Source organism: Corynebacterium sp. AOP12-C2-36 (assembly GCF_052379185.1).
Lineage (GTDB): Bacteria > Actinomycetota > Actinomycetes > Mycobacteriales > Mycobacteriaceae > Corynebacterium.
This window is the reverse complement of the sequence record NZ_JBQSYJ010000001.1, coordinates 1-57671: the sequence shown is the minus strand read 5'-3', so window position 1 is coordinate 57671 and position 57671 is coordinate 1. Positions and strand designations below refer to the sequence as shown.

The 57671-nt window shown below is 68.9% G+C and carries 49 protein-coding genes and 1 pseudogene (1 of these 50 running past the window's edge); 19 read left to right on the top strand and 31 right to left on the bottom strand.

Annotation, left to right across the window (positions count from 1 at the left end; translation table 11 throughout):
* Positions 1-532, bottom strand: the 5' portion of a protein-coding gene (locus ACT3UN_RS00250; protein ID WP_301443863.1) for a 3-isopropylmalate dehydrogenase. The gene continues 524 nt to the left of window position 1, outside the view; 532 of the gene's 1056 nt are visible here — the first part of the coding sequence; its start codon is at positions 530-532; its stop codon lies beyond the left edge, outside the window.
* A 174-nt stretch (positions 533-706) separates the two neighbouring features.
* Between ACT3UN_RS00250 and ACT3UN_RS00245 the strand changes: the two genes are divergently transcribed.
* Positions 707-2095, top strand: a complete 1389-nt coding sequence (locus ACT3UN_RS00245) for a glycosyltransferase 87 family protein (RefSeq protein WP_301443864.1) — start codon at positions 707-709, stop codon at positions 2093-2095.
* Positions 2096-2159: 64 nt separating this feature from the next.
* Here the strand turns inward: ACT3UN_RS00245 and ACT3UN_RS00240 are convergent, their stop codons facing one another.
* From ACT3UN_RS00240 to serA, 3 genes are all read right to left on the bottom strand, one after another.
* Positions 2160-3380, bottom strand: coding sequence for an MFS transporter (locus ACT3UN_RS00240; RefSeq protein WP_301443865.1), 1221 nt, complete (start codon positions 3378-3380; stop codon positions 2160-2162).
* A complete protein-coding gene (locus ACT3UN_RS00235) occupies positions 3377-3922 on the bottom strand; it encodes a MarR family winged helix-turn-helix transcriptional regulator (protein WP_301443866.1) in 546 nt (181 codons plus the stop codon). Before ACT3UN_RS00235 ends, ACT3UN_RS00240 begins: the two co-directional genes overlap by 4 nt.
* 171 nt (positions 3923-4093) lie before the next feature.
* Entirely contained in the window at positions 4094-5689 is a 1596-nt protein-coding gene (gene serA / locus ACT3UN_RS00230; protein ID WP_441578839.1) for a phosphoglycerate dehydrogenase, read from the bottom strand.
* Positions 5690-5969: 280 nt separating this feature from the next.
* Between serA and ACT3UN_RS00225 the strand changes: the two genes are divergently transcribed.
* A complete protein-coding gene (locus ACT3UN_RS00225) occupies positions 5970-7334 on the top strand; it encodes a CitMHS family transporter (RefSeq protein WP_444655844.1) in 1365 nt (454 codons plus the stop codon).
* On the opposite strand, the gene ACT3UN_RS00220 is transcribed toward ACT3UN_RS00225, so the two are convergent.
* On the bottom strand, positions 7331-8305 hold the full coding sequence (locus tag ACT3UN_RS00220) for a cation diffusion facilitator family transporter (RefSeq protein ID WP_301444034.1): 975 nt from the start codon (positions 8303-8305) through the stop codon (positions 7331-7333). The genes ACT3UN_RS00225 and ACT3UN_RS00220 overlap by 4 nt on opposite strands.
* A 204-nt stretch (positions 8306-8509) precedes the next feature.
* Here ACT3UN_RS00220 and ACT3UN_RS00215 point away from each other — a divergent pair, with 204 nt between their 5' ends.
* Complete coding sequence (locus ACT3UN_RS00215; protein ID WP_444626411.1) at positions 8510-9202, top strand: NADPH-dependent F420 reductase; 693 nt, start codon at positions 8510-8512, stop codon at positions 9200-9202.
* A 64-nt stretch (positions 9203-9266) separates the two neighbouring features.
* On the opposite strand, the gene ilvC is transcribed toward ACT3UN_RS00215, so the two are convergent.
* The 3 genes from ilvC to ACT3UN_RS00200 form a co-directional block, all read right to left on the bottom strand.
* Complete coding sequence (gene ilvC, locus ACT3UN_RS00210) at positions 9267-10280, bottom strand: ketol-acid reductoisomerase (protein ID WP_444655706.1); 1014 nt, start codon at positions 10278-10280, stop codon at positions 9267-9269.
* Between the two features lie 153 nt (positions 10281-10433).
* Positions 10434-10940, bottom strand: coding sequence for an acetolactate synthase small subunit (gene ilvN / locus ACT3UN_RS00205; RefSeq protein WP_301443547.1), 507 nt, complete (start codon positions 10938-10940; stop codon positions 10434-10436).
* Complete coding sequence (locus ACT3UN_RS00200; protein WP_301443546.1) at positions 10940-12808, bottom strand: acetolactate synthase large subunit; 1869 nt, start codon at positions 12806-12808, stop codon at positions 10940-10942. The genes ilvN and ACT3UN_RS00200 overlap by 1 nt, the downstream gene beginning before the upstream one ends.
* Positions 12809-13177: 369 nt before the next feature.
* On the opposite strand from ACT3UN_RS00200, the gene ACT3UN_RS00195 reads away from it, so the two are divergent.
* From ACT3UN_RS00195 to ilvD, 3 genes are all read left to right on the top strand, one after another.
* Positions 13178-14971 carry a mechanosensitive ion channel domain-containing protein gene (locus ACT3UN_RS00195; RefSeq protein ID WP_444655704.1) on the top strand — a complete coding sequence of 598 codons (1794 nt, stop codon included), beginning with the start codon at positions 13178-13180 and terminating at the stop codon, positions 14969-14971.
* A 96-nt stretch (positions 14972-15067) separates the two neighbouring features.
* On the top strand, positions 15068-15664 hold the full coding sequence (locus tag ACT3UN_RS00190) for a PH domain-containing protein (protein ID WP_441578898.1): 597 nt from the start codon (positions 15068-15070) through the stop codon (positions 15662-15664).
* A gap of 219 nt (positions 15665-15883) precedes the next feature.
* Positions 15884-17731, top strand: a complete 1848-nt coding sequence (ilvD, locus tag ACT3UN_RS00185) for a dihydroxy-acid dehydratase (RefSeq protein ID WP_441582063.1) — start codon at positions 15884-15886, stop codon at positions 17729-17731.
* A gap of 30 nt (positions 17732-17761) precedes the next feature.
* Here ilvD and ACT3UN_RS00180 read toward each other — a convergent pair whose 3' ends face one another.
* The gene (locus ACT3UN_RS00180; protein WP_301443824.1) at positions 17762-18502 is read right to left on the bottom strand and encodes an SDR family oxidoreductase; all 741 of its coding nucleotides are present in this window, start codon (positions 18500-18502) and stop codon (positions 17762-17764) included.
* A 45-nt stretch (positions 18503-18547) separates the two neighbouring features.
* On the opposite strand from ACT3UN_RS00180, the gene ACT3UN_RS00175 reads away from it, so the two are divergent.
* Positions 18548-20953, top strand: a complete 2406-nt coding sequence (locus tag ACT3UN_RS00175) for an ATP-binding cassette domain-containing protein (protein ID WP_444655702.1) — start codon at positions 18548-18550, stop codon at positions 20951-20953.
* Positions 20954-21063: 110 nt separating this feature from the next.
* Here the strand turns inward: ACT3UN_RS00175 and ACT3UN_RS00170 are convergent, their stop codons facing one another.
* Positions 21064-21858 carry a TetR/AcrR family transcriptional regulator gene (locus tag ACT3UN_RS00170; RefSeq protein WP_301444111.1) on the bottom strand — a complete coding sequence of 265 codons (795 nt, stop codon included), beginning with the start codon at positions 21856-21858 and terminating at the stop codon, positions 21064-21066.
* 70 nt (positions 21859-21928) lie between these two features.
* On the opposite strand from ACT3UN_RS00170, the gene ACT3UN_RS00165 reads away from it, so the two are divergent.
* Positions 21929-22906 (top strand): ATP-binding cassette domain-containing protein, encoded by a 978-nt coding sequence (locus ACT3UN_RS00165; RefSeq protein ID WP_444655700.1) that lies wholly within the window; start codon positions 21929-21931, stop codon positions 22904-22906.
* On the top strand, positions 22903-23685 hold the full coding sequence (locus ACT3UN_RS00160) for an ABC transporter permease (RefSeq protein WP_301444113.1): 783 nt from the start codon (positions 22903-22905) through the stop codon (positions 23683-23685). The genes ACT3UN_RS00165 and ACT3UN_RS00160 overlap by 4 nt, the downstream gene beginning before the upstream one ends.
* 112 nt (positions 23686-23797) lie before the next feature.
* On the opposite strand, the gene ACT3UN_RS00155 is transcribed toward ACT3UN_RS00160, so the two are convergent.
* Entirely contained in the window at positions 23798-24679 is an 882-nt protein-coding gene (locus ACT3UN_RS00155; RefSeq protein WP_444626402.1) for an ArgP/LysG family DNA-binding transcriptional regulator, read from the bottom strand.
* A gap of 70 nt (positions 24680-24749) precedes the next feature.
* Here ACT3UN_RS00155 and ACT3UN_RS00150 point away from each other — a divergent pair, with 70 nt between their 5' ends.
* On the top strand, positions 24750-25517 hold the full coding sequence (locus ACT3UN_RS00150) for a LysE/ArgO family amino acid transporter (RefSeq protein WP_444655698.1): 768 nt from the start codon (positions 24750-24752) through the stop codon (positions 25515-25517).
* Between the two features lie 28 nt (positions 25518-25545).
* Here ACT3UN_RS00150 and ACT3UN_RS00145 read toward each other — a convergent pair whose 3' ends face one another.
* Entirely contained in the window at positions 25546-26886 is a 1341-nt protein-coding gene (locus ACT3UN_RS00145; RefSeq protein ID WP_441588159.1) for a DoxX family membrane protein, read from the bottom strand.
* 193 nt (positions 26887-27079) lie between these two features.
* Here ACT3UN_RS00145 and ACT3UN_RS00140 point away from each other — a divergent pair, with 193 nt between their 5' ends.
* The gene (locus ACT3UN_RS00140) at positions 27080-28141 is read left to right on the top strand and encodes a glutathione S-transferase family protein (RefSeq protein WP_441582061.1); all 1062 of its coding nucleotides are present in this window, start codon (positions 27080-27082) and stop codon (positions 28139-28141) included.
* Positions 28142-28173: 32 nt separating this feature from the next.
* Here the strand turns inward: ACT3UN_RS00140 and pntB are convergent, their stop codons facing one another.
* The 7 genes from pntB to ACT3UN_RS00105 all read right to left on the bottom strand — a co-directional run bounded on the left by pntB (position 28174) and on the right by ACT3UN_RS00105 (position 37543).
* Positions 28174-29655, bottom strand: a complete 1482-nt coding sequence (pntB, locus tag ACT3UN_RS00135) for a Re/Si-specific NAD(P)(+) transhydrogenase subunit beta (RefSeq protein ID WP_301443941.1) — start codon at positions 29653-29655, stop codon at positions 28174-28176.
* A 1-nt stretch (position 29656) separates the two neighbouring features.
* On the bottom strand, positions 29657-31207 hold the full coding sequence (locus tag ACT3UN_RS00130) for a Re/Si-specific NAD(P)(+) transhydrogenase subunit alpha (RefSeq protein WP_444655696.1): 1551 nt from the start codon (positions 31205-31207) through the stop codon (positions 29657-29659).
* A 368-nt stretch (positions 31208-31575) separates the two neighbouring features.
* Positions 31576-33093 carry an Asp-tRNA(Asn)/Glu-tRNA(Gln) amidotransferase subunit GatB gene (gatB, locus tag ACT3UN_RS00125; RefSeq protein WP_441582060.1) on the bottom strand — a complete coding sequence of 506 codons (1518 nt, stop codon included), beginning with the start codon at positions 33091-33093 and terminating at the stop codon, positions 31576-31578.
* A gap of 11 nt (positions 33094-33104) precedes the next feature.
* On the bottom strand, positions 33105-34145 hold the full coding sequence (locus ACT3UN_RS00120; protein WP_444655842.1) for a bile acid:sodium symporter family protein: 1041 nt from the start codon (positions 34143-34145) through the stop codon (positions 33105-33107).
* Between the two features lie 217 nt (positions 34146-34362).
* On the bottom strand, positions 34363-35391 hold the full coding sequence (locus tag ACT3UN_RS00115; RefSeq protein WP_301442078.1) for an ATP-dependent 6-phosphofructokinase: 1029 nt from the start codon (positions 35389-35391) through the stop codon (positions 34363-34365).
* A gap of 10 nt (positions 35392-35401) precedes the next feature.
* Complete coding sequence (locus tag ACT3UN_RS00110) at positions 35402-36808, bottom strand: DHA2 family efflux MFS transporter permease subunit (protein ID WP_301442079.1); 1407 nt, start codon at positions 36806-36808, stop codon at positions 35402-35404.
* A gap of 63 nt (positions 36809-36871) precedes the next feature.
* Positions 36872-37543 carry an NUDIX domain-containing protein gene (locus ACT3UN_RS00105; RefSeq protein ID WP_301442077.1) on the bottom strand — a complete coding sequence of 224 codons (672 nt, stop codon included), beginning with the start codon at positions 37541-37543 and terminating at the stop codon, positions 36872-36874.
* Between the two features lie 105 nt (positions 37544-37648).
* Between ACT3UN_RS00105 and ACT3UN_RS00100 the strand changes: the two are divergent.
* The 3 genes and pseudogenes from ACT3UN_RS00100 (at position 37649) to ACT3UN_RS00090 (ending at position 41890) form a co-directional block, all read left to right on the top strand.
* A pseudogene (locus ACT3UN_RS00100) lies at positions 37649-39468 on the top strand (ABC transporter ATP-binding protein).
* On the top strand, positions 39465-41219 hold the full coding sequence (locus tag ACT3UN_RS00095; RefSeq protein ID WP_444655694.1) for an ABC transporter ATP-binding protein: 1755 nt from the start codon (positions 39465-39467) through the stop codon (positions 41217-41219). Before ACT3UN_RS00100 ends, ACT3UN_RS00095 begins: the two are co-directional and overlap by 4 nt.
* A 29-nt stretch (positions 41220-41248) precedes the next feature.
* A complete protein-coding gene (locus ACT3UN_RS00090) occupies positions 41249-41890 on the top strand; it encodes a TetR/AcrR family transcriptional regulator (RefSeq protein WP_301442074.1) in 642 nt (213 codons plus the stop codon).
* A gap of 10 nt (positions 41891-41900) precedes the next feature.
* Here the strand turns inward: ACT3UN_RS00090 and ACT3UN_RS00085 are convergent, their stop codons facing one another.
* From ACT3UN_RS00085 to gatC, 3 genes are read right to left on the bottom strand one after another with little or no spacing between them, the layout of a single operon-like run.
* Positions 41901-42236, bottom strand: coding sequence for an MmcQ/YjbR family DNA-binding protein (locus ACT3UN_RS00085; RefSeq protein WP_301442073.1), 336 nt, complete (start codon positions 42234-42236; stop codon positions 41901-41903).
* A 38-nt stretch (positions 42237-42274) separates the two neighbouring features.
* Positions 42275-43774 carry an Asp-tRNA(Asn)/Glu-tRNA(Gln) amidotransferase subunit GatA gene (gene gatA / locus ACT3UN_RS00080; RefSeq protein ID WP_441578889.1) on the bottom strand — a complete coding sequence of 500 codons (1500 nt, stop codon included), beginning with the start codon at positions 43772-43774 and terminating at the stop codon, positions 42275-42277.
* Between the two features lie 28 nt (positions 43775-43802).
* The gene (gene gatC, locus ACT3UN_RS00075) at positions 43803-44108 is read right to left on the bottom strand and encodes an Asp-tRNA(Asn)/Glu-tRNA(Gln) amidotransferase subunit GatC (protein ID WP_301442071.1); all 306 of its coding nucleotides are present in this window, start codon (positions 44106-44108) and stop codon (positions 43803-43805) included.
* 173 nt (positions 44109-44281) lie between these two features.
* Between gatC and ACT3UN_RS00070 the strand changes: the two genes are divergently transcribed.
* Positions 44282-44941, top strand: a complete 660-nt coding sequence (locus tag ACT3UN_RS00070) for an amino acid-binding ACT domain protein (protein ID WP_301442070.1) — start codon at positions 44282-44284, stop codon at positions 44939-44941.
* A gap of 31 nt (positions 44942-44972) precedes the next feature.
* Here the strand turns inward: ACT3UN_RS00070 and ilvA are convergent, their stop codons facing one another.
* The 3 genes from ilvA to ACT3UN_RS00055 all read right to left on the bottom strand — a co-directional run bounded on the left by ilvA (position 44973) and on the right by ACT3UN_RS00055 (position 47476).
* On the bottom strand, positions 44973-46508 hold the full coding sequence (ilvA, locus tag ACT3UN_RS00065; RefSeq protein WP_301442069.1) for a threonine ammonia-lyase, biosynthetic: 1536 nt from the start codon (positions 46506-46508) through the stop codon (positions 44973-44975).
* 22 nt (positions 46509-46530) lie between these two features.
* Positions 46531-47217: a 3'-5' exonuclease gene (locus ACT3UN_RS00060; RefSeq protein ID WP_301442068.1), complete on the bottom strand. Its 687-nt coding sequence runs from the start codon at positions 47215-47217 to the stop codon at positions 46531-46533.
* A gap of 136 nt (positions 47218-47353) precedes the next feature.
* The gene (locus tag ACT3UN_RS00055) at positions 47354-47476 is read right to left on the bottom strand and encodes a hypothetical protein (RefSeq protein WP_301442067.1); all 123 of its coding nucleotides are present in this window, start codon (positions 47474-47476) and stop codon (positions 47354-47356) included.
* 350 nt (positions 47477-47826) lie between these two features.
* On the opposite strand from ACT3UN_RS00055, the gene ligA reads away from it, so the two are divergent.
* The 4 genes from ligA (at position 47827) to ACT3UN_RS00035 (ending at position 50788) form a co-directional block, all read left to right on the top strand.
* Positions 47827-49911 (top strand): NAD-dependent DNA ligase LigA, encoded by a 2085-nt coding sequence (gene ligA / locus ACT3UN_RS00050; protein WP_444655840.1) that lies wholly within the window; start codon positions 47827-47829, stop codon positions 49909-49911.
* 99 nt (positions 49912-50010) lie between these two features.
* A complete protein-coding gene (locus ACT3UN_RS00045; protein ID WP_301442065.1) occupies positions 50011-50151 on the top strand; it encodes a hypothetical protein in 141 nt (46 codons plus the stop codon).
* Between the two features lie 104 nt (positions 50152-50255).
* The gene (locus ACT3UN_RS00040) at positions 50256-50429 is read left to right on the top strand and encodes a hypothetical protein (protein WP_444655692.1); all 174 of its coding nucleotides are present in this window, start codon (positions 50256-50258) and stop codon (positions 50427-50429) included.
* Positions 50430-50473: 44 nt separating this feature from the next.
* Positions 50474-50788, top strand: coding sequence for an antibiotic biosynthesis monooxygenase family protein (locus tag ACT3UN_RS00035; RefSeq protein WP_301442063.1), 315 nt, complete (start codon positions 50474-50476; stop codon positions 50786-50788).
* 27 nt (positions 50789-50815) lie between these two features.
* On the opposite strand, the gene ACT3UN_RS00030 is transcribed toward ACT3UN_RS00035, so the two are convergent.
* From ACT3UN_RS00030 to ACT3UN_RS00005, 6 genes are all read right to left on the bottom strand, one after another.
* Positions 50816-51772 (bottom strand): hypothetical protein, encoded by a 957-nt coding sequence (locus tag ACT3UN_RS00030; protein ID WP_301442062.1) that lies wholly within the window; start codon positions 51770-51772, stop codon positions 50816-50818.
* Positions 51769-52893, bottom strand: a complete 1125-nt coding sequence (mnmA, locus tag ACT3UN_RS00025) for a tRNA 2-thiouridine(34) synthase MnmA (protein ID WP_301442061.1) — start codon at positions 52891-52893, stop codon at positions 51769-51771. The genes ACT3UN_RS00030 and mnmA overlap by 4 nt, the downstream gene beginning before the upstream one ends.
* Positions 52894-52993: 100 nt before the next feature.
* Positions 52994-54184, bottom strand: coding sequence for a cysteine desulfurase family protein (locus tag ACT3UN_RS00020; RefSeq protein ID WP_301442060.1), 1191 nt, complete (start codon positions 54182-54184; stop codon positions 52994-52996).
* Between the two features lie 2 nt (positions 54185-54186).
* A complete protein-coding gene (locus tag ACT3UN_RS00015; protein WP_444655690.1) occupies positions 54187-55836 on the bottom strand; it encodes a cation:proton antiporter in 1650 nt (549 codons plus the stop codon).
* Between the two features lie 186 nt (positions 55837-56022).
* Positions 56023-56976: an electron transfer flavoprotein subunit alpha/FixB family protein gene (locus ACT3UN_RS00010; RefSeq protein ID WP_441578888.1), complete on the bottom strand. Its 954-nt coding sequence runs from the start codon at positions 56974-56976 to the stop codon at positions 56023-56025.
* Between the two features lie 51 nt (positions 56977-57027).
* Positions 57028-57671: electron transfer flavoprotein subunit beta/FixA family protein (locus tag ACT3UN_RS00005; RefSeq protein ID WP_444614758.1), on the bottom strand; the 644-nt coding region annotated here is incomplete at its 5' end.

Sequence of the window (57671 nt, the reverse complement as noted above, 5' to 3'; positions counted from 1 at the left end):
GGGTGAGCCTGCCGGAGCGGGCCTGGGCGCGGGTGAAGGCGTCGTGCACCACGCGCTGCACGCCGTACCAGGTGTTCTGGCTGACCTCGCTGGCGACCTCGTTGTCGGTGCCTTCACGCAGTGTGCCGCCGTTGCCGCAGTACAGGCCCTCGGTGCCTTCCCGCACGACCACGAAGTCGATCTCGCCGGGGGCGGCCAGCGGGGAGGACGACCCGGGGTACAGCTTCGCGGGACGCAGGTTCACCGCGTGGTCGAGGCGGAAGCGCAGCGGCAGCAGCAGACCTCGTTCCAGCACGCCGGCGGGCACCGAGCGGGGGTCGCCGATGGCGCCGAGCAGGATGGCGTCGTGGGCACGCAGGGAGTCCAGGTCGGCGTCGGTGAGCAGTTCACCGTTGCGCAGGTAGCGGCGCGCCCCCAGGTCATAGTCGGTGGTGTCGATGGTCTCGTCGCCGGTGACCGCGTCGAGGACCTTCAGGGCCTCCGCGGTGACCTCGGTACCGATTCCGTCTCCGGCAATGACCGCGAGTTTCATTCTGTGGACCCTTTCTGGCGTTTCTGTCTCACATCGTTGGAAAAATCCTTCCACAGGCTACCACGCCGCGCCGTGGGCCTAACTCGCCGCGGGACACGACTGGAGCTACACTTTACTTTCCCCGACGGACGTTCCTTCGTCGCGTCCACCACCTGTCCCCGGAAGGCAGCTGCCTTGACCTCGCACCACCCCACCGACACCACCCCGACCGGGTCACCGGTCACGGCAGCCCCGCCGTCCCCGCCGGCGGCGGGCCGTCCTCTCGCAGGACGCACCGTCCTGACCGTAGGTCTGGCCCTGGTCCTGGCCGTGGTCGCCTACCGCGAGACCCGTCCGGTGGTCTTCGAACGCACCCTGGACCTCTACAAGGTGCCCACCGACTTCATGGTGTACTTCCGTGCCGGTGAGGCGTTGGCCTGTGGCGAGGGCATCTACGACGGCCCGCTCTACGGTCACCTGCCCTTCACCTATCCGCCGTTCGCCGGCAGCATCTTCCGCTACGTGGCCTCCGCACCGGCGGAGATGTCGGCGACGTTCTGGCAGCTCGCCTGCGTCGGCGCACTGGTCGCGGTGGTCCTCGGCACGCTGGTGCAGCGCGGATACCGGCTCGACACCGGGACGATCGCCCTGGGCGTGGCCGCCGCCATGGCTGCACTGGCTCTGTCTCCGGTGCGCGACAGCTTCTTCTACGGCCAGATCAACATGCTGCTGATGCTCCTGGTCGCCCTGGACTTCCTGCGCACGCGTGACCGGCTGACCGGCATCGGCGTGGGTATCGCCGCGGGTCTGAAGCTCACACCGGCCTTCTTCATCCTCGTCTTCCTCATGCAGCGGCGGTGGCGCGAGGCGGCGACGGCCACGGCGACCTTCGCCGTCACGGTGGGCATCGGGTTCCTGACGGTGCCGGACGCGATGCGCTTCTGGACGTCCGCCATCTTCGACTCCTCCCGGATCGGCAGCGACACGGTGTCCGCCTCGCAGTCGCTTAAAGGCTTCACCGAGCGCACCTTCGACAGCGACACGACGGGCACCGCCGTGTGGCTGGTGTCGTGCGTGGTCGTGGTGGCGTTGCTGTACGTGGCGGTGCGCTGGGCCACGCGTCGGGGCAACCAGGCGCTGGTGATGGCCCTCGGCGGGATCACCGCGTGCCTGATCTCCCCGTTCTCCTGGCACCACCACTGGGTGTGGCTGGTGCCGCTGGTGGTGTGCCTGGTGGACCTCGGGGTGCGCGCGGCGCCGGCGTGGCCGGGACACCGGGTGCGGTCCTGGTTCTCCTCGCAGGTCGGCGCGCTGCTGGCTCTGCTGGTGGTGTGGGTGGCGATGATCCCGTTCGTCAGCCACCAGGTGTCGGTGCACTGGTCGTTCATCGGCCAGCAGTACATGTCCGTGCCGTGGAACAGCATGTGGGTGCTGTGGGGCGTGCTGATCCTCGTGGCCTTCGCCGCGGTCGGTCTGGTCGACGCGGTGCGCTCGCGTCGCACCGAGACGGGCACCGAGACGGGTACCGAGACCGGCACCGTCCCCGCGGAGGAGCCGACAGACAGCAACCCCGCAGGACGCTGAGAGCGTCCTGCGGGGTTGTGGACCCGCGGGCGGCGCCGGCACGGCGCCGGGGAGGGTTCGCGGGCTACACGGCCTCGGGGCCGTGGACCTCGACGTGGTCGCGGGACGCCATCATCACGAGGATGGCGACGACGGCCACGACGGCGGCGACGTAGTAGGGCACGGCGACGCCGACACCCTCACCGATCTTCGTGGCGGCGAAGGGGGCGATCACGCCACCCATCCAGCGCACGAAGTTGTACCCGGCGGACGCCACCGGCTGCGGGGCGTCCGACACGCTCATGGCCATCTCGGTGTACATCGTGTTGTTGATGCCCAGCAGGGCGCCGGAGAGCACGACCAGCACGACCACGACCGGGGTGGTGTCGTGGAAGACGCCGAGCAGGGCGTAGATCACCAGCAGGCCGACCAGGGTGGCGATGGTGGTGTTCGCCGCACCGATACGGTTCTGGATCAGCGGGGCGATGAACACGGAGAACACCGCGAGGCAGCAGCCCCAGCCGAAGAACACCGCACCGATGCCGATCTCACCGAAGCCGAGGACGAACGGGGTGTAGGCCAGCACGGTGAAGAAGCCGAAGTTGTAGAACAGGGCGGAGAAGGAGACGCCGAACAGGCCGCGGTGCTTCAGGGCCTTCAGCGGGGCGGTCACGCTGGTCTTCTCGGCCGGCGGCGGGGTGGCCGGCAGCTTGAACAGCAGGACGACCAGGGCGATGAGCATCAGCAGGGCGGTGCCGAAGAAGGGTCCGCGCCAGTTCAGGGAACCCAGGGCCGCGCCGAGCAGCGGGCCGGCGGCCATGCCGAGGCCGAGTGCGGCCTCGTAGAGGATGATGGCCACGGCACGTCCGCCGCTGGCCACCGACACGATCACGGCGAGGGCCGTGGCGACGAACAGGGCGTTGCCCAGTCCCCAGCCCGCCCGGTAGCCGACGAGCTCACCGACGCTGTTGGACGTCCCGGCGAGGCCGGCGAAGACCACGATCAGCGCCAGGCCGGTCAGCAGCGTCTTCTTGCCGCCGATGCGGCTGGAGACGGCGCCGGTGACCAGCATCATCACGGCGGTCACCGCGAAGTAGCTGGTGAACAGCAGGGAGACCTCGGACGCGCCGGCGTCCAGGTTCTCCGCGATCGCGGGGAGGATGGGGTCGACGAGACCGATCCCCATGAACGCGAAGACGCAGGCCAGGGCCGTGGCCCACACTGCGACAGGCTGCCGCATCATCGACGTCTTCTCTGATTCGAGTGTCGCGCCGTTGAGCGTGGCCTCCTGGGTGTCCTGTCTCATTCGCGGTCGTGCCTTTCCAAGTTTCTCGATGTGTCTTCGCTGACCCGACGGATGTACGCGCTGGCGAAGGCCGTCAGCGGTTCCAGTGCGTCGGCAATGCGCCGTCGTGCGTCGTCGTCGAGCAGGTCGAAGTGCTCGGCCAGCGCCCGGTTACGCAGGTTGTTGTCCCGCGTACGTGTGGCGCGTCCCTCGTCGGTGATCTCGACGAGGGTGACCCGGGCGTCCTTGGGACTCCGGACCCGGCGAACCACGCCTGCCCGTTCCAGCTTGTCGATCTGTTGCGTCATGCCCGGCTGGGTCATGCCGTTGATCCTGGCGAGCAGCCCGATCGAGTGGGGCTCCTCGGTCAGCGTGTTGAGGATGCCCAACTGGGTGAGCGTGTGGCTCCCCCGGTGGTCGAGAAGGCGCACCATGTGCAGACCTTCCCGGAGGGCGTCGCGGAACTCGTCGGCGAGCTGGTTGTCCTCGTCCGTGGGGTTGTTCGCGGGTTTGTCCGCGGGGACGGGGGCAGGCGTGTGGTTGGCAGCATTGTTGTCAGTCACGGCAACGACCCTAACCCATAAGACAGTTATTTACATAACTCCCCGAAGTGTTATCACCCCCACCACCTACCCCCACCACTTTGCGGCGGTCGACGCTCCCCCGTCGTTGACCACCGGCAGGACGGCCCCCTCGCCGTCCCGTCCCCGTGGCAGTCCCGTCCCCCGTGGGGTCTAGCTCAGGTCGAGCAGGACGGTGCGCGACGCCGACAGGGAGTCGGCGATCTGCTCCTGCAGGTCCTGCGGGACGTCCTTGTCCACGCGCAGCACCAGCGTGGCGGAACCCTGGTCGGCGTCCTGCGTCAGCGCGGCGGCGTCGATGTTGATGCCCGCACGGCCCAGGAAGGTGCCCACGGTGCCCAGGGCACCGGGCTGGTCGTCGTAGTTGAGGAACAGGTTGAGCCCCTGTGCACGCAGGTCCAGGCCGCGGCCGTTGATGCGCACGATCTTGTCCACGCGCTCCAGGCCGGTCAGCGCACCGATCACGGAGACCGAGGTGCCGTCGCCGGTGACGACGGTGACCTCGAGGACGGAGCGGTGGGTCACGGACTCGTCCGCGGTGGTCACCGAGAGGTCCACTCCGCGCTCGGCGGCGATCTGCGGGGTGTTGACGAAGGTGACCTGCTCGTCGACGACGCCGGAGAACACGCCGCGCAGTGCCGACAGACCCAGGGCGTCGACGTTCTCCGAGGACAGCTCACCGCGGGCCTCGACGTTGACGGCGGTCACGGCCTGGTCCAGCAGACCGGAGGCGACCTTGCCCAGCTTGGTCGCCAGGCCGAGCCACAGCGCGACCTCCTCGCTGACCTTGCCGCCCGTGACGTTCACGGCGTCGGGCACGAAGTCGCCGGACAGGGCCTTGAGGACGGACGCGGCCACGTCCGTGCCGGCGCGGTCCTGCGCCTCGACGGTCGAGGCGCCCAGGTGCGGGGTCACGACGACCTCGTCGAGCTCGAACAGCGGGGACTCGGTGCAGGGCTCCGAGGCGTAGACGTCGAAGCCGGCGCCGCGCACCGGACCGTTCTTGATCGCCTCGGCCAGGGCGGCCTCGTCGACCAGTCCACCGCGGGCGGCGTTGATGATGATCTGACCCTCCTTCGCCTTGGCCAGGAGCTCGGCATTGAACATGCCCGCGGTCTCCTTGGTCTTCGGCAGGTGGATGGTCACGAAGTCGGAGCGGCCGACCAGCTCGTCGAGCTCCACGAGCTCCACGCCGAGCTGTGCGGCACGGGCCGGGTTGGCGTAGGGGTCGTAGGCGACGATGTCGGTCTCGAAGGCCGCCAGACGCTGGGCGAACAGCTGGCCGATGTGGCCGAAGCCGACGATGCCGACGGTCTTGCCGAAGATCTCCACGCCCTGGAAGGAGGAGCGCTTCCACTCGTGGTCACGCAGGGTCTTGTCCGCCGCCGGGATCTGACGTGCGGCGGAGAGCAGCAGCGAGATGGCGTGCTCGCAGGCGGAGTGGATGTTGGACGTCGGGGCGTTGGCGACCATCACACCCTTGGCGGTGGCGGCGTCGATGTCGACGTTGTCCAGGCCGACGCCGGCGCGTCCCACGATCTGCAGCTTCGGGGCAGCCTCCAGGACCTCCGCGTCGACGGTGGTCGCGGAGCGCACCAGCAGCGCGTCGGCGTCCACGACGGCCTCCAGCAGTGCGGGACGGTTCGGACCGTCGACCCAACGGACCTCGACGGAGTCCCCCAGCGCGTCCACGGTGGACTGGGCGAGCTTGTCGGCGATGAGGACGACGGGACGGGAATTCTGACTCACGGATACTCCTGACAGCTGTGCATGTCCCGGCCCCTCCGGCACGACCGCGTCGAAGAGGTCAGGGCCCACGCCTGACTCCCCACACCGAAATAAGCCCAGGGGTGACGTGCGACATGGACAGCTTAGTACGTCTTTTGTCGCACGGCTCGGAAACCCCCGAGATCGTGGCCGGGGGCGCCATAAGCAGCCGTTGTGACAGGGCGCACCTCACCCTGCCATAATGTGTTGGTTCACCTATCTTTCTTGAGGAGACCCAACAATGGACTCGTTCGCTGAAACGATGCAGTCCCCGGGCGGGCTAACAGCCATAGGCCTGGGAATCATCATCGTCACCGTCGGCATCCTGCTCCGCGGCAGGAGCAACCCGACCGTCGTCATGACCCTCGTCCCGGTGCTCGGCGCCTTCGTCGCCGGCTACGGCATCAAGAGCATCGGAGACTTCTACGAGTCCGGGCTCGGATCCGTGATGAACGTCGTGGTGATGTTCATCTTCGCGATCATCTACTTCGGTATCCTCAGTGACACCGGACTGTTCACACCCCTGGTCAAGGGGCTGATCATCGCCACCCGAGGTAACGTCATCCTCGTCGCCCTGGGTACCGCCGCGATCGGCATGGTCGTCCACCTGGACGGTGCCGGCGCCACGACCTTCCTGATCACCATCCCGGCGCTGCTGCCGCTGTACAAGGCGCTGCACATGTCGCGTTACGTCCTGCTGGCCATCGTGGCCACCGCGGCGTCGGTGATGAACATGGTGCCCTGGGCCGGTCCGATCGGCCGTGCGTCCTCCGTGGTCAACCAGACCCCCGTTGAGCTGTGGCAGCACATCCTGCCGCTGCAGGGAATCGCCCTCGTCCTCGTCTTCGTGATCGCCGGCCTCCTCGGCCTCAAGGAGTCCCGCCGCATCGCCAAGCTGCGCAAGACCCCCGAGTTCGTCGGCACCGGCGACGTGGACGTCCAGACCCTCGCCGCGGACTTCGTGCAACGTGAGAAGGAGAAGCAGGAGGAGATCGGCGCGCAGATGCGCACCGGCCGCTGGGTCACCATCGTCAACATCGTCATGTCGCTGTGCATGCTGGCGCTGCTGACGTCCGGCTGGATCGAGCCGGGCCCCGTCTTCCTGGTCGGTACCGCGATCGCCCTGGTCGTGAATTTCCCGCTGTCCGGCGAGCAGGCCGAGACCCTGAAGCGTCACGCCCCGAACGCCCTGTCCATGGCCGGCGTCATCCTCGCCGCCGCGATGTTCCTCGGTGTGCTGAACGAGTCCGGCATGCTCGAGGAGATCGCGCTGAGCCTGCTGCACATCCTGCCCGACTCCGTCGGCGCGCAGCTGCACGTCATCGTCGGCCTGCTCGGTGTGCCCCTGGACCTGCTGACCTCGACCGACGCGTACTACTTCTCGGTGCTCCCGGTCGTGCAGGAGACGGTGGCGTCCTTCGGCGTCTCCGGCTCCGGCGCCGCGGCCGCCCTGATCATCGGCAACACCATCGGTACCTTCGTCAGCCCCTTCTCCCCCGCCCTGTGGCTGGCCATCGGCCTGTCCGGCGGCACGATCGGCAAGCACATCAAGCTGACCTTCCCGATCGCCTGGGGCTTCGGCATCATCATGGTGCTCATCGCCCTGGCGCTGGGCCTCACCGCCTAGACGGCGCTGCCAGCGCCCTGCCCGTCCTGCCCGTCCTTTCGGGGCAGGACGCACTCCTCGCCGCACCCGGAGTCGCACGCCTGCGCGCGCGGCGTCCTGGCGGGTGCGGCCAGGGCCTCGGTCTGCACGGTGACGTGACCGATCCCCCGGTCGGCGAACACTCTCCTCACGTCCTTCCGGACATCCTGCTCGTCACCGGTGGTGACCACGTGAACGGTCGCCATCGACGACTCGCCGTCCACCGACCAGATGTGGAGGTCGTGTGAGCCGTAGACCCCGTCCGTCGCACTGACGGCCTCCTGGACCTCGACCGGGTCCACCCCGGCGGGCACCTGCTCCATGAGCACGGTGCCCGCCTCCTTCATCAGCGACCACGCCCGCGGCAGGATCATCGCCGCGATGATCAGCGACGCGACCGCGTCGACCCAGTACCAGCCCGTCGCACCGATGACCAGGGCAGCGACGATCACGGCGACCGACCCCAGCAGGTCCACCAGGACGTGCAGGTAGGCGCCCTTCATGTTCAGCGACTCCCCTGCGCTGCGGCGCAGGATCACCGCCGAGACCACGTTGGCCAGCAGACCGACGACCGCCACGGTGAGCATCAGCCCGGTCTGGATCTCCGCGGGCCCCTCCCCCATCCGCCGGAACGCCGCCACGGCGATCCACACGCCGATCACGGCGACCGCACCGGCGTTGACCGCGGCGGCGAGCACCTCGGCACGACGGAAGCCGTAGGTCGAACGCGCGGTGGCCGGCTTCGACCCGACCATCATCGCGAAGGCCGCGACGACGAGGCCCCCGGCGTCCGACAGCATGTGTCCGGCGTCGGCGAGCAGCGCGAGCGAGCCGGACACCACCCCGCCGATGACCTGGGCGACGAAGATCGTCGAGGTCATCGCGATGACGATCCACAGTGCCCTGCCGCGGACCTGGGTATGTGAGTGATCATGGTCGTGATCGTGCGCCATGGCGAACCTCCATTTTCATTAACGGTAAGTGCTCACAGTAGAACGAGATTTGGCGCAGGTCAAGGGCGATCTTTGGGTAGCGTAATCATTATCATTAAGCGCTCCGCCGGCGCGGCGCGGCTGCGGATGCGGAATACCGCGGCGCCGCGTGCGGTTGGCCCTGAGGTAACACACCGTCGATCTGCAGCAAGGACCTGAAGACATATGAGCACAGTGGGATTCATCGGCGCGGGACTGATCGGGGCCACCGTCGCCCGGCTCTCCGTCCTGGCCGGTCATGACGTGGTCCTGAGCAATTCCCGGGACCCGAAGACCCTCCTCCCCCTCGCCGCCGCGCTGGGCCCCAAGGCCCGGGTGGACACCCCGGAGGGCGCGGCGACGGCCGGCGACATCGTCGTCGTCACCATCCCGCTCGGCGCGCTGACCGAGGTCCCGGTGGCGCCGCTGGCGGGCAAGACCGTGATCGACACGTCCAACTACTACTGGCAGCGTGACGGCCACATCGACGTGCTGGACGCCCGGGAGATCACCACCTCCCAGATCCTGCAGGACCACCTGCCGGACACCCACGTGGTCAAGGGCTTCAACAACATCAACTTCGCCCACCTCGGTGAGCTCGCCCGCCCGGCCGGCGACGCCGCCCGCACCTCCCTGGTGATCGCCGGTGACGACGACGCCGCCAAGCAGGACGTCGCGTCCTTCCTCGACTCCCTGGGGTACGGCACCCTCGACGCCGGTGTGCTGGCCGAGGGCTGGCGCTTCGACAACGGCGAGCCCGCCTACGGCAGGCCGTACATCTCGCCGGACGCCACACCGACCTCCATCTACGACATGGGGCCTGGTAAGGCCGCCTCCGACGAGGAGCTGCGCGAGGCGCTGACCGCCGCAGAGCGCTGACACAGACAGGCCCCACGGACCTTTTCTTCGGTCCGTGGGGCCTTCCCCGGTGTTGCGGTGACGCCTACGCGGTGGCGTCCAGCGGGTTCTTGACCCAGATCATGAGATCGCGCAGCTTGGTGCCGGTGGTCTCGATCGGGTGCTTGGCGTAGTCGGCACGCAGACCCTCGAGCTCCTTGTTGCCGCCCTCGACGTTGGCGATGAGGCGCTTGGTGAAGGTGCCGTCCTGGATGTCGGACAGGATGTCCTTCATGCGGTCCTTGGTGCCGGCGTCGATGACGCGCGGGCCGGAGAGGTAGCCGCCGAACTCAGCGGTGTCGGACACCGAGTAGTTCATGTTGGCGATGCCGCCCTCGAACATCAGGTCCACGATGAGCTTGAGCTCGTGCAGGCACTCGAAGTAGGCCATCTCCGGCTCGTAGCCGGCCTCGGTGAGGACCTCGAAACCGGTCTTGACCAGTTCCTCGGTGCCACCGCACAGCACGGCCTGCTCACCGAAGAGGTCGGTGACGGTCTCGGCCTCGAAGGTGGTCGGGATGACGCCGGCGCGCGCACCGCCGATGGCGGCGGCGTAGGACAGGGCCAGGTCGCGGCCCTCGCCCTTGGGGTCCTGCTCCACGGCGATCAGGCACGGCACACCCTTGCCGTCGACGAACTGGCGGCGCACCAGGTGGCCCGGGCCCTTGGGGGCGGCCATCGCGATGGTGAGGTTGTCGGCCGGCTTGATCAGCTCGAAGTGGATGTTCAGCCCGTGGCCGAAGAACACGGCGTTGCCGTCCTCCAGGTTCGGGGCGATGTCCTCGGTGTAGACCGTGGCCTGGGTGGTGTCGGGCACCAGGACCATGACCACGTCGGCCCAGGCGGCGGCCTCGGCGTTGGACAGGACCTTGAATCCCGCCTCCTCGGCCTTCGCGGCGGACTTGGAGCCCTCGCGCAGACCGATGACGACCTCGACGCCGGAGTCTCGCAGGTTCTGGGCGTGGGCGTGGCCCTGTGACCCGTAGCCGAGCACGGCAACCTTGCGGCCCTGGATGATCGACAGGTCGGCGTCGTCGTCGTAGAAAACGTCAATTGCCATGAGGTGAAGCCTTTCGTGGGAAAACGGGTGTGGATCGGTTCATCGAACCGGGAACTGCGTTCTGTGCCGCTATCGTACCAGCAAGGATTATCAGAGTGTGAGACTGGGTATCCCACCCCGTGAATGGCCACGGGGAGGGACTGAAGAGGCCGATCAGAGCTTGGCGGGGTACATCGCCTTCTGGCCGCGGCTCACCGCGGTCACGCTGGACTCGACCAGTTCACGGATGCCGAAGGGCTCCAGGACCTCCAGCATCGCCTTGAGTTTCGTGGGCGTGCCGGTGGCCTCGATGACCAGCGACTCGGGTCCGACGTCGACCACGTGGGCGCGGAAGAGCTTGGCGGACTCCACGACCTGCGTGCGGTTGGAGTTGTCGGCGGAGACCTTCACCAGCATCAGGCCGCGGCACACGATGGAGTCCGGCTCGTGCCGGCTGACCTTGATCACCGGGATCAGCTTGTTGAGCTGCTTGGTGATCTGCTCGATCACGTGGTCCTCGCCCTCGACCTGGATGGTGAACCGGTTGACCCCGGCCACCTCCGTCTGACCCGAGGCGATCGAGATGATGCTGAAGGCGCGGCGGGTGAACATGCCGGTGATACGCGACGCGATTCCGTCGACGTCCTCACACAGGACGCTCAGAGTGTGGACTTGAGACATTAGTTCTCCTCGCCTTCCTCGATGATCTTACGGATGTCGTCGGGTTCCTCCGCCGCGGACTGCTCCTGTTCGAACAGCGGACGCAGGTCGCGGACGTACTGGACCTCGTCGTTGGAGGCCCCGGCCGAGATCATGGGCCACACCTGGGCGTCCTCGCCGACGATGAAGTCGATGACCACGGGACGGTCGTTGATCTCCCGCGCCTTGGCGATCGTGGCGGCCACGCCCTCCGGTCCGTCCTTCTCGGTCACGCGGAAGGCCGCGCAGCCCATGGACTCGGCGAGTCCCACGAAGTCCGGGAGGTAGTTCTCGCCCGGCTTGAGGTTGGTGTGCGAGTAGTGGCCGTCGAAGAACAGGGTCTGCCACTGGCGGACCATGCCGAGGTTGCCGTTGTTGATCAGGGCGATCTTGACCGGCAGCCCCTCGACCGCACAGGTCACGAGCTCCTGGTTGGTCATCTGGAAGCAGCCGTCGCCGTCGACGGCCCAGACCTCGGTGTCCGGGGCGGCGGCCTTGGCGCCCATCGCTGCGGGCACGGCGTAGCCCATCGTGCCCAGCCCACCGGAGTTCAGCCAGGTGCGCGGCTTCTCGAAGCGCAGGAACTGCGCGGCCCACATCTGGTGCTGGCCGACGCCGGCGACGTAGACGGCGTCGGGGCCCGCGGCCTGGGTGAGCTCCTGCAGGACGAACTGCGGGGCGAGCTTGCCGTCGGCCGGCTCGTCGAATCCCGGGGGGAAGTCGGTCTTCAGACCGTCGAGGTAGGTCGTCCAGCGCGACGTGTCCTGGCGACCCTCACGGTCCTCCACCGCACGACGCAGCGCGAGGAGGACCTCACGGGCGTCGCCCACGATCGGCACGTTGACCTCGCGGATCTTGCCGATCTCCGCCGGGTCGATGTCGGCGTGGATGACCTTGGCGCCCGGGGCGAAGGAGTCCACGTCGCCGGTGACCCGGTCGTCGAAGCGCGCGCCCAGGGCGAGGATCAGGTCGGACTTCTGCAGCGCGGCGACGGCCGGCACGGTGCCGTGCATGCCCGGCATGCCGAGGAACTGCGGGTGGGACTCGGGGAACACACCCAGCGCCATCAGCGTGGTGGTCACCGGCAGTCCGGTGGACTCGGCGAAGGCGAGCAGCTCCTTGTGGGCGTTGGCCTTCAGGACGCCGCCGCCGGCGTAGATGACCGGGCGCTTGGCCTCGGCGATGAGGCGGGCCGCCTCGTCGATCTGGCGGGAGTGCGGGGTCGTGACCGGGTGGTAGCCGGGCAGCCGGTAGCTCGGCGGCCAGATGAAGTCGAGCTCGGCGTTCTGCACGTCCTTGGGGATGTCGACCAGCACCGCGCCCGGACGCCCGGTGACGGCTACGTGGAAGGCCTCGGCGATCGCCGCGGGGATGTCCTCGGGACGGGTGACCATGAAGCTGTGCTTGGTGATCGGCATCGTGATGCCGCGGATGTCGGCCTCCTGGAAGCCGTCGGTGCCCAGCAGGTGACTGCCGACCTGACCGGTGATCGCCACGATCGGCACGGAGTCCATGTTGGCGTCCGCCAGCGGGGTGACCAGGTTCGTCGCACCGGGACCGGAGGTGGCGATGCACACGCCGACCTCCCCGGAGACCTGGGCGTAGCCCGTGGCGGCGTGACCTGCGCCCTGCTCGTGGCGGACGAGGATGTGGTTGAGCTTCTCGGAACCGTAGAGAGCCTCGTAGAGCGGGAGCACCGCACCACCGGGGAGGCCGAAGACTACGTCAGTACCCAGTTCCTCGAGGGAGCGGACTACCGCCTGGGCACCGTTGATGCGCTCGGGCTTACGGCTGCGTCCTGAGGCAGCGACTGTCGCAGGACTGGGGTGTGGGCGTGAGGTGTCATTCACCGTCCGTGCACTCCTTTGGGTGGTCATGTGTTGTGGATGTCCGACGATCGAGGTCTCGAGGTGTGTGGTTTCCGCCGTAGAACCGACTGTGCCCCCGCTACCCGTGGTTCGGGGCGGGGGCGCCAGATTGTTCCGCGAAGTGACCGCAGGGGCTCTAGCGCCCGGCGGATACAAGAATCAGGAACGTCGTCATAACCCACGACCATAGCGGAGCACCACCCCCCGGTCAATGGATTTCAGGAAATTTTCCCACCCGCTGATACCCCCCGTCTCACTGCATGAACGCCCCGCGTCGGTCCCGGCGGAGACGCTGTTTCGCGTGTCGAATGATCCAGCGAATCCCCAGAAACACCGTCTATGGTGAGTCTCATGTTCGACGTCAAGTACCTCTTGTTCTCCCTCTGGGAATGGATCATTCAGCACGGGTTGCCGCTGTCGGCCCTGTTGATCGCGGCAATCCTGATTCCCCGGGTCGGCCGCCAGGTCGTCCGTGTCCTCACCGACCGTCTCGAGAGCGGCCAGGAGGAGACGAAGTCCAAGCTCGCCCTCGTCGGCGCCCTGGTGTACATGCTCGAGATCGTCGCCTACTTCGTCCTGGTGCTCCTCGCACTGACGAACCTCGGCGTACCGGCCATGGGCGCGGCCATCCCGGCGACCGTGGTCTCCGCCGCCATCGGTTTCGGCTCGCAGAACATCATCGGTGACTTCCTCACCGGCTTCTTCATCATCTCCGAGCGCCACTACGGTGTCGGCGACGTGGTGACCTTCGACGACACCTCCGGGCAGATCACCGGTACGGTCGTGAAGCTGACCCTGCGTTCCACGCAGATCCGCACCGTCGCCGGCGAGCTCGTCACCGTGCCGAACAGCAAGGCCAGCGTGACGATCAACTACTCGCAGCGCTGGTCGCGTGCCGTGGTGGACCTCGACATCCCGATGGTCGACGAGGAGTCCATGGCGGACCTGCTCACCAAGGTGGAGACCGCAGCGGCCAAGGCCGTGGAGTCCGCCGGGGTGGACGCGAGCATCCTCGGTGACATCGAGGTCCAGCCGGCCCGCAGCATCACCCCGCCCGCCGCCGCCGGCCAGCCCTGGTCGGTGGGCATGCGCGTGGGCGTGGACACCGGCCCCGCCGACCAGTGGTTGGTGGAGCGCGCGATCCGCGCGAACCTGGTCAACACGTTCTGGGACCGCTACCAGTCCCGAGGCGACGTGCTCGGCACGGCAGGGGCCGCGCAGGCCCCCTCCACCGACACCACCCAGACGCCGTCGAAAATCGCGGCGAAGGACACGTCCGAGGACGACACGTCCCGCGTCGTGGCGGCCGCGGCGTCCGGCCCCGACCACATGTCGTTGGACGACGGCGCCGACGGCGACGAGGGTGCAGACAACGCCGCCGCGGACGCCGACAAGGTCGAGGACGCGCAGGACGCCTCGGCTGAGCCGGACAGTGCGGCGCAGCCTGACCCGGACGACCCGGCGACCCAGGTGTTGCCCTCCCCCGCACCGGAGGAGGACCCCGACGCGAAGGACGGCAAGGCGGGGAAGGACGGTAAGGCCGGAGCAGAGGACGACAAGTCCGATCTCGCCGACCTGGTCGACGGCCCCTACGAGTCGAAGACGAAGAACCTGCTGAGCTTCGGCGGCCGGTTCCGTCCCTCGACCTCGGGCCTGTTCATCGCCCTGGTGATCGTGGCGATGCTCGCGCTGTTCTCCAGCAACCCGGACGACGGCAACCCCGGCATCCTGTCGCCGGACCGCTACCGCAACGCAGGTACCGAGGTGGAGTCCACCGAGACCAGCGTGTCGAGTACCCCGACCGAGACCGAGGAGAACACCGACAGCGAGCCCACCGAGGACACGCAGCCCACCGACACCGAGGAGTCCGACAACTCCGGTGAGGTCACCGACACCGAGGAGTCCGACGGGTCCGGCGACAGCTCGACCAACAGCGGCAACACCTCCGGCAACGGTAACTCGGGCAACTCCGGCAACTCGAACAACTCCGGTTCCGGTACGTCGGGCACCGACGGCACCGAGGGCACCGGCACCACGGACGGCACCAACGAGTCCGACGGTTCCACGCAGAACCAGGGTCAGAGCCAGAACCAGGGCACGACCCAGCAGGACGGCACCTCCGGCGACCAGACCACCACGCCCTGACGTCCCACCCCTGCACCACCGCACCACCACATCGCCCGGACCACATGGTCCGGGCGATGTGTGCGTGGGCCACCGGTGCTGATTAAATGGACAACCATGAGTTCCGTGGAGTCGCCCGCCCTGCCGTACCAGGTCCGCACGGATCAGGCCCACCTGATCGCCGGTTTCCTCATGGTGGCGATGTCGATCGTCGGTGTGGCCTATGCCCCGGGCGTGCTCTTCTGGCTCCCGCTCCTGCCCCTCCTGTTCATCGTGGGTGTGCTGCGCACCCGGACGGAGTTCACCGAGGGCGGCATCACCGCCCGTTACCTCCTTCGCCCCACAAAGTCATTGGCGTGGGACGACTTCGAGGCGTTACGATTCACCCGTGGAGGCAAGGCCCTTGCGGTGAGCAAGGACGAGACGACATTCCCGCTCCCGGGTGTGAGCTTCAATTCGCTGGTGACCCTGGCGGAAGTGACCGGGGGCAGGATCCCGGACCCGGTGACCCCGAGTCTCTCCGCGATCGACGAGAAGGTACGGGTCGTCGAACGCGACAGCGGTCTGGCCGTCCTCATGGACGAGGACGAGTACGGCGAGTACGAGGCCGCGCAGCGTGCCCGACGCATGGCGCGCGAGGAACTCGAACGCCGCCGCTCCGCTGCCGGCGACCAGGACGCCGGGCAGGACGGTAGACCGGACGCCGCGAGCTGACCGGACGCGCCGCGCGCCGCGGTGCGTCCGATAGCGTCCGACTGAGTACCGGGGCCGACAGCTGACTACTGTCCCCCGGCCCCGCCGGATCCCGCCGTCGCCGCCGTGGCTCCGCACCTATAAATCAACGCAAGAACCCCCACGCACGAACCCCACCGAAACAACTGCCCACGGGCCGGGCAGCCGCACGAGGCCCCACGAGAGGACGCTTTTCCCACCATGAACGAGATCTCCTACCGGTCATCAGTGACCACCCAGGGACGCAACGCCGCCGGCGCACGCTCCCTCTGGCGAGCCACGGGCATGAAGGACAGTGACTTCGACAAGCCGATCATCGCGATCGCGAACTCCTACACCCAGTTCGTCCCCGGGCACGTCCACCTGAAGAACGTCGGTGACATCGTCGCCGAGGCCGTCGCCGAGGCCGGCGGCGTGGCCCGCGAGTTCAATACCATCGCCGTGGACGACGGCATCGCCATGGGGCACTCCGGCATGCTGTACTCGCTGCCGAGCCGCGAGATCATCTCGGACTCCGTGGAGTACATGGTCAACGCCCACCAGGCCGACGCCATCGTGTGCATCTCCAACTGCGACAAGATCACCCCTGGCATGCTCAACGCCGCGATGCGCCTGAACATCCCGGTCGTCTTCGTCTCCGGCGGGCCGATGGAGGCCGGCAAGGCCGTGGTCGTCGACGGTGTGGCCCACGCGCCCACCGACCTGATCACCTCGATCTCGGCGTCCGCCAGCGAGCAGGTCTCCCGCCAGGGCCTGATGACCGTGGAGCAGGCCGCCTGCCCGACCTGCGGTTCCTGCTCCGGCATGTTCACCGCCAACTCGATGAACTGCCTCACCGAGGCTCTCGGCCTGTCCCTGCCCGGCAACGGCTCCACCCTGGCGACCCACTCCGCGCGCCGCGACCTGTTCAGCGAGGCCGGACGCACGATCGTGAACCTGTGCAAGCGCTACTACGGCGAGGGCGACACCTCCGTGCTGCCGCGCAACATCGCCACCAAGGAGGCCTTCCAGAACTCCATGGCCCTGGACATGGCCATGGGCGGGTCCACCAACACGGTGCTGCACATCCTCGCCGCCGCCCAGGAGGGTGGCATCGACTTCGACCTGCAGGACATCGACGACCTGTCGCGCAACGTCCCCTGCCTGTCGAAGGTCGCGCCGAACTCCGACTACCACATGGAGGACGTCCACCGCGCCGGCGGAATCCCCCGCATCCTCGGCGAGCTGTGGCGTGGCGGCAAGCTCAACGAGGGCGTGCACACCGTGCACTCCCCCAGCCTCGCCGAGTGGCTCGAGGACTGGGACGTCAGTGCGGCCTCGCCGCGCCAGGAGGCGATCGACCTCTACCACGCCGCCCCCGGCGGGGTGCGCACCACCGAGCCCTTCTCCACGGACAACGTGTGGGACGACCTCGACGTGGACGCCGAGAACGGTTGCATCCACGACGTGGAGCACGCCTTCACCGCCGACGGCGGGCTGGTCATCCTGCGCGGCAACCTCTCGCCCGACGGCGCGGTGATCAAGGCCGCCGGCATCGACGAGTCCCTGTGGCACTTCTCCGGACCGGCCCTGGTCGTGGAGTCGCAGGAGGAGGCCGTGGACGTGATCCTCAAGAAGAAGGTCACCGCCGGCGACGTGGTCGTCGTGCGCTACGAGGGCCCGTCCGGCGGACCGGGCATGCAGGAGATGCTGCACCCCACCGCCTTCCTCAAGGGCTCCGGACTGGGCAAGAAGTGCGCCCTGATCACCGACGGGCGTTTCTCCGGCGGATCCTCGGGTATCTCGGTCGGCCACATCTCCCCGGAGGCCGCCGACGGTGGACTGATCGGGCTCGTCGAGAACGGCGACACCGTGACCATCGACGTCCACAACCGTCAGCTCACCCTCGACGTGCCGGACGAGGAGATCGCGCGTCGCCGTGCTGCGATGGACGCCTCGCAGAAGCCGTGGTCCCCGGCGACCCGTCAGCGCAAGGTCACCAAGGCGCTGCGCGCCTACGCCAAGATGGCCACCAGCGCCGACAAGGGCGCGGTGCGCGAGGTCGACTAGACCCTGCCGCGGCCCTGCCGCAACGACAGCTCACAACGTGCCCGGGTACGCCCCGCCGTCGATGAGCATGTTCTGCCCGGTGATGTAGCCGGCCTGTGCCGAGCACAGGAAGGCGCAGGTCGCGCCGAACTCCGCCGGGTCGCCGAAGCGTCCTGCCGGGATGCCGTCGGTGGACGGCGACGAGCCGGTGCGCGCCAACCGCGCGGTCGCGAAGCGTCCCGGCAGCAGGTTGTTGACCGTCACGTTCGCCGCGGCCAACCGGGGTTGGCGTGCCACCCCGGCCACGAAGCCGGTCAGCCCGCCGCGCGCCCCGTTGGACAACCCCAGCGTGGCGATCGGGGCCTTCACCGCCACGGAGGTGATGTTCACCACCCGCCCGAATCCACGGGCGGCCATGTGGTCCACCGTGGCCTTGATCAACTCCACCGGGGTGAGCATGTTCTGCTTCAACGCGGCGAGCCAGGCGTCCTCGTCCCAGTCGCGGAAGTCGCCGGGCGGCGGCCCGCCGGCGTTGGTGACCAGGACGTCGACCTGTGGTGCGGCGTCCAGCAGGTTCTCCCGGACACCGGGATCGCTGATGTCCCCGGCGACCTCACGCACCTCCACCCCGTGGGTGCGAAGCTTTTCGGCGGCCTCGGCGAGCGGCCCGGTGCGTCGGGCGTTGACGACGAGGTTCACCCCCTCGGACGCCAACGCGTCGGCGCACCCGAGGCCGAGCCCCTGACTGGAGGCACCGACCACGGCCCATCTGCCTGCTATCCCGAAGTCCATTCCCCCACGCTACCGCGCCCGCACAACCGCCTAGAATGGGCGGCCATGGTCGACCCAAGTTCCACAGTCCGTGTCCACGACGCCCACCTGCGCAACCTGCGCCACGTCTCCGTGGAGTTCCCGCGGGGCAAGCTGGTGGCGGTTACCGGGGTGTCGGGGTCGGGGAAGTCGTCGTTGGCGTTCGGCACGGTGCACGGCGAGGCGCAGCGCCGCTACCTTGAGTCGGTCGCGCCCTTCGCCCGCCGGCTAATCGCCGGGGCGGTGGACCCGAAGGTCGGACGCATCGACGGGTTGCCGCCGACGGTGGCGCTAGAGCAGTCGCGTTCCGGCGGTGGGGCACGATCCACGGTGGGGACGTTCTCCACGGTGTCGAACTCGGTGCGTCTGCTGTTCTCCCGCTCGGGCACCTACCCGGAGGAGCTGCGGGAACGGGTGGGCCGGTTGGACTCGGACCGCTTCTCCCCCAACACCGCCTCGGGCATGTGCCCCACGTGCCAGGGCACCGGGACGGTCCATGCGCCGACGGAGGCGTCGATGGTGCCGGACGCCTCGGTGTCGATCGACGACGGTGCGATCGCGGCCTGGCCCGGCGCGTGGCTGGGCAAGAACTTCCACGACATCCTGGTCACCCTGGGCTACCGCACGGACGTGCCGTGGTCGCAGCTGTCGCGCGAGGACCGGGACTGGATCCTGTTCACCCCGGACAAGCCGGTGGTCACGGTGCACCCGGTGCGCGGCGCCCACCAGATCCAGCGCACCTACGACGGGACGTGGCGCTCGGTGGCGACCTACCTGCGCGAGACGTTGGCCTCGACGTCGTCGGACGCCACACGCCGTCGCGTCCTGTCCTTCATGGACCATTCGGTGTGTCCGGAGTGCGGTGGGCGCCGGCTCACCGCGGATGCGCTGTCGGTGACGTACTTGGGGCTGACCATCGACGAGTTGAACGCCGTGCCGTTGGAGGAGCTCGCCGGCCTCGTCGCCGGGGTCACATCCCCGTCGGAGGCCGAGCGTCTGCTGCTGGAGCAGGTGACCCCCACGGTGCGCGCGGCGGTGGAGCTGGGGCTGGGCCACCTGAGCCTGGACCGTGCCGCCTCGACGCTGTCGGCCGGGGAGCTGCAGCGCCTGCGCCTGGCCTCGCAGCTGCACTCGGGCCTGTTCGGCGTGGTGTACGTGCTGGACGAACCCTCCGCCGGACTGCACCCGACCGAGCGGGTGGCGGTGCGTGAGCTGATGACCCGCTTCCTGGAGGCGGGCAACAGTGTGGTGCTCGTGGAGCACGACATGTCCCTGGTCGCCGGGGCGGACTGGGTGGTGGACGTGGGCCCGGGCGCCGGGGAGAACGGCGGCGAGGTGTTGTGGTCCGGGCCGGTCGGTGGTGAGGACGGCGGTGAAGACGGTGGTCAGGACGGTCTGGCCGGGCAGGACACGCCCACCGGCCGCGCGCTCGCCGCCGCAGCCCCCACGCTCACCGGGGGACGCCACCCGGCGCGCGCAGCGTCCTCCCGTCTGCCGGTGCGCAGCACCGAGCGCACCCTGGACATCGACACGTCACTCGGGCTGGGCCAGTTCACCGCGGTGACCGGGGTGTCCGGCTCCGGAAAGTCGACGTTGCTGTCCAGTGTGCTGCCGCAGGTGCTCGACGACGCCGGAATCCGCACCGTGCACATCACCCAGCAGCCCATCGGCCGCACCACCCGCTCCTGCCTGGCGACCTACACCGGCCTGTTCGACCACGTGCGCAAACTCTTCGCCGGCACCGACGGGGCGCGCGAACGCGGGTGGACGGTCTCCCGGTTCTCCTACAACGTCACCCAGGGACGCTGCCCGACGTGCAACGGTGAGGGCGCGATCGAGGTGGAACTGGTGTTCCTGCCCGGCAGTTACACCACCTGCCCGGACTGCCACGGCGCCCGCTACAACGACGAGACGCTGCAGGTCACCTGGCACGGCTACACCGTCGCCGGGATCCTGGGCCTGACCGTGAAGGACGCCCTGGACGTCTTCACCGACGAGCCCGCGGTGCTCACCGCACTGCAGGCGTTGGACGCCGTGGGCCTGTCCTACCTGCGCCTGGGCCAGGGTGCCCCGGAGCTCTCCGGCGGGGAGGCCCAGCGCATCAAACTGGCCACCGAGCTGCAGCGCAGCCGCCGGGCACGCCGTGGCACCCCCACGGTGCACCTGCTGGACGAGCCGACCACCGGCCTGCACCCGGCGGACGTGGACCTGCTGGTCACCGAGCTCAACCGGCTGGTCGACGCCGGTGACACCGTGGTCGTGGTGGAACACGACCTGCGTGTGGTCGCCCAGGCCGATCGGGTGGTGGACCTGGGGCCCGGTGCCGGAGTGGAGGGCGGACGCATCGTCGCCGACGGCACCCCGGCCGAGGTCGCCGACTCCGGCACCGCCACCGGCCGGGTCCTGCGCGCGGTGGCGGGTGCGGACGGGTAGCTCGCACCTCCCCTTCCTATAACCCCACTCAGTTGTTGGTCTCCGGGATCCCCACCAACATCTGCGTGGGGTTTCAGGAGCCAGCATCGGTAGGCGTCAGTCTGCGATGGTCAGCGTGCCAGCTGGTGGATCACGCCGTCCAGGATGACCTCGAGTCCGTACCTGTAGACCGCCGTCGGGTCGGTGACCGCCTGGTACTTCTCGCCCACCGCGGTGCCGACGCGTCCGGACACCGGGAAGTCCGCGTCCCTCATGACCTGCGACAGTACCGGCTCGTTGACCCGCCACCAGTCCGCGTCACTGACCCCGGTGTCCCGGGCGAGGTCCCGGGCGTTCACGCTCGCCGCCGCGCTGGCCACGGCATGGGACTCGATCAGTGAGATGGTGTGGTCCATGGCCACGTCGTCCAGTCCGCACCCGTCCACGGCGGTGAGCTGCCATTCGTAGCGACGCGATACGTTCGGGCCGAGCAGGGGCCGGTGCCGCTGGGCGTTGAGCAGCCAGGGGTGCTCGTGGACCTCCTCCCAGGCGACGGCCGACACCATGCGGAGTCTCTCGGCCACGCTCTGCGGATCCGTGGCCGCACCGTCGAACGACGGGAGGTCGACGCGTCCCATGACCTGGTCGACCATCAGCCCGAGAAGTTCGTCGCGGCCGGGGATGTAGGTGTACAGCGTGGCGGCGGAGGTGTCGAGCTTCTCCGCGATCCGGCGCATGGAGAGTCCCTCAACACCGGCGACACCGGCGGCGTCCGCCTCGGCGATGGCGGTGTCCACGACCTGGTCGACCGACCATTTCTTCCGCGGGCCGCGCGCGCCGGACTCCTCGCCGATCTCGTGGCGCCACACCAGTCGCAGCATGCGGTCCGGTTCAGCGGCAGTGTCGTTGTGGCTCTCGGAATCCATGTTGACAGCTTACTCCGAACGGCGTACGTTAAAACACCCTCGCAACTTCGTACACTGTTTGGAGTTTATTGTGCCCTCGGCCTCCCCGCCCGCCATCCACGCTGAATCACTGGTCAAGACCTACGGCGACCACCGCGCGCTCGACAACTTCACCCTCACCGTTCCCACCGGCACCATCCACGGACTGCTCGGCCCCAACGGCGCCGGCAAGACGACCGCCGTCGGCGTCCTCACCACACTGACCACCCTCGACAGCGGGACCGCCCGGATCGCCGGCACCGACGTCCGTGACGGAAACGCCCTGCGCTCACGCATCGGCCTGGTCGGCCAGTACGCCGCCCTCGACGAGGTCATCGGAGGTCGTGAGAACCTCGTCATGTTCGCCCGATTGCTCGGACTACGTCGCCGCGACGCCCGGCGCCGCGCCGACGAGCTCCTGGAGCAGTTCTCCCTGACCGACGCCGCCGACCAGGCGGTGTCCGGCTACTCCGGCGGCATGCGCCGACGCCTCGACATCGCGGTCTCACTCATCCGCGAGCCGGACGTCCTCTTCCTCGACGAACCCACCACCGGACTCGACCCCCGCGGACGCGTCGACGTGTGGGACGCCGTCCTGCAGACAGCCCGCGCCGGCACCACCGTGCTGCTGACAACCCAGTACCTCGAGGAGGCTGACCAGCTCGCCGACCGCATCTCGATCATGAAGGACGGACGGGTGATCGCCAAGGGAACACCGGACGAACTCAAACGCAGCCGCGGCGGCGACCGCGTCGACGTCACCTTCCCCTCCACCACCACCCGGGCCGAGGTCGAGGCCGCCGTGCCCGCCGGATGGCAGTCGCTGACCGAGACCACGGACGGGATCCACGCCAGCGTGCCCGCACCACGCGGCACCGCCGACATGGTCGATCTCGTCCGACGACTCGACGAGGCGAACCTGTCGCCCACCGACGTCGCACTGCGCCGCCCGACCCTCGACGAGGTCTTCCTCTCCGTCACCGAGACCCCGTCCGACCCGACCGTCCCGAACCCCGAGGAGAACCGATGAACAGCATCACCAGCGGCATGATCCTCACCACGAGGGAACTGCAGCACTGGCGCCGCCAACCCCTGACCCCGGTGTTCAGCATCCTGTTCACCGTGATGCTCCTGCTGATGTTCGCCCTGCTCTTCGGCGGGTCGATCGAACTGCCCGGCGGCGGGGACTACATCGACTACCTGCTGCCCGGCATGATGGCCCTGTCCATGATGTTCGGTGTCGAGGCGACCACCACCGCCATGGCCAACGACGCGAAGAAGGGCATCACCGACCGCTTCCGCTCACTGCCGATCGGGGACGCCTCCGTCGCGCTCGGTCGCGCCGGCGCGGACATGATCACCTCGGCGGTGGAACTCGTCGTCCTGGTCGTCGGCGGACTCCTGCTGGGGTGGCGGATCACCGGCAGCCTCCCCGAGGCGATACTGGCGATCGCGCTGCTGCTGTGGTTCCGCTTCGCCGTGCTGTGGATCGGCATCTTCCTCGGCCTGACCCTGGGCAGGAACGAGGGAGCTGCCATGGCGGTGCAGGTCCTGGTCTGGCCGATCGGGTTCCTGTCCACCGCCTTCGTGTCCCCGGAGTTCATGCCGTCCTGGCTGGAACCCCTGGCCACCTGGAACCCGGTGTCCGCCACGGCCACCGCCGCCCGCGAGCTCTTCGGCAACCCCACCGGCCTCACCGGCGGGGCTCTGGCCGACCATGCCGTGCTGGCGGCGTTGTTGTGGCCCTTGGTACTCGTGGCGGTGTTCCTCCCCCTGTCGGCCCGCGCGTACCGTCGGCTGAGGCGCTGATCCTGAAACCCCGCGATCTTGTCGGTCTTCGGGATCCGGACCACCATCTGCGTGGGGTTTCAGGAAGGCATGGCCCCAGCCCCACTACCCCAGGCCCACTACCCCAGCACCGCTACCTCAGCCCCGCAGCCGCGGCGGCGTGCACGGCGTCGGTGAGCACGCCGAGGGTGTCGGACTCCAGGCGCCAGTGCTGCCAGTACAGGGGCACCTCGATGACGTCCTCGGTGAGCCGGGCCATGGTGCCGGCCGACACATAGGGCCGCGCGGCGGACACCGGTACGAGCGTCCACCCGAGCCCGGCGACGACGGCGTCGTTGAGCCCTTCGAAGCTGGGGATCCGGGAGACCCGACGGTCGGCACGCGGGGTGACCTCGCGGGGCACGAGAACACCGTCGGTCATCCGGTCGTGCGGTCCGATGACCAGCAGCGGGAGGCCCGCCCAGGCGGAGTCTCCCTGCTCTGCCAGGCCGCGGTGCAGGGTCTCGGCGAGCCCCGGGGAGCCCACCGGCCAGTAGTGCAGCACCCCGAGCTCCTCGACCACGCACCCGGCGACGGGTTCCGCCTCGGCGGTGACCACGCCCATGCAGTCTCCGCGGCGCAGCATCGCCAGGGAGCGTTGCTCGTCTTCCACGGTGAGTTCCAGAGAGATCCCACCAGACGCCGCGACGTGCCCGAGCACGGGCCGGAACCACGTCCCCAGCGAGTCGGCGTTGACGCCCACGCTCACGGGACGTTCACTGATCTGCCCGCGCAGACGGTCGTCGGTCTCGAGCTCGAGCAGCCGCATCTGCCGCGCGCTCTGCACCAGCACCTCCCCGGCGTCGGTCACCCCGACCGGCGACGTCCGGCGCACCACCACGCGTCCCACGTCCGATTCCAGTGCCTTGATGCGCTGACTCACCGCCGACGGACTCACCCCCAGACGCGATGCGGCGGCCTCGAAGCTCCCCTCGTCGACGACGAGCAGCAGTGTATCCAGGTGACGTGGGATCATGAAGCACATCTTAACTGTGCCCAGTTCTGCTTGCTTGTCTTCACTCGCCCCGGTTCCTAGGCTCTGGCGGGTGACCTACGATTCCCTCCTCCCCGCACTCAGGATCGCCCTCGCCGGCATGGTCTTCCAGCTCTCCGTGATCGCCGCCGTCGGCCCGCAGAACATCGTGCTGCTCAAACAGGGTGTGAAACGCTGGGGCGTGGGCCTGGTGATCAGCGTGTTCATCGTGGGCGACCTCATTCTGCTGCCTGCGGGCACCGCCGGCGTCGCCGTGGTGACCGACAGGCTTCCGGTGCTCATCGAGATCCTGCGCTGGGGCGGCGTCGCCTACCTGCTCTGGTTCGCCTCGACGTACCTGCGCGACGTGCGTCACCCCACCGCCATCGAGGGCGTCGAGCCGCCGTCCGGCAGCATGCAGGACGAAGCGCAGGACGCCGGGAGCGCGCTGCCCGGCGACGTCCTGCCCACCGGCGGCGGGCAGGTGGCCACCAAGACGCGTCCCGTCCCCACCCGGCAGGACGCCCCGCGGCGGTTGCTGCGGCTGCACCGTCCGCGCGCGGTCTCCGCCCTGCCCACCGCCCTGGCGGTGACGTTCCTCAACCCGGCGGCCTACGTCGACGGCATCGTGGTGTTCGGCACGATGGCCAACCAGTACGACCCCGGCAAGTGGGTCTTCACTGCCGGGGCCTTGGTCGGGTCCGTCCTGTTCTTCGTGGTGGTGGGCTACGGGGCCCGCCTGCTCAGCCGCCCGTTGTCCAGCCCCGGGGTGTGGCGCTGGATCAACCTGGGCATCGGACTGCTGATGATCGGCATGGCCGCCCGGCTCGCGCTGGGCTGAGCCAGTGTGGCCGGTGCAGCCGGGACCGTCAGAACGGGTTGCCGCCCGAGACCGCCAGCCACAGACCGGCGACGCCGGCCAGGCCGATGATCGCGAACAGCCACGACGACGCCAACGGCCTCGTCGCCCACCCGCGCGAGATGTCCGCGGAGTAACGGCCCGGGCCGGTGAACGTGAGCACCAGGCCGACGAGCGACACCATGCCCCAGAACTGCACGTGCGGGCTCAACGTGTACGGCCAGTACCCGGAGTCCCACAGGGAGAAGTTGTGCAGGGTGAGGAAACCGGCGACCACCAGCGCCAGAGCGCTGCCCACCGGGGTGAGCAGGCCGAAGACCAGCAGACCACCGGCGACGATCTCCGCGACCGGCAGGGCGACGGCCAGGATGTCGGCGAAGTTGTAGGCCGACAGGGTCTGCTCGAAGGCGCTGATTCCCGGGTCCCCGCCGAAGGCGAAGAGGGTCTGCAGACCGCGCACGATCAGCAGCGCACCGACGACGACGCGCAGGATGAACAGTCCGAGGTCCAGCGTGCCTCGCTTGGCCTCGACCTCACCCGGCACGGCCGCAGCCTCCTCGCCGTTCTCGTCGACGGCCACGGCCGCGTCGTCCTCACCGGACGCCGCGACGCCGGCGGTACCGGCTGCGCCTGCCGCGCCTGCAGCACCCGGTGCGAAGACGGAGGTCTCGCCCTCCGTGCCGGCGCCCGGGTATTCGCCGGAGTACTGCGCCTGGGTCTCGGTCGACTCCGGGACCGCTGAGCGACGCGGGGTCGCCGCGGCGCCGGCTGCACCCGCTGCACCCGCTGCACCGATTCCGCCACCGAAGGCCAGGGTCTCGTGGCCGTTCTCCCCGGAGTCGGCGGCCTCCTCCCCCGTCTTCGTCCCGTAGGCCGGGTCGGCGGCAGCGGCGGTGAAGACCTCGGTCCGCGAGTCGTCGCCCCGCGGCTCGATCTTCTGCGGCCGCGCGCGACCGGACACCGCGTAGATGTCACGCTTCGGACGCGGCGTCTCGTCAGCCGTCTCGTCAGCGCCGTCGATTGCTTCGGTCGCCTCGGGGGCCTCGGGGGCCTCGTCAGCGTTGTCCGACTCGGCGGCCGGGGCGGACGACTCGCCCTGTGCCTCGGTGTGCTCGGTCGGCCTCGTCGGCTCAGTCGGCTCGGCCTGCTCGGCCTGCTCGGCCGGCGCCGTGTTCACCGACAGCGGACGCGTCGCGTCCGGCACGTCGATGGCGTCCACCGAGTCGATCGCCTCGAAGAGGTCGTCGTCGTTCGTGGTGTCGTTCGCGGCATCGTTGACGTCGCTGCCACCCGTCTTACCCGTGTCACCGGTGCCGTCCGGTTTCGCCGGATTCCGGTCAAACAATCCCATGGTCTCCCACCTTCTGCGCCGCCGGCGTGGTGACCTCTGGCGCGGCGATCTCGTGCTGGTCTCGTGCTGGTCCGTGTGCTCGTCTCCGCATGGATACGTGCGTCAAGCCTAGGCTAGAACCCACGCGTCACAGCGGAGGACGACACGGTATGTCGCACCACCGCACCCACGAACACACAAAATGGAGGACACCATGGGATACGTCGCCAGCGGGGCCGAGGGCTTCGACCGGGACATGAGCTACATCGACGACCGCGTCGTCGCCGACACCGACGGGTTCGACGCGGCGAGCACCGCGTCCGGCAAGGGCGTCGCCTGGCCCGTGACGGCAGGACGCTACCGCCTCGTTGCGGCGCGCGCGTGCCCGTGGGCGCACCGCGCGGTGATCGTCCGGCGCCTGCTCGGCCTCGACGGGGCCGACACCCCCGAGTCGCCCGCCCCACTGAGCCTGGGGCTGACCGGCCCCACCCACGACTGGAAATCGTGGACCTTCGACCTCGACCCGAACTCCGTGGACCCGGTGCTCGGCGTCGGACGCCTGCGCGACTGCTACCTGCACCGCTACGCCGACTACCCCAAGGGCATCACCGTCCCGGCGCTGGTGGACGTCGACTCGAAGGCCGTGGTCACCAACGACTTCCGCACCATGGTGCGTGACTTCGTCACCGAGTGGACCCCGCTGCACCGCGACGGTGCCCCGGACCTCTACCCCACCGAGCTCCGCGAGGAGATCGACGAGATCGCCGACCGGGTGTTCCGCACCGTCAACAACGGCGTCTACAAGTGCGGCTTCGCCGGGTCACAGGACGCCTACGAGAAGGCCTTCGGCGAACTCTTCGACACCCTCGACGTGCTCGAGGAGCGCCTGGCGACCCGCCGCTACCTCGTCGGCGAGCACATCACCCTGGCGGATATCTACCTCTACGTCACCCTGGTCAGGTTCGACATGGTCTACCACGGGCACTTCAAGTGCAACCGCTACACGATCTCCAGCAGGCCGAACCTGTGGGGCTACCTGCGTGACCTGTTCCAGACCCCCGGCTTCGGCGACACCACCAACTTCGGGCAGATCAAGGACCACTACTACATCGTCCACACAGACGTGAACCCCACCGGGGTCGTGGCCGTGGGGCCGGACCCGGTGGGGTTCACCACCGCCCACGACAGGGGGCGGCTGGGCGGATCACCGTTCGGTGACGGTACGGCACCGGCGGCACCGCGTCCGGAGGACGTCCGGGACGGTGACGGTGCCTGACGGTGCCTGACAGTGCGTGATCGGGCGTCCTCCTAGAGGGCGGAGGTGATCGCCTCGACGGACTGCTTGGCGTCGCCGAGCAGCATGTCGGTGTTGTCGTTGAAGAACAGCGGGTTCTGCACGCCGGCGTAGCCGGAGCCCATGGACCGCTTGAACACGATGACCTTGTCGGCCTCCCACACCTTGAGCACCGGCATGCCGGCGATCGGGGAACCCGGCTCCTCGGCGATGGGGTTGACCGTGTCGTTGGCACCGATGACCAGCACCACGTCCACGTCGCCGAAGTCGTCGTTGACCTCGTCGAGCTCCAGGACGATGTCGTAGGGTACCTTGGCCTCGGCCAGCAGCACGTTCATGTGGCCGGGCAGACGGCCCGCAACCGGGTGGATGCCGAAGGTCACGTCGATGCCCTGGTCGCGCAGCTTGGCGACCAGCGAGGCGACCGGGTACTGCGCCTGGGCGACGGCCATGCCGTAGCCCGGGGTGATCATGACCGACTTCGCACCCTTGAGCAGCTCGGCGGTGTCCTCGGCGGAGACCTCGGTGTGCTCGCCGTAGTCGCGGTCGTCGCCACCGGAGGAGTCGGCGCCGAAGCCACCGAGGATCACCGAGATGAACGACCGGTTCATCGCCTTGCACATCACGTAGGACAGGTACGCACCGGAGGAACCCACCAGCGAACCGGTGATGATCAGCAGCGGGTTGGCCAGCATGAAGCCGGCGGCCGCGGCGGCCCAGCCCGAGTAGGAGTTCAGCATCGAGACCACGACGGGCATGTCGCCACCGCCGATGGCGGCGACCAGGTGCACGCCGAGGGCCAGGGCCAGCACGAGCATCACGCCCAGGACGGTCCAGGACAGTGCCGGGTTGTCGGTGCCGGCGGCGATGAACACGCCCATGCCGACCAGCGACACCAGGATCACGCCGATGTTGAGCAGGTTGCGGCCGGGCAGCATCAGCGGCGAACCGCTGATCTTCCCCGACAGCTTCAGGTAGGCCACGATCGAGCCGGTGAGCGTCACCGCACCGATGAAGATGCCCAGGTAGATCTCGCCCAGGTTGAAGCCGGCGACGTGCTCGTCGGACTCCGAACGCTGGATGAAGGAGTTGACGCCGATGAGCACGGCGGCCAGACCCACGAAGCTGTGCAGCATCGCGATGAGCTCGGGCATGCCGGTCATCTCGACCTTGCGGGCACGCGGGATGCCGATAGCCGCACCGATGATCATCGCGATGGCGATGAGGATCAGGGTGACGAACGGGCTGTTGTAGTTCTCGGAGTCGTCGGCGGAGGCCACGACGGCCTTGACGATGGTGGCGATCAGGGCGATCGCCATGCCCGCCATGCCGAAGCGGTTGCCGCGGGAGGCGGACTGCTGCTTGGCCAGGCCCGCGAGAGCCAGGATGAACAGCAGGGCGGCGATGATATAGGCCAGGTTGGTGACCTTGTCCGTCCACTCCAGGACGGACTCACTCGGACCGTTGGCGAGAATGAGCTGGTTGGTCAGGGTCATGTCAGTTGCCTCCCTCGAACATGGTGAGCATGCGCCTGGTGACGAAGAAGCCACCGAAGATGTTGATCGAGGCGACGACGATGGCGATGAATGCCAGGACTGCCACGGCGACGTTCGACGATCCGACCTGGAGGATCGCTCCGACCAGGATGATGCCCGAGATCGCGTTCGTCTCGCTCATCAGCGGGGTGTGCAGCTTGTGGGTCACCGCGGTGATCACGTAGAAACCGACCACGACGGCCAGCAGGAGCACCATGTACTCGTCGGCGACCTCCAGGGGGCTGACCAGCACCAGGGCGATGCCGAGGATCCCGGCGAGGATCTTCCACGGCAGGGTGGACTTCGCCGGCGCCTCCTCCTCGGCGGCCGGGGCCGCCTCAGCCTTCGGCGCGGGCGCCGGGGCGGCGGAGACCTTCACCGGTGGCGGTGGCCACAGGATCTCGGCCTGGGCGTCCTGCGCGGCGTGCGCACCGTCCTGAGCCTTGGTCACGGTGATGCCGCGGACGATCTCGTCGTCGAGGTCCAGGACGGTCTGGCCGTCCTTGCCCGGGGTGACCAACTTGAACAGGTTCACCACGTTCTGGCCGTAGAGCTGCGAGGACTGCGCCGGCAGGCGTCCGGCGAGATCGGTGTAGCCGATGATCTTCACACCGTTGTCGGTGGTCGTGACCTCGCCGGCGACGGTGAGCTCGCAGTTGCCGCCGTTGGCGGCAGCCATGTCCACGATGACCGAACCCGGCTTCATCTTCGCCACGTCCGCCGCGGTCAGCAGCACCGGGGAGGTACGTCCCGGGATGTTGGCCGTCGTGATGACGATGTCGGACGCCGCGGACTGCTCTGCGTAGAGCTTCGCCGCCGCGGCGGCCTGGTCCTGGGTCATCTCCTTGGCGTAGCCGTCGTCGGACTTCTCCGAGGCGGTGGGGATGGCCACGAACTCCGCACCCATCGACTCCACCTGCTCGGCGGTCTCCGGACGCAGGTCGGTGGCCTTGACCACCGCGCCCATCGAGTTGGCCGTGCCGATCGCCGCCAGCCCGGCGACGCCGGTGCCGATGACGTACACGGTGGCCGGGGGAACCTTGCCCGCCGCGGTCACCTGACCGGTGAACAGCCGGCCGAAGGTGTTGGCGGCCTCGATGACCGCACGGTAGCCGGCGATGTTCGCCTGGGAGCTGAGCACGTCCATGGACTGTGCGCGGCTGATACGCGGGACGGTGTCCATGGCGATGGCGGTCACGTTCTTCTCCGCCAGCTCCCGGACGAGCTCGTCGTTGCGTCCCGGTGCGAGCCGGGAGATCAGGGTGGCACCGGACTTCAGGGCTCCACGCTGGTCGGCGGTCGGGGTGTCGAGGGTGGTGACGATGTCGGAGGACCAGACGTCCTCGCCGACGATCGTGGCACCGACGGCCTCGAACTGGCTGTCGGGGAAGTTCGCCTTGTCACCTGCGCCGGACTGAACGGCTACGTCGTAGCCGAGCTTGATCAGCTTGCCGACGGTGTCAGGTGTCGCAGAGACCAAGGTTTGCGGTTCCCGGGGGATACCTATGAGCAACGGAGGGCTCCTCTGGTGCGTGGTCGAGCTTTCCGGGGCCGCGGCATGCCCACCATAGGTGTGGGTGGAGGTCGCGAGCGCGCCCGGACGTCGACCCAGTCATTGGGTACACGTATGTTAACGTCCGGTTTATTATGCACATGTAGCTGACTCGCCAACAGAGGTTCCGTGATATTGTCCGGATCTTCCCGCGCAGGGCAGTCAACCACCCCCGTTTTCCCGGATGCGGTGCCCCCGACACCGTCCGAGGGGACCTATTTAACGTTTCTGCGGATAACGAAACCTCCCCCGTGTAGGGTCCCCACCCCACGCATCGACCCCCGGGGTGGGCACCCCGGGGGTCGGTGTTTCTACGACGTGGACCGGTCTCAGCCCAGCTTCGTGGCGATGAGCTTGTTCACCTGAGCGGGGTCGGCCTTGCCGCGGGTGGCCTTCATGACCTCACCGACGATGGCACCGGTGACCTTCTTGTTGCCCGCCTTGTACTTCTCGACGATGTCGGGGTTGGCGGCGAGGGCGTCGTCCACGGCCTTCTCGATCGCACCGTCGTCACGGACGACCTCCAGGCCGCGGGCGGCGACGACCTCGTCGACGTCACCCTCGCCGGCGAGCACGCCGTCGACGGCCTTGCGGGCGAGCTTGTTGGTCAGCTTGCCCTCCTTGACCAGTGCAGCGACGCGGGCGACCTGGACCGGGGTGATCTCCAGGCCCTCGAGCTCGACGCCGGCCTCCTTGGCCTTCTGGGACAGGTAGGCGACCCACCAGCTGCGCGCCTCGGACGGGGTGGCCCCGGCCTCGACGGTGGCGATGATCAGGTCGAGGGCACCGGCGTTGACCAGGTCGCGCATCTCCTCGTCCTTGAGGTCCCACTCCTCCTGGATGCGGGCGCGGCGGATCCAGGGCATCTCCGGCAGCGTCTCGCGGATCGACTCGACCCACTCGGACGGTGCGAGCACCGGGGGCAGGTCGGGGTCGTTGAAGTAGCGGTAGTCCGCCATGGTCTCCTTGACGCGCCCGCGGGAGGTCGTGCCGTCGGCCTCCTGGTAGTGGCGGGTCTCCTGGATGATCTCCACGTCGTTGACGATGCAGGCCGCCTGGCGCTGCATCTCGAAACGCACGGCCTGCTCGACCGACTTCAGCGAGTTGATGTTCTTGGTCTCGGTACGGGTACCGAACTCCGTGGTCCCCACCGGACGCAGGGACAGGTTGGAGTCCACGCGCATCGACCCCTGGTCCATACGTGCGTCGGAGACCTCGAGTGCCTTGACCAGGTCACGCAGGGCGGTGACGTAGGCGCGCGCGATCTCCGGGGCGCGCTCCCCCACGCCCTCGATGGGCTTGGTGACGATCTCGATCAGCGGGATACCGGCACGGTTGCAGTCCACCAGCGACGCCGTCGCGCCGTGGATGCGTCCGGTGGCACCACCCAGGTGGGTGAGCTTGCCGGTGTCCTCCTCCATGTGCGCGCGCTCGATCTCGATGCGCCACGGGGTGCCGTCGTCCAGCACGATGTCGAGGTAGCCGTCGTGGGCGATGGGCTCGTCGTACTGGGAGATCTGGTAGTTCTTCGGCTGGTCCGGGTAGAAGTAGTTCTTCCGGGCGAAGCGCGAGTAGGGCGCGATGTCGCAGTTCAGGGCGAGGCCGATCTTGATGGCCCACTCGACGCCCTGGCGGTTGACCACGGGCAGCGCTCCGGGGAGGCCGAGGCTGCAGGGGTCGACGTTGGTGTTCGGTGCGTCACCGAACTCCGCCGAGGACGCGGAGAACATCTTCGTCCGCGTCGCGAGTTCAACGTGGACCTCCATCCCCATCACGGGGTCGAAGCGCTCGAGCACCTCGTCGAAGTCCATCACGTCATCGGAGTAATCGTTCACCACGGCTGTCATGGTGATTCAGTCTAGTGGATGGCGTCCGCGGCGTCGCTGGCGTGGTCCGCTCTGTGGTCGGTTCGTTGTGCCGCACGACGGTCCGACGCACGGCACAGGGCCGCGAAGACCGCACCGGACAGGTTGTGCCACACGGAGAAGATGGCACCGGGCAGCGCGGACATCGGCTCCATGTGCTGTGCGGCGAGCCCGGCTGCCAGCCCGGAGTTCTGCATCCCGACCTCGATGGCCATGGTGCGACGCACCGGGACGGGCCGGCCGGTGACCTTGCCCGCACCGTAGCCCAGCGCCAGGCCGAGGGTGTTGTGCAGCACGACGGCCACCAGCACCAGGAGACCTGCCTCCAGGAGGTTGTCGCGGTTTCCGGAGACGACGATCGCCACCACGGCGGCGATGGCGACGACCGAGATCCACGGCAGTGCCGGCAGGATCTTCTCGATCAGCCGGGGCAGCAGGAAACGGAACAGGAGCCCGGCGATGACCGGCACGAGCACGACCTGCACGATCGACACCGCCATGGAGCCGGCGTCCAAGGGCATGTACTGCCCGGCCAGCCACAGGGTGAGCAGCGGCGTCAGCAGCGGGGCGAGCAGGGTCGAGACCGACGTCATCGCCACGGACAGGGCCAGGTCACCGCGGGCGAGGTAGGACACCACGTTGGACGCCGTGCCGCCCGGGGCGCAGCCCACGAGGACCACGCCGGCGGCGATGGCGGACGGCAGCCCGAGGACCCACACCACCAGCAGGGCGGCCAGGGGCATGATCACGAACTGTGCGACGACCCCCACGACCACGGGCAGGGGCCGCTTGACCACGAGGACGAAGTCGCCGGGCTTCAGGGTCAGCCCCATGCCGAACATGATCAGCCCGAGCAGCCAGTTGATCCACCCGGACGTCGCGGCAGACAGGTCGTCGCCGCCGAGGAAACCGATGACTCCGCCGATGATCACCAGGACGGGGAAGCCCAGCGAGGCGATGTAGGCGCTACGGTCCTGGGTGGCGGAGGAGGACGCGGATGTTGACGTGGAGGGTGCGGAGGACCCGGAAGACACAGAAGACACGGGGAGGTCAGGTCACTTTCGGAAAGGAGCCGTGAGTGCGCGTCATCTCCGTGGGCCGGGGGTGGTCGGCCGCGCGAGGACGGGGATGAACGCGGGATGCCTGATGCGGTGAGGGTCACCCTACAAGCGGGTACCCCCTCCCCTGTCCGGCAGGGGCCGGATGCACGTCGTTCACCGCGGAAACATACATGCAGGACGGGCCGGGTGGCTACCCGATCAGCGCGCCGACGGAGTCGATACGCTGCTGCGGCACCACCTTCAGGTTGCCGACCGCCTCGTCGAAGGACACCAGCTCGATACGCTCACCGTGCAACGCGACGACCTTGCCGGTCTCCCCACGCAACGCCGCCTTCGTGGCATGCACCGCGTACCGGGTCGCCAGCACCCGGTCGAACGCCGTGGGGGTACCACCACGCTGGATGTGACCCAGCACCGTGGAACGCACGTCGGTGTCCAGACGGTTCTCGATCTCGTGGGCGATCTTCGCACCGATGTCGTCGAACTTCTGGTGACCGAACTGGTCCACCGCCCGGTCACCGATGTCGAACGTGCCCTCCTTGGGCACCGCCCCCTCGGCCACCACGATGATGCCGTACTTCTCACCCAGCTCGAAGCGACGCGACATGCGCTTGCACACCTCGTCGATGTCGAAGGGCACCTCCGGGATCAGGATGTCGTGGGCACCACCGGCCATGCCGGCGTGCAGGGCGATCCAGCCCACGTGCCGGCCCATGACCTGCACGATCATCACACGGTTGTGCGACTCGGCGGTGGTGTGGAGCCGGTCGATGGCGTCGGTTGCCACGGCCACCGCCGTGTCGAAACCGAAGGTGTAGTCGGTGGCGTTGACGTCGTTGTCGATGGTCTTGGGCACACCGATCACCGGTAGGCCCTGCTGGTGCAGCCACTGCGCACCCTTGAGCGTGCCCTCGCCACCGATGGCGATGAGCACGTCGATGCCCGCGTCGTCGAGGTTCTCGCGGATCTTGTCGATCGACGCCTTGAAGTCGGCGGTCTTGAGCCGGCCGGTGCCCAGGATCGTGCCACCACGGGTGAGGATCCGGTCGATGTCCTCATCGTCGTAGAGCTGGATGCGGCGGTCCTCGACCAGCCCCTGCCAACCGTCCTGGTATCCCACGACGGTTGCTCCACGGCCTGCCGCCGTTCGGACCACGCCACGGATGACGGCGTTGAGTCCGGGGCAGTCCCCTCCACTGGTCAAGGTTGCGATGCGCATGCCACTGATCCTAGTCAGCCGACGGCCCGGCTGCGACTGTCGAGCTCCGGTGCAGGTTGTTCCTGGACAACAGGGACGACGCCACCCCCACGAGCATGGTCGCGGCGGGCAGGAGCACGGCCAGACCGAAGGCCACGCCGGGGTCGTCGACGGTGAGCCGCCACTGCATCATGGCCCCTACCGCCGCCACGCCGAGCACCGAGCCGAGCTGGCGGGTCTGGTTGTACACGCCGGATCCGGCACCCATCTGGCTGAGCTCCAGGTCGCGCATCGTCGAAGCGGAGTTCGGCGCCCACACCAGCGAGTTGCCCACACCCAGACCGATCAACGGGATCACCGTCCAGTAGTGGCTCACGTCGGTGGACATCACCACGGTCATGCCCACGATCGACAGCCCCATCACCGCGAAGCCGGACGCACCCAGCCCGCGCGGGCTGTAGCGGTCGGTCATGCGTCCGACGACGGGCGACAGCACCAGGGACGTCGCCGCCTGCGGGACCAGCATCATGCCGGCCTCCAGCGGCGTCAGTCCGTGCACCTGCTGGTAGTAGAGCGTGAACGGCAGCGGCACGCTGGCCACGGTGAAGCCCATGGCCACGATGCCGATGTTGCCCAGGGAGAAGTTTCGCACCTTGAACAGGCTCAGCGGCATCAGCGGGTCGCGTCCCCGCTTCTCGGCGACGACCTGCTGGCGCACGAACAGGACGAACAGGACGAGGGACACCACGATCATCACCCAGATCCACCAGGCCCAGTCCATCGTCTCGCCCTCCTGCAGCCCGAACACCAGCAGGAAGACGGCCAGAACGGACAGCACGATGGACCACGGGTCGATGCGCCGCGCCGCCGGCGGGAACCGCGGCACCCACATCATGACCGCGATGATCGACAGCACCCCGATGGGCACGTTGATGAAGAAGACCCACTCCCAGCCCACGGTGCCGGTGATCAGTCCGCCGAGGATCGGTCCGCACAGGGTGGACAGACCGGCGGTCGCGCCCCACACCCCCAGTGCGGAGCCACGCTTGTCCCGCGGGAAGATGCGGTTGATCACCGCCATGGTCTGCGGGGTCAGCAGCGCCGCCCCCAGGCCCTGGACGGCGCGCGCGGCGATCAGCTCCTCCACGCTGCCCGCCAGCCCGCACCACAGCGAGGACAGCGTGAACACCGTCATGCCGACCACGTACACGTTGCGGGGGCCGAAGCGGTCGCCGAGACGTCCGGTGACGAGCAGCGGGACGGCGAAGGTCAGCAGGTAGGCCGAGGTCACCCAGATGACCTGGTTGTAGTCGGCGCCGAGCTGACGCTGGAACTCCGGCGTCGCCACCGCGACGATCGTCTGGTCGAGCAGGATCATGAAGAAACCGGTGCACAACGCGAAGAGCGCGGGCCACGCGTCCTTCGCCGGCAACGGCATCGTGGGGTACGTCGAGGCGTTCTTTTCGGTCACGACGGACCAGTCTGCCACGAAGAGGCGGTCCTAGGCCTCCAGCATCTCCCGCAGCCCGGGCAGGGCCTCGCGGAAGGGCGGGATCAGCGGGAGTTCGGCGACCTCGTCGATGGGGCACCACGCCAGGTCGGCGCTCTCCGCCGACGGGAACAGCTCCAGCGCGGAGTCGCAGGTCGCCAGCACCGTGGTGTACGTCCACTCCTCGATGCTGTCGTCCGGGACCTCCCAGCACAGCTGCCCGGAGATCGTCATCGTCAGCGGGTAGCCGGTGCCGGGCTGGGTGATGCGGTGGGAGCGCACGGCCTCCAGCAGCGTCGCCCCGTCCTCCACCGCCGCGGTGACCGGTGCGGCAAGCACCATGTCCTCCGGGGCGAGCGGCAGCCGCACCAGCACGTGGGTGAGGTCGGCGCGCGAGGTGACGAGGTGGTCGGAGACGTGGACGTCGGACGGTTCGACGCCGGTCTCCTCCTGCGTCTCGCGCAGCGCGGCCTCGACCGCGGACTCCCCCGGCTCGACCGCCCCGCCGGGGATCCCCCAGGTGCCGCCGAAGTTGGTCCAGCTCGCGCGGTGCTGGACGAGGAGAAGGGTCGTGTCGTTTTCCCTGGTGGTGAGGAAGAGGCCCGCCGCACCGAGCGTGCCCCACCGTCGGGTGCCGTCGGTGCCGACGGCCCACCCGTCACCGTGCAGTGCCTGTTGGGTCATGCCGACGAGGGTACGCCACTTCGCCGGGGCCCTCTTGTGCGGAGGCCCCGTCGGATCTACCATGAAGCCCATTCATGGTTACGGTTGCCAAACCTCAGGAGAGACATGACCACACCACACGCAGAACCGGGGACGGACCCGGCGACCGACTCGGGGTCCTCCGGTCGCGCCGACCAGAAGGCCGGCGCTGCCGCGCTCCGGGAGCTGCTGTCCCCGGTCGCCGGTCCGCTCGCGGTCGGACGCCTCCTCGCCGCGGTCTCCGCGGTCCTGGCCGTCGTCCCCTATGTCGCGCTGGTGCAGATCGGGGAGATCCTCCTCCGCGCCTCGGCCGACGGCGAGGCGGTCGACGGCGCAGCCGTCCGACGGTGGCTGTTCATCCTGCTCACCGCCTTCACCGCCCGGCTCTTCGTCTACTTCATCGCCCTGACACTCGCCCATGTGGCCGACGTCAGCCTCGGCCACCGGATCCGCGGTGACCTCGTCGCCCGCCTGGCCCGTGTCCCGCTGTCCTGGTTCACCTCCACGAACTCGGGCCGGTTCGCAAGGCCCTGCAGGACGACATCACCACCGTGCACCAGCTCATCGCCCATCAACCGGTCGAAGGGACGAACGCGCTGGTCATGCCCGTCGCGCTGATGGCCTACGCCTTCGTCATCGACTGGCGTCTCGGTCTGCTGTCCATCGCGACCGTTCCGCTGTACCTGACGGCGAACCTGGTGATGATGCGGGGCATGGGTGAGAACACGGTCAAGATGGACCGCAAGCTCGCCGACGTTTCGGCCCGGATGGTGGAGTTCGTCACCGGCATCACGGTGGTCAAGGCGTTCGGTCAGGTCGGCAAGGCCCACGGCCGCTACCAGCAGGCCGCCGACGACTTCTACGCCTTCTACCGCGCCTGGTGCCAGCCGTTGATCCGCATGGCGGCCCTGGGCCAGTCGACTCTCGCCGTACCGCTGGTCCTGCTGGTCAATCTCGGCGGTGGCGCGTGGTTGGTCCACCACGACTACGTCAGCGTCGCCGACGTCACCGCGACATCCCTGATCGCCCTGCTGGTGCCGTTCGCCATCGAGGTCGGGATGAGTTCGATGTGGTCGCACCAGCTCGCCGGGCAGGCCGCGCTGCGTCTCGTGCGGCTCCTGCAGACCCCGACCCTGCCGGACGGTACGGACACAGGCGCGGACGCCGCGTCCTCCCCCGCCGGCAACGACGTCGTCTTCGACCAGGTGACGTACTCCTACGAGGGATCGGACGTTGCCGCCGTCGACGACGTCAGCTTCACCCTGCCGCAGGGCACCGTCACCGCGCTCGTCGGGCCGTCCGGGTCCGGAAAGTCCACCATCGCCACCCTGCTCGCCCGCTTCGCGGACCCGGACTCCGGCACCGTGAGAATCGGTGGTGTCCCCGTCTCCCGGGTACCGGACCTGTACTCCCACGTCGGATTCGTCCTGCAGGATCCGCAGCTGCTGGGGGTCAGCATCCGGGACAACATCGCGTTGGGACGTCCCGACGCCACCGACGACGAGGTACGCGGGGCCGCGCGGGCGGCCCACGTGCTCGACGAGATCGAGGCGCTGCCCCACGGGCTCGAGACGGTCTACGGGTCGCAGGCCGGCCTGTCCGGCGGCCAGGCCCAGCGCATCGCCATCGCCCGGGCGCTGCTGGTCGACGCCCCCGTGCTCATCCTCGACGAGGCGACCGCCCTGACCGACCCGGAGTCCCAGCACCAGATCCAGGAGGCGCTGAGCACCCTCGTGCGGGGCAGGACCGTGCTTCTCATCGCGCACCGCCCCGAGGTCATCACCGGGGTCGACCAGATCATCCTCACCGACAACGGCAGGGTCGTCGCCGCCGGAAAGCACGCAGAGATGCTCGCCCATCCGGGGTACGCGCGTCTCTGGGACAACACCGAAGGACTCCAGTCATGAACCTCCCCCTGACCGACATAATCCCCCGCTGTCGCCGGATGCTCGCCGACCCGGGTGCGATGCGGCGTGTGGTGTCCATCGCCGTCCTCGTCGGACTCCTCGAGGGTGCGGCGCTGGGCGCCCTCCTGCCCGCAGTGACCGCCCTGGCCACCGGGGACCCGGTGTGGGGCATCGGATTCGGCGGGTGGATGTGGGTCCTGGCCGGACTCGCCCTGGCCACGTTCGTGGCGAACTACCTCTCCAACAGGTGGGGGTACGCCATGGCCCTGGACTTCCTGCGCAACATCCACCGGCTCGTCGGCGACCAGGTGACCCGTCAGCCGCTGGGGTGGTTCGCCCGGTCGCGGGCGGGCCGTTTGTCGCGCATCGTGTCCACGGAGTTGATGACCACCGGGGAGATCATCGCGCACATGATCGTCCCGTTGATCAGCCGGACGACAGCGGCCGGGGTCATCGTCGTGGTCTCCTGGTTCTGGGACCCGCTGCTCGGGCTGGTCCTCACCGTCTCTGTCCCGGTGTTCGCGCTGCTGACCGTGGCCTCCACCGCCCTGATGCGGCGGGCGACCCGGCGGACCGCCCCGGCCCAGGACGATCTCGCCGACCGGATCCTGGAATTCGCCCAGTGCCAGGGGGCGCTGCGGTCCTGCGGCAGAAGCGGTGACTTCACTCCCCTGACCGAGTCGATGGAGCGGGCCCGGTCGACGAAGCTGCGTGCGCTGGGCCTGGAGACCGTCGGCCTGGTGCTCGGCGGCGCGGCGACCCAGGGCGTGGTCGTGGCGTTGATCAGCGTGACCAGTTCACTCGCGGTCGCCGGCACGCTGGACCCGGTTCCCGCACTGGCCTTCATCGGCCTGGCGATCCGCTTCACCAGCACGTTGTCGGCGATCACGGAGAGCGCGATGGGCATCGAGAGCCGGCGCGCCGTGCTCGACGGGATCGACGAGGTCCTCACGGCCACACCCTTGCCGGAGCCGTCCCGTCCGGCGGAGTTGACCGCCCCCGGTTCGGTGTCGTTGGAGCACGTCACCTTCGGTTACTCGCCGGACTCCCCGGTGCTGCGCGACGTGGACCTCCACATACCCGCCGGGCGGATGGTGGCACTCGTCGGCCCGTCCGGGTCAGGGAAGACGACGGTGGCCCGCCTGATCAGCCGTTTCTACGATGCCGGTAGTGGCGTCGTCAACGTCGGCGGTGCGCCTGTCACCGAGCAGACCACCACACAGCTGATGTCGCAGCTGTCCATGGTCTTCCAGGACGTGTACCTCTTCGACGACACCCTGCTGGAGAACGTGCGGGTGGGTCGGGAGGACGCCTCGGACGCCGACGTCGTCGCCGCCGCATCCGTGGCCGGGGTGGATTCCGTCGCCGCCCGGCTCGCCGACGGGTGGCACAGCCGGGTCGGCGAGGGTGGTCGTGCACTGTCCGGTGGTGAACGCCAGCGGGTGTCGTTCGCCCGTGCCCTGCTCAAGCAGGCGCCTGTCGTCCTGCTGGACGAGGCGACGAGTGCCCTGGACGTGGAGAACGAGTCCAACATCGTCGCGGCGGTGGAGGAACTACGCACCCACTCCACCGTGCTCGCCATCGCCCACCGCCTGGACACCATCGCCCGCGCCGACGTCATCGTGCAGCTCGACGAGCAGGGCCGGGTGGAGGCGCAGGGGTCCCACGCGGAGCTGCTGGCACTCGGTGGGACGTACGCCCGTTACTGGAGCCACCTGCACGATGCGCAGGGCTGGAGGCTGGTGGAGTAGATGACGCGCTCCCCCACTACGCTGGCACCATGAGCAGCACACCTGGACAGGCGGGACGCAAGACGGGGCCGAAGCCCACGTTCACCCGTGAGAACGTGGTGGACGCCGCGCTGGGGTTGGGCATCGCCGACTTCACCCTGTCCGCGGTCGCCCGCCGGATCGAGGTCGTCACCCCGGCGTTGTACCGGGTGTTCCCCTCCCGGGACGCGGTGCTGGAGGCCTGCCTGGCCCGCGTCGCCGCCACGATCCAGCCTCCCGGGGATGACGCCGGCTGGCAGGACGCGCTGCGTCTCTGGGCCGACGAGTGCTGGCGCATGTGTGAGGAGGTACCCGGGCTGGCCCGGACCCTGTTCTCATACCCGGCGGCGTTCGACCACATCGAGGATCCGTTGCGTGGTTACGTCCGGGTGATCGAGTCGCACGGCAGGTCGAGGATGCAGGCGGCCTTCGCCCTGGACTTCATCGGGGACACCGTGATGGCCACCCGGCTCGGGGTGGAGATGATGCGCGCCACCGACACCGCCGGTGTCTCGGGGCTGGAGAAGGTGCGGCAGCGCATCGGCGAGGAGCACCTCTTCCAGCCCGACGAGTCGTGGTCGGGTCGTGGATTCATGGACGTGAAGGTGGACTTCATCGTCGAGGGCCTGGAACGGAACTGGCCGGAGGTGTGAAGGGCAGGGCCTATTCGGCCGCTCGCCCCAGTCTTTTCGGGGCACGGGCGTCCCATGCCTCGGCGAGGAGCTCGGAAAGCTCACCGACGTCGACCTGATCGAGGCGGACCAGGACACTGGCGTGCCCTGCGTAGTGGTCCGTGGTGAAGAACTTCCCCGGGTCTGCCGCCAGCAGGAACTCACGGTCCTCCAGGCTCTCCCGCCAGCACACCAGCACGTCCGGTTCTTCGTGGACGCGTGCGAAGATCGTGCCCGCCACGTAGAACGCGGGCGTCCCGTAGCACGTACGCTCAGCCACCTCGGGCAGGGCGGTGGCCAGGCGCCGGACGTCGTCCTCAGTGCTCACTGGCCTCTCCTCCTGCCTCGGCGATGGTTGCGGCCAGTCTAGCGCCGCCCCGCCTCGTAGGCGGCGCCCACGCGGTAGAGCCGGTCGTCGCCGTGTGCGGGGCCCATGATCTGCAGGCCGACGGGCAGGCCGGTGTCGCTGGACAGCGGGCCGGGCACGGACATGCCGCACACCCCGGCGAGGTTCAGCGGCAGGGTGCACAGGTCGAACAGGTACATCGCCAGCGGGTCGTCCGCCTTCTCCCCCAGCTCGAAGGCGGTGGTCGGGGTAACCGGGGAGACCAGCACGTCGACGTCGGCGAAGGCCTTGGCGAAGTCCTGGGCGATGAGGTTACGCACGCGCTGTGCTTGCAGGTAGTAGGCGTCGTAGTAGCCGACGGACAGCGCGTAGGTGCCCAGGATGATACGACGCTTAACCTCGGGGCCGAACCCTGCGGCGCGGGTCGCGGACATCACCTGGTCGGCGGAGTGCTGGCCGTCGTCGAGCTGACGCTGGCCGTAGCGCATCCCGTCGAAGCGGGCCAGGTTGGAGCTGACCTCGCAGGGCAGGATGAGGTAGTAGGCGTTCAGCGCGTACTCGAAGCTCGGGCAGTCCACCTCGACGATGGTCGCGCCCTGGCTCTTGAGCTGCTCCAGGGAGGCCCGGTAGCTCTCCGCCACACCGGCCTGCAGGCCCTGCACGCTCTCGAGCTGCTTGACCACGCCGACGGTCACGCCGGTCAGGTCGCCGTTGGCGCCCTGGCGGGCGGCCTCCACGACGGGGGCGACGGGACGCTCGGACGACGTCGAGTCGTTGGCGTCGTGGCCGGCGATGACCTCGTGCAGCAGGGCGGTGTCGAGCACGGTGCGGCCGGTGGGCCCACCCTGGTCCAGGGAGGACGCGCAGGCGACCAGGCCGTAGCGGGAGACCGTGCCGTAGGTGGGCTTCACGCCGACGGTGTTGGTCAGGGCGGCCGGCTGGCGGATGGATCCGCCGGTGTCGGTGCCGATGGCCAGCGGGGCCATGCCGGCGGCCAGGGCCGCGGAGGAGCCGCCGCCGGAACCGCCGGCGGTGCGGCTGAGGTCCCAGGGGTTGTGGGTGGGGCCGTAGGCGGAGTTCTCGGTGGAGGAACCCATGGCGAACTCGTCCATGTTGGTCTTGCCGAGGATCGGGATGCCGGCCTCACGGATGCGGCGGGTGACCGTCGCATCGTAGGGGCTCATGTAGCCCTCGAGCATCTTCGAGGCACAGGTCGTCGGCGCGTCGGTGGTGACGAAGACGTCCTTCAGCGCCAGCGGGACGCCGGCGAGGGAGGACGCGACGGTGCCGGCGGCGATGTCCTTGTCCGCCTGCTCGGCGGCGGCGAGCGCCTCCTTCTCCCCCACGTGCAGGAAGGCGTGGACATCGGTGTCCACCGAGGAGATCCGGTCGAGGTGGGCACGGGTGGCGTCGACGGAGCTGACGTCGCCGGCGTGGATCTTCTCCGCGAGTTCGGCGGCGGTCCAGGTCGTCAGGTCCGAGTCGTCCCGGGTTCCGACGGTGTAAGTCGTGTTGTTCACTTCACTCATTTCGCTGTCGTCTCGCCCTCTACTCGCCCAGGATCCGGGGAACCTGGAAGCGCTGCTGGTCCTGCTTGGGGGCCTGGTCCAGGGCCTGCTCGGCGGTCAGGGACTCCTGGGGGACGTCCTCACGCATGACCGACACCGCGCCGTCGACGTTCTGGGTAGGGTGGCTCAGCGGTTCGACACCCTCGGTGTCGACCTCGCGCACGGCGGCGACGGTCTCGACGATGCCGTCGATCTGTGCGGCGTAGTTGGTGAGCTCGTCCTCGGTCAGGTCGAGGCGGGAAAGCCTGGCGAGGTGCGCGACCTCGTCACGGGAGATCTCGGACACAGGTGGGTCCCCTTTTCATCGTTCGTGCGGTACATGTGCTGTCGCAGGGTTTACCCGCACCACTCTAGTAGGACGCCGTGTCCGCGCGTGCGTCCGCCCCGGTTCGCTACAATCGTGGCGCAACGCATTGTTTCCGCTTTATTTACCCTGCCCTATCTACACTGAGGTTCACCTTGTCCTATCTGATGCGCGTCCGGCTTCCCGACGTCCCCGGCACCCTCGGGCTCATCGCTGCCACGATGGGCACCATCGACGCCGACATCAGGAGCGTGGACGTCGTCGAGCATGATCCGGACGGCTCGGTCGTCGACGACATCGTCGTCGACCTGCCGAACGGCCGCCTGGCGGACGCCCTGATCAGCGCCGCCCAGGAGGTCGACGGGGTCTACGTCGACTCGATCCGCCCGTTCTCCGGGACGGTGGACCGTCGCGGCCAGATCAGCCTGCTCGCCGAGGTCGCCCGGCACCGCCGTCGGGCGTTGGGCAGCGTCCAGAAGCTGATCGACCGGCTGCCGAAGTCGATGTCGGTGCAGTGGGCCGTGATCCTGGAGTCCGGGGAGAACACCCGCCGTGTGACGGCGTCCGCCGCCGCCCCGGAGGACGACGGCCGGGTGCTGTCGGAAACCCCGGTGACCGAGGCACGCGCCCTGACTGACCGGGACACCTGGGTGCCGTCGAGTTGGACGGTGATGGACTCCGCCCTGGCCGCGACCCCGTTGACCGGCACGGACTACATCCTGATCCTGGGCCGTCCGGGCGGACCGGATTTCCTGCTCTCCGAGATCGAGCACCTCGGCGAGGTCGGCGAGATCCTCGGCGCTCTGCTGGACTGAGCGGCCTCCGCCTCGACCCGGGCCTCGTCGTCTACTCCCCCGCAGGTGCCAGGAACAGCTGGTAGGACGGGTTGTCCGTCACCTCGGTGAACGGGTAACCCAGCTCGCTGAGGTGGGCCTCGAAGTCGGCGGAACGGGCGTCCTCGAAGGCGGCGAGGATCCGTCCGTAGTCCATTCCCTGGCTGCGGTAATGGAATGCGGTGACGTTCCAGTTCGCGCCGAGCACGTCGAGGAAGTGGACCAGGGCACCGGGGTGCTCCGGGAATTCGAAGGTGAACATCCGCTCGTCGACGAAGGCCGGCGGCACCCCGCCGATCATGTAGCGCACGTGCTCCTTGGCGACCTCGTCGTCGGAGAGGTCGACGACATCGTAACCGGCGGTGTCCAGTGCGTCGGCGATGGCGGTGCGTTCGGCGGCGCCCTCCTTGAGCTGGACACCGACGAAGATCCGGGCACGCCGGTCGTCGCCGCGCTCGCCGACGCGGTAGTTGAACTCCGTGACCATACGGCCGTTGAGCACCTCGCAGAACTTCACGAAGGCGCCCTGTTCCTCGGGGATGGTGACGGCGAAGATCGCTTCGCCACCTTCACCGAGTTCGGCGCGCTCGGAGATGTAGCGCAGGGTGTGGAAGTTCAGGTTCGCCCCGGACAGCACGTTGACGAGGGTCTCGTCCTGGAGGTCGTTGGCGGTGGCGTACTTCTTCAGCCCGGCCAGGGACACCGCGCCGGCCGGCTCGGCGATCGCGCGGGTGTCGTCGAAGAGGTCCTTGATCGCCGCGCTGATCTCGTCGGAGCTCACGGTCACGACCTCGTCGAGGTACTGCTGGCACAACCGGAAGGTCTCGGCACCGATCTTGCGCACGGCCACACCCTCGGCGAAGAGGCTGACGTGCTCGAGCTCCACGGGCTCCCCTGCCCACAGGGCGGCGGTGAGGCAGGCAGACTCCTCGGGCTCGACACCGATGACCTTGATCTGCGGGTTGAGTTCCTTGAGCAGTACCGCCACTCCGGCGGCGAGGCCACCACCACCGACGGGCACGAAGACCCGGTCGACGGCGGCGGACTGGAAGATCTCCAGCCCTATGGTTCCCTGTCCGGCAATCACTGCCTCGTTGTCGAACGGAGGTACGTACACCAGGCCCTCGACCTCGGAGAGTTCCTTGGCCTTGCCCTGCGCGGCGTCGAAGTTCTCCCCGTGCAGCACGACCTCACCGCCGAATCCGCGCACGGCGTCCACCTTGATCGACGGGGTGGTCACGGGCATCACGATGACCGAGCGAATCCCCAGTTCGCGGCCGGACAGGGCCACACCCTGGGCGTGGTTGCCGGCTGAGGCGGTGATCACACCGGCGCAGCCGGTGAGCTGGGACATGCGGTTGAAGGCCCCTCGCAGCTTGAAGCTGTGGACCGGCTGCAGATCCTCACGTTTGACCAGCACCCGGTTGCCGGTGCGTGCCGACAGCGCGTCCATGGTCTCAAGCGGGGTGTGCCGTGCCGCCCGGTAGACCGGCGCGGCAACGATGTCGCGGAGGTACTCGGCCGAGGTCTTGGGTGCGGAATTAGCCATGGTCGTCAATCCTACTGAACAGCTATGCCTGGAGGGGCCAGGAGGTGTTCACCGTGGCCGCGCGGTCGGTCTGCCCCTTGTTCTCGAAGTACTTCTTCAGCCCCGACTGCGACTCGTAGTGCCAGGTGGCCTGCTGAAGCATCAGCTCGTCCGCGGTCACCTCGGTGATCTCCGGGTAGGCACGTGACAGCTTCCAGGCCACGCGGGCGGCCGCCAGTGCGTCCGCCGTCGCCTCGTGGGCGTTGCCGAGGGTGACGCCCCAGTGCTCGCAGACGGTCTCCAACCGCCGGTTCCCCTTGCGGTACTGGTCCTTGGCCTTGTCGATGACGAGCGGGTCGATGACGGGGCCGTCCACGGTGAAGGACGGTTCCAGGCTGCGCAGGACGGTGAGGTCGTAGGCGGCGTTGTAGACGACCAGGGTAGCCCCGGCGCGCCAGCCGGCACGGATGCGTTCGATGGTCTCGGACAACACCTCGGCGTGCGGGCGGCCGTGCTCCTGCGCGTACTCCGTGGAGATGCCGTGCACCTTCGACGCCCCCTCGGGGATCGGGATCCCCGGGTCCGCGAGCATCTCCAGGTCGTCGCGTTCACGGCCGTTGATGGTGATCAGCGCGCTGGTCACGATCCGTGCGGTCAAGGGATCCGTTCCGGTGGTCTCCAGGTCGAAGCTGAGGAGGTGGGTCGGGTCGAAGTGCTCGGCGGTGGTCATGGCAGCCACTCTATAACGCACCCCGGACATGAAACCCCGGGCGTGGTCGAACAGCGACGTCCAACGCCGCCCAACGACGTCGCCCGGGTGCACGATCATGGTGATCGTGCACCCGGGCGACGGGAACCAGGTGGGGCTAGACGAGGAAGTCGTCGTGCTCCGGGGTGTCCACGGCGATGGCCTCGTCGTCACCGAACAGGAAGTAGTTGGCGCCGGCGGTCATCTCGTTGATCTCTTCACGGCTGAGCAGGTTGAACATGTGATCGTCCTTTCTGGAGGTGCAGCCATCGGATTTCAGTGCTGGTCTGCGTGTGTGGTGTTCCCTGTGGGGCTCCTTGACACCGACAACGCTAGGTTTTCCCAGGTGAACAGATCTACCCCCACGAACTTCGGACCACCCCGATACCCACATCACATTCCCGCCATCACCGCAGGGCACGGCACGGACGCCACCTCCACCTAGTTATGACCACCGCAGATACCACCACCCCCACCGGTAGTGATGCACACCACAGGAGTGCCGTCCCCTGTGAACAGGCACTCATCTGTCCGTAGAACCATCCGGTTGCCGCCAGGTGCGGCTCCCCCGGCGGCACCGCGCTCACTACACTGGCCCAGGTGACTGAGACACCCGAGCACACAACTGAGCACACTCCCGAGCAGACACCCGAAGACCGGTGGACCACGCTGGCGTCCGACATCCGCCGCCACCGGGAGCTGTACTACTACGAGGCGCCCGAGATCTCCGACGCCGACTTCGACGCGATGATGCGTGAGCTCCAGGAGCTCGAGGCGTCCCACCCGGAGGTGGTGCAGGGCACCAGCCCCACCCAGGAGGTCGCCCCGTTGCCGGAGAACTCACCGTTCCGCAACGTCGACCACCGTGAGCAGATGCTCAGTCTCGACAACGTCTTCAGCCTCGACGAGATGCGTGAGTGGCTCGAACGCACCCCCGCGCCGACCTACCTCACCGAACTGAAGATCGACGGTGCCTCGATCGACCTGCTCTACATCGACGGCCGGCTCGACCTCGCCCTCACCCGCGGTGACGGCGTCACCGGCGAGGACGTCACCCACAACGCCCGCACCCTCGACGACATCCCGGACGTGCTCACCGGCACCGACGAGTTCCCCGTGCCCGCCCTGGTGGAGATCCGCGGCGAAATCTTCATCACCGTTGAGGACTTCGCCACGATGAACGCCGACCGGCAGGCCGAGGGCAAGAAGATGTTCGCCAACCCCCGCAACGCCGCCGCCGGGGCGATGCGGCAGAAGAACCCGGAGGAGACGGCCAAGCGTCCATTGCGTCTGATCTGCCACGGCATCGGCGCCCGCGAAGGCTTCGAGCCGGCCAGCCAGCACGACGGCTACCGGGCGATCGAGGCCTGGGGGCTGCCCGTGAGCCCCTACACCCGGCAGGTGCGCACCGTGGCCGAGGTGCTGGACGCGGTCACCTACTGGGGCGAGCACCGTCACGACGCCGCCCACGAGATGGACGGGCTCGTCGTGAAGATCGACGACGTCTCCGAGCAGCAGGACCTGGGTGCCACCAGCCGCGCACCGCGCTGGGCCATCGCCTACAAGTACCCGCCGGAGGAGGCGGTGACCACCGTGGAGTCCATCCGCGTGGGCATCGGACGCACCGGGCGCGCCACCCCGTACGCGGTCATGACGCCGACCTACGTCGCCGGGTCCACCGTCACCATGGCCACGCTGCACAACGCCACCGAGGCGCACCGCAAGGGCGTCCGGCTCGGCGACCGTGCCATGATCCGCAAGGCCGGCGAGGTCATCCCCGAGGTCCTCGGCCCCGTGGAGAGCGCGCGCACCGGGGAGGAACGCGAGTACCTCTACCCGTCGTTGTGTCCGGAGTGCGGCACGCCGCTGTCGCCGACCCGCGACGGCGACGCCGACTGGCGCTGCCCCAACACCCGCTACTGCCCCGGCCAGCTGCAGAACCGCCTGAACTACCTCGCCGGACGTGGCGCCTTCGACATCGACGCGCTCGGCGAGCGCGCCGCCCACGACCTCATCGACTCCGGTGTCCTGCCCGACGAGGGCCACCTGTTCTCCCTCACCCCGGAGAAGCTGGCCACCACCAGTGCGTACACCACAAAGGCAGGCGCGCTGAACAAGCAGGGCGAGGTGCTGCTGGCCAACCTCGAGGAGGCCAAGGGTGTGGACCTGTGGCGGGTGATCACCGCCCTGTCGATCCGCCACGTCGGCCCCACCGCGGCCAAGGCGCTCGCCGCGAAGCTGCAGTCCATCCCCGCCATCGACGAAGCCTCTGTCGAGGAGATGGCCGACATCGACGGGGTCGGCGGCATCATCGCCCAGTCGGTGAAGGACTGGTTCGCCGTGGACTGGCACCGCGAGATCGTCGACGCCTGGGCCGCCGCCGGGGTGCGCATGGAGCAGATCATCGAGGCCTCCGAGCGCCCGGAGCAGACCCTGGAGGGATTGACCCTGGTGGTCACCGGATCGCTCGTCGACTTCGACCGCACCGAGGCCAAGGAGGTCGTGGAGGCCCACGGGGGCAAGGCGTCCGGCTCCGTGTCAAAGAAGACCGACTTCGTCGTCGCCGGGGAGAAGGCGGGCTCGAAGCTGAAGAAGGCCGAGGACCTGGGTGTCCCGGTCCTCGACGAGGACGGCTTCAAGCTACTGCTGGCCGAAGGGCCGGACGCGGTGCGCTGACCGCCCGCAAATGGACTTCGACCGACCGAAGTAGTCCTGACGTCACTACAGTCGACTGTAGTGACGTCAGGACTACTATCAGCCTCGCGGCCTTCACTGATGGCCTTCACTGACGTACTCGACCGGTTCCGCGGGTTCGCCCTCGACTCCCAGCTCACCGACACCGAGATTCACGACGCGCTGGGCGATGGCACGCTGGTCGTCCACGGTGATGACGCTGAGCCGGGCCGACGTTCCTGAACCTGGCCACGCTCCCGGATTCATCTTCGCTGACTCCACCGTGTCGAGGATCCACGACTGCGGGGTTCCGTCCCCCAGTACCTGAGGGGGCGCAGCTGCCGACCGTGACGATCACGTCCGGTACCTTCACCGACGAGGACTGGTCCTGGGAGTTCGGACTACCGGTGATGAGCGTGCTGTGCTCCATTCGCCGGCTGGCGGACAACTCCGGTATCGAGCCCGCCTGGTTGTTCGCGGCCGTCGAGGACGTCTACGACGAGGGGGCTGAACGGCGGTAGACTCGCTGGTGGAAACACACTCTCACCCCGAAGCAAGGAGCAACATGTCCGTCGTGAAGATCAACGCCATCGACGTCCCCGAGGGCGCCGGCCCCGAGCTCGAGGCCCGTTTCGCCGCCCGCGCACACACCGTCGACGGCTCCCCCGGCTTCGAGGGCTTCCAGCTGCTGCGCCCCACCGCCGGCGAGACCCGCTACTTCGTGGTCACCACCTGGGCGACCGAGGAGGACTTCCAGGCGTGGGCGGACGGCCCGGCGAAGGCCGCCCACAGCGGCCCGCACGGCGGCGAGGGCAAGAAGCCCGTCGCCACGGGCGCCTCGCTGCTGGAGTTCGAGGTCGTGGACCTCGGCTCCGAGTAGTCCCCTCCCGACCCCGGGGCACCGCGCCTAGTTGCTGTGCAGCAGCGCCGCGGCCCCGCGCACGGTCCGGGCGAGCTCGGCCGCCGGGCCCGGTTTCAGTACCCCGTCCCCCACGGCGACGAGGTCGATCTGGGGTTCGGGGGTGGCCGCGTCGAAGGTCCAGAGCCGCCACGTGCCGATGACCTCGCGGGCGATGTCCTCGCTCGACCGGGCGTCGTCCACCCGCCAGGCGACCTGTGCCCCGGCGTCGATCAGCCCGGCCACGTCGTCGGTGCGCTCCCCGGAGATCTCGTCGACGACCAGCGCGTCGGCGCCGGTGTGCAGCAGTTCCGGCCACACCAGCCCGGTGTCCAGGACCACCCGGCGCGCGGTCCCACCACGCACCTGGTCGATGAACCTGCGCTCCACGTTCAGCGCGACCTCGCGGTCGACCTGCATCGTCTCGAACTCCGTCGCGCCCTGCAGGTGTGAGGTGACCTCGCCGAGGCGTCGTTCATGCACGTGCACCACCGACGCTCCCACCGCGTCGCAGAACTCCCGGACGCCCTCGCCCAGCGACAGCGCCACGTCCCGGAACGCCGGACGGTCGAAGCACAGCGGGTGCCCGCGGTACTCCACGTCCGCCCCGAAGGTCCACGGGCCGGTGACGTGCACCATCAGCCGGTCGGTGCCCGGCATGACCTCGGCGACGATGTCGGTGAGCTCGTGCAGCCGCCCCAGGAAGTGCCGGGCGTCCAGCGTCCGGCCCGGGGCGATCTCCCAGCCGCGGGCGTGGGAGCGCAGGTAGGGCCCACCGACGAGCACGCCCATCGCCGCGCTGGCGGGCAGAAGGTCACCCTGCGGCAGACTCAGCGGGGGAACCACGCCAACGTCCTCGTCCACGTCGCGGGTGCGCCGGGACGCCGCGGCCAGGGCGGCACGGAGGTCGACGTGGTCGGTGCGGATGTCCTCCCACCAGGCGAAACGAGTCATCGTCTCGTTCACGCGGTCCGTGCCTGCGACGCCTGTGATGTAGGCACCGTCTCGGACCAGGGCTGCGTCCGGCAGATCGTGCCGGACCCGAGCAGGATGTCGCCCTCGGCGTCCGGCAGGTAGACCACCGCGGCCTGGCCGCGGGCGACCCCGCGCAACGGTTCGTGCAGCTCCAGCTCCACCGATCCCCCGCCGAGGGTGGCGGTGGCCGGGACCACGCCGCCGTGGGCGCGGACCTGCACGTCGCACTCGAAGGTGCTGCCGTGCTTGGCCGGGTCCAGACGCTTGAGCCGGTCGGCGGTGATGTGGCCGACACGCAGGTCCTCACGCCCACCCACGGTCACCGTGCCGGTGGAGGCGTCGATGTCGGTGACGTAGCGCGGCTGGCCGTCGGCGGCGGGACCTGCCACGCCGAGGCCCTTACGCTGGCCGATGGTGAAGCCGTAGACGCCGTCGTGCTCGGCGAGGGTCTCGCCCTCCACGGACTTGACCATGCCGGGGCGCAGACCGATCTGGTTGCCCAGGAACGCCTGGGTGTTGCCGTCGGGGATGAAGCAGATGTCGTGGCTGTCCGGCTTGGAGGCCACACCCATGCCCAGCCCGGCGGCCTCCTCACGGATCTCGGGCTTGACCGTGTCGCCGACTGGGAAGAGGCAGTGAGCCAGCTGCTCGTCGTCGAGCACGCCGAGCACGTAGGACTGATCCTTGTTGTCGTCGATGCCGCGGCGCATGACCCCGTCGTGCAGGCGGGCGTAGTGCCCGGTGACCACCGCGTCGAACCCCAGGGCGATGGAGCGGTCCAGCAGCGCCTCGAACTTGATCTTCTCGTTGCAGCGCAGGCAGGGGTTGGGGGTCTCGCCGATCTCGTAGGACTCCACGAAGTTGTCGATGACGTCGGCCTTGAAACGGTCGGAGAAGTCCCACACGTAGAACGGGATGCCCAGGGAGTCGCTGACCCGGCGGGCGTCGGCGGAGTCCTCCAGCGAGCAGCAGCCACGCGAACCCGCCCGCACGGCCTCCGGCGACTGGCTCAACGCCAGGTGCACGCCGATGACCTCGTGTCCGGCCTCCAGTGCCCGTGCTGCAGCCACGGAGGAGTCCACCCCACCGCTCATCGCCGCGACAACCCGCATCGTGTGTACCCGTTCCTCTCGTGCTCTCTTCTCCGCCCCACGTGTGGGGCCCTGCAGTCAGCCCTTCACCCTACACGGTGGGTACGCGGCCTCTCACCTGCTAGGCCATGCCTGCCGCACGGGCCTGGTCGACCACCCCGGGCAGCAGGGTGCACAGCCGGTCCACGTCGGCGGCGGTGGTGGCGGTGCCCAGGGTGAGCCGCAGTGCACCACGGGCCACGTCCACCGGAACGCCCATCGCGGTGAGCACGTGGCTGGCCCTGTTGACCCCGGCCGAGCAGGCCGAGCCGGTGGAGGCGTCGACCCCGGCGACGTCGAGCAGCATGATCAGGCTGTCGCCCTCCGCCCCCGGGAACCCCACGTGCACGTGGCCGGGCAGGGCGCCGCCGGACGGGTCGGTGTAGGTGCGTGCGTCCGGGATCTGGCGCACGGTCGCCAGCAGACGCTCCTGCAGGACGCTGAGACGTTCGTGTTCACGGGCGGTCTCCGCCACGGCCGCGGCGAGTGCGGCGGCGGTGGCAGCCGCCCCCTGCGGGTCGGCGGTGCCGGAGCGGACCTTACGTTCCTGCCCGCCGCCGCGCAGTGGGCTGACGAGTCCGGCGTCGCGACGTGCCAGCAGGATCCCGGTGGCCTTCGGTCCGCCGAACTTGTGCGCGCTCGCCGCGAGCGTGGTGCAGCCCAGGGCGTGGAAGTCCACCGGGACGTGACCGACGGCCTGGACGGCGTCGACGTGGAAGGGCACACCCGACCCTGCCGCGAGGTCCGCCAGTTCGGCGACGGGCTGCAGGTTGCCGGTCTCGTTGTTGGCCCACATGCAGGTCACCAGCGCGTCGGTGGACGGATCCAGCGCCGGGACGTTCCCGGCGCCCACACGCCCGTGGCCGTCCACCGCCAGTTCGACGTGCTCGAACAGCGGTTCCCCGCCCCCGAGCAGGTCGCCGCACAGCCAGTCGACGGTCTCCACGACCGCCGGGTGCTCGGTGGCCGCGGAGTGGATGCGCCGGGCACCGGGCCCGCGGGCCGTCCGCGCACCGAAGGCGAGCCCCTGGACGGCGAGGTTGTCGGACTCGGTGCCGGAGGCGGTGAAGAGTACCTCCGCGCGGTCGGCGCCGAGCAGTTCCGCCACCTGCTCACGGGCGTCCTCCAGCACGCGCTGGGCCTCACGGCCCGAGGCGTACTGCCCGGCCGGGTTGAGCAGGCCGGCGGCCGCCGTGGCGGCGTCCACCGCCTCGGGACGCAACGGCGCGGTGGCCGCGTGGTCGGCGAAGATCCTCCGTGTCACAGGTGCCATGCTCACTTCTCCCCGGGGAACGCCAGCAGGCGTCGGTCGAGCTCACGCATCTTCTCGGCGATGACCTCCGGGTCGACACCCTTGCGGAACTTCGCCGCGGCGAGGCTGCGCTGGGCGGCGTACATCGACTCACGGCGCACCTCCACGGCACGTCGCGCGAGTTCCTGGCGGTGCTCGCGGCGCCGGCGCAGCGCCTCTGTCTCGCTCCCACCGGTCGAGCCGGTGCGGATGGCCCCGGTGCCACCGTCGTTGACCTCCTCGGAGGTGTCGTCGGAGCTGTCGTCGAGGCTGGAGACCGAGCGCACGATGCCCAGGCGTTCCTCGATCCTCGCCGCCTGCTCCGGGGACAGCCCCTCGCCCATCTGCTGGCGGACCACGCTCATCGCCGCCCGGTAGGCCTCGTCGAGGGCCTCCTCGGTCAGCTTGTCGTCCAGGTCCTGGAGATCGTGGTGCTCGCGGAGGTAGTTCGTCAGCGCGGGCAGCGTGAGGCCCGGGATCACCATGGTGCACAGCAGGACCACGAAGGCCACGATGATGAACTCGTCGCGCATCGGGAAGTCGACCGGGTTCAGCGACAGCACCAGGGCCAGCGTCACCAGCCCGCGCATGCCGGACCAGCTGAGCAGGATCACGTCGGTGAACCGGATGGGCGCGCGGTAGCGTCCGCCCTTACGGCGGTTGACCCGCAGCAGCCAGCACATCCAGAAGAACCGCACCAGGATCAGCACCACGGAGATCACCAGGCCCCACCACACCGGGTTGAGGTGGTCGGTGTCGTCGTCCATGATCGCGTCGCGCACGTTCATGCCCATCAGCCCGAAGGCCAGGCCCGTGACGAGCAGTTCGGTGACCTCCCAGAAGGCCGAGCCGGTCAGCCGGGCGTCGGCGGCGGTGGCGTCGGCGCGGGAGGTCAGCTCCACCGCGGCGACGACCACGGCGATGACCCCGGACACGCCGATCTCCTCCGCCGCCAGGTACACCATGAACGGCAGCACCCAGGTGAAGGCGTTGCCGGCCACCGGCGAGTCCACCCACCCGAGCACCAGGGCCGAACCGCGGCCGACCAGCCAGCCCGACGCCACGGCTCCCAGGGCGCTGTAGATGAACGTTCCCCCGGCCTCGAACCAGTGGATGTCGTGGTGGAACTCCGCGGCGGTGATCGCCGCACTGAAGATGACCAGGGAGGCGGCGTCGTTGAACAGCCCCTCGGACTGCAGCGAGCCGATGATCCTTCGCGGGATGCCCGCGGGCTCGGCGACAGCCTCCACCGCGACGGGGTCCGGTGGTGCCACCGCGGCCCCCACCGCCATGGCCGAGACCAGCCCCACCCCGGGGATGATCAGCATGGTCACACCGGTGACCGCGGCCACGGTGATGAAGACAAGGCCGACCGACAGGCTGAGGATGGTGCGCCACTGGTCGCGGAACATGCCCCAGGAGGTGCGTCTGGCCAGCGCCCACAGCAGTGGCGGCAGGAACAGCGGGAGGATGAGTTCCGGCTCGATCTCGATGGTGGGGGTGCCGGGGATGAACATCACCGCCGTGGTCACCAGCAGCAGCAGGACCGGCCACGGTAGCCCGATCCGGTCACCCACACCCACCGTGAGGACGGTGGCGAGCATCAGGCACATGATGACGAAGAGGGTGGTCACGGAGGAGTTGTCCTTATCGGGGGCGCCCGCGTGGGAGCACTTCGGGGTGTGGTGTGAGGGCCCGACGCGCAACGACGACGACCCGCACTCGGTGAGTGCGGGTCGTCGTCGTGCCGTGCACGGTGCACCTCACCGGTTCACCGGAGAGTCTACTCTCCGGCCCCGGGGGGATGCGGGGGTGGCTGGCTAGCCGCGGGCCTTGAGGGCCTCGGTGGCCTGCGGGGCGACCTTGAAGAGGTCGCCGACGACACCGAAGTCGGCGATCTCGAAGATGCCCGCCTCGTCGTCCTTGTTGACCGCGACGATGGTCTTCGAGGTCTGCATGCCGGCCTTGTGCTGGATCGCACCGGAGATGCCCAGGGCCAGGTACAGGTTCGGGGAGACGGTCTTGCCCGTCTGGCCGACCTGGAACTTGCCCGGGTAGTAGTCGGCGTCGACCGCGGCGCGGGACGCACCGACGGCGGCACCGAGGACGTCGGCCAGCGGCTCGATGACGTCGCGGAAGCCGTCCGGGCCGGCGACACCACGGCCACCGGAGACGACGATCTTCGCCTCGGTGAGCTCGGGACGGTCAGCCTTCTCCGCCGGGGAGAAGGAGGTGATGGTCACGGCCGTGGGGCCGGCGGCCGGCAGCTCGACGGGCTGGACCGTACCGGAGGCCGCCTGCGGCTCCGGGTCGACGGCTCCGGCACGCAGGGTGTAGACCGGCGAGGCGCCACCGGCGGTGGAGTCCACGGTGAAGTCGCCACCGAAGATCGAACCCTTGGAGGAACGGTCGGCGTTGACGGCGATCTGGTCGTACAGGACGCCGGAGGCCACGCGGGCACCGACACGTCCGGCGATCTCGTTGCCGGCGGCACCGGCGGCGATGATCACCGGGACCTGCAGCTGGGCGGCGAGGCCGGAGACGGCGTCCACGGAGGGGGTGACGACGTACTTCTCGGCGTCGTCGGACTCCGCGGCGTAGATGGTCTCGGCGCCACCGGCGGCCAGACCCTCCTGCAGCTTCTCGGCGGTGCCGGGGGCGCCGACGACGATGGCACCGACGGTGCCGAACGCGCGGGCCGCGGTGATGAGCTCCAGGGTGGAGTTCTTCAGTTCACCCTGAGTGTGCTCGACAAGTACCAGGACGTTGGTCATGGTTGTGTATGTCCTTTCGACAGTTTCGTTCGCGCTGAACCGGTGGGTGAACTAGACGAGCTTCTTCGACACGAGGTACTCGACGAGCTTGTTGCCGCCGTCGCCCTCGTCGGTGATGATCTCGCCCGCGGTCTTCTCCGGCTTCGGGGCAGCGGTGGTCACGGAGGTGGAGGCGGCGGCCAGGCCGACGTTCTCCGGAGCCACTCCGATGTCGGCGAGGCCGACTTCCTGGATCTTCTTCTTCTTGGCGGCCATGATGCCCTTGAAGACGGCGAAACGCGGGGTGTTGGCCTTCTCCGTCACCGAGACGATGGCCGGCTTCGGGGCCTCGACGGTGTAGATGCCGTCCTCGGTGACACGCTCGCCGGAGACCTTGTCGCCGCTGACCTCGAGGGTGCGGAGGTGGGTCAGGGCGGGGATCTGGCGGTACTCGCTGAGCAGACCCGGGACCGCGCCGGCGACGCCGTCGGTCGAGGCGTTGCCCGCGATGATCAGCTCGATGTCGTCGACGAGGTTCAGCGCGTTGGACAGGGTCCAGGCCGTGCCGAGCGCGTCGGAACCGGCGAGTGCGTCGTCGGTGACGAGGATCGCCTCGTCAGCACCGAGGGACAGCGCCTTGCGCAGCGCGTCCTTAGCGCTGGCCGGGCCGACGGAGAGAACGACGACGTTGCGGTCGCCGCCAGCTTCCTTGAGCT

What these genes read in the sequence shown, in the direction of transcription:
- mnmA (WP_301442061.1), bottom strand. Translation starts at nt 52,893, where the DNA reads ATGCGGGTTGTCGCGGCGATGAGCGGTGGGGTGGACTCCTCCGTGGCT.
- ACT3UN_RS00225 (WP_444655844.1), top strand. Translation starts at nt 5,970, where the DNA reads ATGCAGTCCCCGGGCGGGCTAACAGCCATAGGCCTGGGAATCATCATC.
- ACT3UN_RS00090 (WP_301442074.1), top strand. Translation starts at nt 41,249, where the DNA reads ATGAGCAGCACACCTGGACAGGCGGGACGCAAGACGGGGCCGAAGCCC.
- ACT3UN_RS00170 (WP_301444111.1), bottom strand. Translation starts at nt 21,858, where the DNA reads ATGGATTCCGAGAGCCACAACGACACTGCCGCTGAACCGGACCGCATG.
- ACT3UN_RS00240 (WP_301443865.1), bottom strand. Translation starts at nt 3,380, where the DNA reads ATGAGACAGGACACCCAGGAGGCCACGCTCAACGGCGCGACACTCGAA.
- ACT3UN_RS00115 (WP_301442078.1), bottom strand. Translation starts at nt 35,391, where the DNA reads ATGCGCATCGCAACCTTGACCAGTGGAGGGGACTGCCCCGGACTCAAC.
- ACT3UN_RS00195 (WP_444655704.1), top strand. Translation starts at nt 13,178, where the DNA reads ATGTTCGACGTCAAGTACCTCTTGTTCTCCCTCTGGGAATGGATCATT.
- ACT3UN_RS00140 (WP_441582061.1), top strand. Translation starts at nt 27,080, where the DNA reads ATGGGATACGTCGCCAGCGGGGCCGAGGGCTTCGACCGGGACATGAGC.
- pntB (WP_301443941.1), bottom strand. Translation starts at nt 29,655, where the DNA reads ATGACCCTGACCAACCAGCTCATTCTCGCCAACGGTCCGAGTGAGTCC.
- ACT3UN_RS00105 (WP_301442077.1), bottom strand. Translation starts at nt 37,543, where the DNA reads ATGACCCAACAGGCACTGCACGGTGACGGGTGGGCCGTCGGCACCGAC.
- ilvN (WP_301443547.1), bottom strand. Translation starts at nt 10,940, where the DNA reads ATGTCTCAAGTCCACACTCTGAGCGTCCTGTGTGAGGACGTCGACGGA.
- ACT3UN_RS00215 (WP_444626411.1), top strand. Translation starts at nt 8,510, where the DNA reads ATGAGCACAGTGGGATTCATCGGCGCGGGACTGATCGGGGCCACCGTC.
- gatB (WP_441582060.1), bottom strand. Translation starts at nt 33,093, where the DNA reads ATGACAGCCGTGGTGAACGATTACTCCGATGACGTGATGGACTTCGAC.
- ACT3UN_RS00060 (WP_301442068.1), bottom strand. Translation starts at nt 47,217, where the DNA reads ATGACCACCGCCGAGCACTTCGACCCGACCCACCTCCTCAGCTTCGAC.
- ACT3UN_RS00055 (WP_301442067.1), bottom strand. Translation starts at nt 47,476, where the DNA reads ATGTTCAACCTGCTCAGCCGTGAAGAGATCAACGAGATGACCGCCGGC.
- ACT3UN_RS00095 (WP_444655694.1), top strand. Translation starts at nt 39,465, where the DNA reads ATGAACCTCCCCCTGACCGACATAATCCCCCGCTGTCGCCGGATGCTC.
- ACT3UN_RS00145 (WP_441588159.1), bottom strand. Translation starts at nt 26,886, where the DNA reads ATGGGATTGTTTGACCGGAATCCGGCGAAACCGGACGGCACCGGTGAC.
- ACT3UN_RS00190 (WP_441578898.1), top strand. Translation starts at nt 15,068, where the DNA reads ATGAGTTCCGTGGAGTCGCCCGCCCTGCCGTACCAGGTCCGCACGGAT.
- ACT3UN_RS00220 (WP_301444034.1), bottom strand. Translation starts at nt 8,305, where the DNA reads ATGGCGCACGATCACGACCATGATCACTCACATACCCAGGTCCGCGGC.
- ACT3UN_RS00155 (WP_444626402.1), bottom strand. Translation starts at nt 24,679, where the DNA reads ATGATCCCACGTCACCTGGATACACTGCTGCTCGTCGTCGACGAGGGG.
- ACT3UN_RS00110 (WP_301442079.1), bottom strand. Translation starts at nt 36,808, where the DNA reads ATGCCGTTGCCGGCGAAGGACGCGTGGCCCGCGCTCTTCGCGTTGTGC.
- ilvC (WP_444655706.1), bottom strand. Translation starts at nt 10,280, where the DNA reads ATGGCAATTGACGTTTTCTACGACGACGACGCCGACCTGTCGATCATC.
- ACT3UN_RS00175 (WP_444655702.1), top strand. Translation starts at nt 18,548, where the DNA reads ATGGTCGACCCAAGTTCCACAGTCCGTGTCCACGACGCCCACCTGCGC.
- ACT3UN_RS00020 (WP_301442060.1), bottom strand. Translation starts at nt 54,184, where the DNA reads ATGGCACCTGTGACACGGAGGATCTTCGCCGACCACGCGGCCACCGCG.
- ACT3UN_RS00180 (WP_301443824.1), bottom strand. Translation starts at nt 18,502, where the DNA reads ATGGACTTCGGGATAGCAGGCAGATGGGCCGTGGTCGGTGCCTCCAGT.
- ACT3UN_RS00035 (WP_301442063.1), top strand. Translation starts at nt 50,474, where the DNA reads ATGTCCGTCGTGAAGATCAACGCCATCGACGTCCCCGAGGGCGCCGGC.
- ACT3UN_RS00045 (WP_301442065.1), top strand. Translation starts at nt 50,011, where the DNA reads ATGGCCTTCACTGACGTACTCGACCGGTTCCGCGGGTTCGCCCTCGAC.
- ilvA (WP_301442069.1), bottom strand. Translation starts at nt 46,508, where the DNA reads ATGGCTAATTCCGCACCCAAGACCTCGGCCGAGTACCTCCGCGACATC.
- ilvD (WP_441582063.1), top strand. Translation starts at nt 15,884, where the DNA reads ATGAACGAGATCTCCTACCGGTCATCAGTGACCACCCAGGGACGCAAC.
- ACT3UN_RS00010 (WP_441578888.1), bottom strand. Translation starts at nt 56,976, where the DNA reads ATGACCAACGTCCTGGTACTTGTCGAGCACACTCAGGGTGAACTGAAG.
- ACT3UN_RS00160 (WP_301444113.1), top strand. Translation starts at nt 22,903, where the DNA reads ATGAACAGCATCACCAGCGGCATGATCCTCACCACGAGGGAACTGCAG.